This is a genomic window from Sinorhizobium sp. Y406 (assembly GCF_058732025.1).
In genome coordinates, this window is record NZ_CM178974.1 from 1 (window position 1) to 57107 (window position 57107).

53 protein-coding genes (1 of these 53 running past the window's edge) are annotated in these 57107 nt (G+C 62.7%); 35 read left to right on the forward strand and 18 right to left on the reverse strand.

All coding sequences use genetic code 11. The features are described 5' to 3' along the window. From dnaA to AC4P1R_RS00025, 5 genes are all read left to right on the forward strand, one after another. On the forward strand, positions 1–1443 hold the full coding sequence (gene dnaA, locus AC4P1R_RS00005) for a chromosomal replication initiator protein DnaA (protein ID WP_492177264.1): 1443 nt from the start codon (positions 1–3) through the stop codon (positions 1441–1443). A gap of 219 nt (positions 1444–1662) precedes the next feature. After that, positions 1663–2037, forward strand: coding sequence for a YciI family protein (locus AC4P1R_RS00010; protein WP_151610754.1), 375 nt, complete (start codon positions 1663–1665; stop codon positions 2035–2037). Continuing rightward, positions 2034–3296, forward strand: a complete 1263-nt coding sequence (locus AC4P1R_RS00015; RefSeq protein ID WP_492177265.1) for an RNA polymerase sigma factor — start codon at positions 2034–2036, stop codon at positions 3294–3296. The genes AC4P1R_RS00010 and AC4P1R_RS00015 overlap by 4 nt, the downstream gene beginning before the upstream one ends. 187 nt (positions 3297–3483) lie before the next feature. Then, entirely contained in the window at positions 3484–3966 is a 483-nt protein-coding gene (locus tag AC4P1R_RS00020) for an SRPBCC family protein (protein ID WP_492177266.1), read from the forward strand. Between the two features lie 44 nt (positions 3967–4010). Continuing rightward, entirely contained in the window at positions 4011–4874 is an 864-nt protein-coding gene (locus AC4P1R_RS00025; protein WP_492177267.1) for a nuclear transport factor 2 family protein, read from the forward strand. Between the two features lie 16 nt (positions 4875–4890). On the opposite strand, the gene hemW is transcribed toward AC4P1R_RS00025, so the two are convergent. From hemW to rph, 4 genes are all read right to left on the reverse strand, one after another. After that, entirely contained in the window at positions 4891–6072 is a 1182-nt protein-coding gene (gene hemW / locus AC4P1R_RS00030) for a radical SAM family heme chaperone HemW (RefSeq protein WP_492177761.1), read from the reverse strand. 11 nt (positions 6073–6083) lie between these two features. Next, on the reverse strand, positions 6084–6728 hold the full coding sequence (rdgB, locus tag AC4P1R_RS00035; RefSeq protein ID WP_492177268.1) for an RdgB/HAM1 family non-canonical purine NTP pyrophosphatase: 645 nt from the start codon (positions 6726–6728) through the stop codon (positions 6084–6086). Between the two features lie 20 nt (positions 6729–6748). Further along, positions 6749–7165, reverse strand: a complete 417-nt coding sequence (locus AC4P1R_RS00040; RefSeq protein WP_492177763.1) for a VOC family protein — start codon at positions 7163–7165, stop codon at positions 6749–6751. Between the two features lie 87 nt (positions 7166–7252). Next, positions 7253–7972 (reverse strand): ribonuclease PH, encoded by a 720-nt coding sequence (gene rph / locus AC4P1R_RS00045; protein WP_492177269.1) that lies wholly within the window; start codon positions 7970–7972, stop codon positions 7253–7255. Positions 7973–8126: 154 nt separating this feature from the next. Between rph and hrcA the strand changes: the two genes are divergently transcribed. Both hrcA and grpE read left to right on the forward strand, forming a co-directional pair. Then, positions 8127–9206: a heat-inducible transcriptional repressor HrcA gene (gene hrcA / locus AC4P1R_RS00050; protein WP_069459687.1), complete on the forward strand. Its 1080-nt coding sequence runs from the start codon at positions 8127–8129 to the stop codon at positions 9204–9206. A gap of 206 nt (positions 9207–9412) precedes the next feature. Continuing rightward, positions 9413–10030 carry a nucleotide exchange factor GrpE gene (grpE, locus tag AC4P1R_RS00055; protein WP_492177270.1) on the forward strand — a complete coding sequence of 206 codons (618 nt, stop codon included), beginning with the start codon at positions 9413–9415 and terminating at the stop codon, positions 10028–10030. A 164-nt stretch (positions 10031–10194) separates the two neighbouring features. Here grpE and ptsN read toward each other — a convergent pair whose 3' ends face one another. The 6 genes from ptsN to lptC all read right to left on the reverse strand — a co-directional run bounded on the left by ptsN (position 10195) and on the right by lptC (position 15447). Beyond that, a complete protein-coding gene (gene ptsN, locus AC4P1R_RS00060) occupies positions 10195–10659 on the reverse strand; it encodes a PTS IIA-like nitrogen regulatory protein PtsN (RefSeq protein WP_069459685.1) in 465 nt (154 codons plus the stop codon). 171 nt (positions 10660–10830) lie between these two features. After that, the gene (hpf, locus tag AC4P1R_RS00065) at positions 10831–11397 is read right to left on the reverse strand and encodes a ribosome hibernation-promoting factor, HPF/YfiA family (RefSeq protein WP_069459684.1); all 567 of its coding nucleotides are present in this window, start codon (positions 11395–11397) and stop codon (positions 10831–10833) included. Positions 11398–11666: 269 nt separating this feature from the next. After that, on the reverse strand, positions 11667–13229 hold the full coding sequence (rpoN, locus tag AC4P1R_RS00070; RefSeq protein ID WP_492177271.1) for an RNA polymerase factor sigma-54: 1563 nt from the start codon (positions 13227–13229) through the stop codon (positions 11667–11669). Positions 13230–13371: 142 nt separating this feature from the next. Next, on the reverse strand, positions 13372–14184 hold the full coding sequence (gene lptB, locus AC4P1R_RS00075) for an LPS export ABC transporter ATP-binding protein (RefSeq protein ID WP_069459682.1): 813 nt from the start codon (positions 14182–14184) through the stop codon (positions 13372–13374). A gap of 13 nt (positions 14185–14197) precedes the next feature. Further along, on the reverse strand, positions 14198–14761 hold the full coding sequence (locus AC4P1R_RS00080; protein ID WP_069459681.1) for an LptA/OstA family protein: 564 nt from the start codon (positions 14759–14761) through the stop codon (positions 14198–14200). Between the two features lie 17 nt (positions 14762–14778). After that, positions 14779–15447, reverse strand: coding sequence for an LPS export ABC transporter periplasmic protein LptC (gene lptC, locus AC4P1R_RS00085; protein ID WP_069460010.1), 669 nt, complete (start codon positions 15445–15447; stop codon positions 14779–14781). A 258-nt stretch (positions 15448–15705) separates the two neighbouring features. On the opposite strand from lptC, the gene sppA reads away from it, so the two are divergent. The 3 genes from sppA (at position 15706) to AC4P1R_RS00100 (ending at position 17633) form a co-directional block, all read left to right on the forward strand. Further along, positions 15706–16665, forward strand: a complete 960-nt coding sequence (sppA, locus tag AC4P1R_RS00090) for a signal peptide peptidase SppA (protein WP_492177272.1) — start codon at positions 15706–15708, stop codon at positions 16663–16665. A gap of 116 nt (positions 16666–16781) precedes the next feature. Continuing rightward, entirely contained in the window at positions 16782–17084 is a 303-nt protein-coding gene (locus AC4P1R_RS00095; RefSeq protein WP_069459679.1) for an integration host factor subunit beta, read from the forward strand. Between the two features lie 207 nt (positions 17085–17291). Further along, positions 17292–17633 carry a LapA family protein gene (locus tag AC4P1R_RS00100; protein ID WP_069459678.1) on the forward strand — a complete coding sequence of 114 codons (342 nt, stop codon included), beginning with the start codon at positions 17292–17294 and terminating at the stop codon, positions 17631–17633. A 46-nt stretch (positions 17634–17679) separates the two neighbouring features. On the opposite strand, the gene AC4P1R_RS00105 is transcribed toward AC4P1R_RS00100, so the two are convergent. After that, complete coding sequence (locus tag AC4P1R_RS00105) at positions 17680–18138, reverse strand: SRPBCC family protein (RefSeq protein ID WP_069460009.1); 459 nt, start codon at positions 18136–18138, stop codon at positions 17680–17682. Positions 18139–18338: 200 nt separating this feature from the next. On the opposite strand from AC4P1R_RS00105, the gene AC4P1R_RS00110 reads away from it, so the two are divergent. The 5 genes from AC4P1R_RS00110 to olsB all read left to right on the forward strand — a co-directional run bounded on the left by AC4P1R_RS00110 (position 18339) and on the right by olsB (position 24214). Then, on the forward strand, positions 18339–19481 hold the full coding sequence (locus AC4P1R_RS00110) for an RsmD family RNA methyltransferase (protein WP_069460008.1): 1143 nt from the start codon (positions 18339–18341) through the stop codon (positions 19479–19481). Then, positions 19478–20338, forward strand: coding sequence for a TrmH family RNA methyltransferase (locus tag AC4P1R_RS00115; protein ID WP_069459677.1), 861 nt, complete (start codon positions 19478–19480; stop codon positions 20336–20338). Before AC4P1R_RS00110 ends, AC4P1R_RS00115 begins: the two co-directional genes overlap by 4 nt. Continuing rightward, positions 20335–20835: a signal peptidase II gene (gene lspA, locus AC4P1R_RS00120; protein WP_069459676.1), complete on the forward strand. Its 501-nt coding sequence runs from the start codon at positions 20335–20337 to the stop codon at positions 20833–20835. The genes AC4P1R_RS00115 and lspA overlap by 4 nt, the downstream gene beginning before the upstream one ends. A 47-nt stretch (positions 20836–20882) precedes the next feature. After that, positions 20883–23045, forward strand: a complete 2163-nt coding sequence (locus tag AC4P1R_RS00125) for a hybrid sensor histidine kinase/response regulator (RefSeq protein ID WP_492177274.1) — start codon at positions 20883–20885, stop codon at positions 23043–23045. Between the two features lie 287 nt (positions 23046–23332). After that, on the forward strand, positions 23333–24214 hold the full coding sequence (olsB, locus tag AC4P1R_RS00130; RefSeq protein ID WP_069459674.1) for a l-ornithine N(alpha)-acyltransferase: 882 nt from the start codon (positions 23333–23335) through the stop codon (positions 24212–24214). A gap of 439 nt (positions 24215–24653) precedes the next feature. Here the strand turns inward: olsB and AC4P1R_RS00135 are convergent, their stop codons facing one another. After that, positions 24654–26939, reverse strand: coding sequence for an NADP-dependent malic enzyme (locus AC4P1R_RS00135; protein ID WP_069459673.1), 2286 nt, complete (start codon positions 26937–26939; stop codon positions 24654–24656). A gap of 102 nt (positions 26940–27041) precedes the next feature. Between AC4P1R_RS00135 and mutS the strand changes: the two genes are divergently transcribed. The 14 genes from mutS to AC4P1R_RS00205 all read left to right on the forward strand — a co-directional run bounded on the left by mutS (position 27042) and on the right by AC4P1R_RS00205 (position 44060). After that, positions 27042–29786: a DNA mismatch repair protein MutS gene (gene mutS, locus AC4P1R_RS00140; RefSeq protein WP_069459672.1), complete on the forward strand. Its 2745-nt coding sequence runs from the start codon at positions 27042–27044 to the stop codon at positions 29784–29786. A 132-nt stretch (positions 29787–29918) separates the two neighbouring features. After that, entirely contained in the window at positions 29919–32768 is a 2850-nt protein-coding gene (locus tag AC4P1R_RS00145; protein WP_069459671.1) for a [protein-PII] uridylyltransferase, read from the forward strand. Continuing rightward, the gene (gene murJ, locus AC4P1R_RS00150; RefSeq protein WP_069459670.1) at positions 32765–34369 is read left to right on the forward strand and encodes a murein biosynthesis integral membrane protein MurJ; all 1605 of its coding nucleotides are present in this window, start codon (positions 32765–32767) and stop codon (positions 34367–34369) included. The genes AC4P1R_RS00145 and murJ overlap by 4 nt, the downstream gene beginning before the upstream one ends. Next, positions 34369–34761 carry a VOC family protein gene (locus AC4P1R_RS00155; RefSeq protein ID WP_069459669.1) on the forward strand — a complete coding sequence of 131 codons (393 nt, stop codon included), beginning with the start codon at positions 34369–34371 and terminating at the stop codon, positions 34759–34761. Before murJ ends, AC4P1R_RS00155 begins: the two co-directional genes overlap by 1 nt. A gap of 73 nt (positions 34762–34834) precedes the next feature. Beyond that, on the forward strand, positions 34835–35899 hold the full coding sequence (trpS, locus tag AC4P1R_RS00160; protein ID WP_069459668.1) for a tryptophan--tRNA ligase: 1065 nt from the start codon (positions 34835–34837) through the stop codon (positions 35897–35899). Positions 35900–35951: 52 nt separating this feature from the next. Continuing rightward, positions 35952–36443, forward strand: coding sequence for a universal stress protein (locus AC4P1R_RS00165; protein WP_069459667.1), 492 nt, complete (start codon positions 35952–35954; stop codon positions 36441–36443). A 107-nt stretch (positions 36444–36550) separates the two neighbouring features. Next, on the forward strand, positions 36551–37117 hold the full coding sequence (locus AC4P1R_RS00170) for a NifU family protein (protein WP_069459666.1): 567 nt from the start codon (positions 36551–36553) through the stop codon (positions 37115–37117). A gap of 207 nt (positions 37118–37324) precedes the next feature. Next, positions 37325–38005: a tRNA (adenosine(37)-N6)-threonylcarbamoyltransferase complex dimerization subunit type 1 TsaB gene (tsaB, locus tag AC4P1R_RS00175; protein WP_069459665.1), complete on the forward strand. Its 681-nt coding sequence runs from the start codon at positions 37325–37327 to the stop codon at positions 38003–38005. 80 nt (positions 38006–38085) lie between these two features. Then, positions 38086–38583 carry a GNAT family N-acetyltransferase gene (locus tag AC4P1R_RS00180; protein ID WP_069459664.1) on the forward strand — a complete coding sequence of 166 codons (498 nt, stop codon included), beginning with the start codon at positions 38086–38088 and terminating at the stop codon, positions 38581–38583. A 107-nt stretch (positions 38584–38690) separates the two neighbouring features. Then, entirely contained in the window at positions 38691–39506 is an 816-nt protein-coding gene (gene olsA / locus AC4P1R_RS00185; RefSeq protein ID WP_069459663.1) for a lyso-ornithine lipid O-acyltransferase, read from the forward strand. Positions 39507–39792: 286 nt separating this feature from the next. Beyond that, positions 39793–41193, forward strand: coding sequence for a tRNA (N6-isopentenyl adenosine(37)-C2)-methylthiotransferase MiaB (gene miaB / locus AC4P1R_RS00190; RefSeq protein WP_069459662.1), 1401 nt, complete (start codon positions 39793–39795; stop codon positions 41191–41193). 117 nt (positions 41194–41310) lie between these two features. After that, positions 41311–42366 (forward strand): PhoH family protein, encoded by a 1056-nt coding sequence (locus tag AC4P1R_RS00195; protein WP_069459661.1) that lies wholly within the window; start codon positions 41311–41313, stop codon positions 42364–42366. 15 nt (positions 42367–42381) lie between these two features. Further along, the gene (gene ybeY / locus AC4P1R_RS00200) at positions 42382–42888 is read left to right on the forward strand and encodes an rRNA maturation RNase YbeY (RefSeq protein ID WP_069459660.1); all 507 of its coding nucleotides are present in this window, start codon (positions 42382–42384) and stop codon (positions 42886–42888) included. An 11-nt stretch (positions 42889–42899) separates the two neighbouring features. Next, positions 42900–44060 (forward strand): hemolysin family protein, encoded by a 1161-nt coding sequence (locus AC4P1R_RS00205; protein ID WP_069459659.1) that lies wholly within the window; start codon positions 42900–42902, stop codon positions 44058–44060. Between the two features lie 19 nt (positions 44061–44079). Here the strand turns inward: AC4P1R_RS00205 and AC4P1R_RS00210 are convergent, their stop codons facing one another. Beyond that, positions 44080–44658, reverse strand: a complete 579-nt coding sequence (locus AC4P1R_RS00210; protein WP_069459658.1) for a LabA-like NYN domain-containing protein — start codon at positions 44656–44658, stop codon at positions 44080–44082. 415 nt (positions 44659–45073) lie between these two features. Here AC4P1R_RS00210 and lnt point away from each other — a divergent pair, with 415 nt between their 5' ends. The 4 genes from lnt (at position 45074) to trmB (ending at position 49640) form a co-directional block, all read left to right on the forward strand. Continuing rightward, positions 45074–46669 carry an apolipoprotein N-acyltransferase gene (lnt, locus tag AC4P1R_RS00215; RefSeq protein WP_069459657.1) on the forward strand — a complete coding sequence of 532 codons (1596 nt, stop codon included), beginning with the start codon at positions 45074–45076 and terminating at the stop codon, positions 46667–46669. Positions 46670–46816: 147 nt separating this feature from the next. Further along, positions 46817–47236 (forward strand): helix-turn-helix domain-containing protein, encoded by a 420-nt coding sequence (locus AC4P1R_RS00220; RefSeq protein WP_069459656.1) that lies wholly within the window; start codon positions 46817–46819, stop codon positions 47234–47236. A 203-nt stretch (positions 47237–47439) separates the two neighbouring features. Continuing rightward, positions 47440–48708, forward strand: coding sequence for a methionine adenosyltransferase (gene metK, locus AC4P1R_RS00225; RefSeq protein WP_069459655.1), 1269 nt, complete (start codon positions 47440–47442; stop codon positions 48706–48708). Positions 48709–48941: 233 nt separating this feature from the next. After that, on the forward strand, positions 48942–49640 hold the full coding sequence (gene trmB / locus AC4P1R_RS00230) for a tRNA (guanosine(46)-N7)-methyltransferase TrmB (RefSeq protein WP_069459654.1): 699 nt from the start codon (positions 48942–48944) through the stop codon (positions 49638–49640). 149 nt (positions 49641–49789) lie between these two features. Here the strand turns inward: trmB and AC4P1R_RS00235 are convergent, their stop codons facing one another. Further along, positions 49790–50047 (reverse strand): BQ00720 family protein, encoded by a 258-nt coding sequence (locus AC4P1R_RS00235; RefSeq protein WP_069459653.1) that lies wholly within the window; start codon positions 50045–50047, stop codon positions 49790–49792. 46 nt (positions 50048–50093) lie between these two features. Continuing rightward, positions 50094–50525, reverse strand: a complete 432-nt coding sequence (locus AC4P1R_RS00240) for an Hsp20 family protein (RefSeq protein ID WP_069459652.1) — start codon at positions 50523–50525, stop codon at positions 50094–50096. Positions 50526–50736: 211 nt separating this feature from the next. Here AC4P1R_RS00240 and AC4P1R_RS00245 point away from each other — a divergent pair, with 211 nt between their 5' ends. Beyond that, the gene (locus tag AC4P1R_RS00245) at positions 50737–51681 is read left to right on the forward strand and encodes a nucleoside hydrolase (protein WP_069459651.1); all 945 of its coding nucleotides are present in this window, start codon (positions 50737–50739) and stop codon (positions 51679–51681) included. Between the two features lie 73 nt (positions 51682–51754). Here AC4P1R_RS00245 and AC4P1R_RS00250 read toward each other — a convergent pair whose 3' ends face one another. The 3 genes from AC4P1R_RS00250 to AC4P1R_RS00260 all read right to left on the reverse strand — a co-directional run bounded on the left by AC4P1R_RS00250 (position 51755) and on the right by AC4P1R_RS00260 (position 56568). Beyond that, positions 51755–54139: a methyl-accepting chemotaxis protein gene (locus AC4P1R_RS00250; protein WP_069459650.1), complete on the reverse strand. Its 2385-nt coding sequence runs from the start codon at positions 54137–54139 to the stop codon at positions 51755–51757. A gap of 273 nt (positions 54140–54412) precedes the next feature. Then, positions 54413–55312 carry a ribokinase gene (locus AC4P1R_RS00255; protein WP_069459649.1) on the reverse strand — a complete coding sequence of 300 codons (900 nt, stop codon included), beginning with the start codon at positions 55310–55312 and terminating at the stop codon, positions 54413–54415. A gap of 50 nt (positions 55313–55362) precedes the next feature. Beyond that, complete coding sequence (locus tag AC4P1R_RS00260) at positions 55363–56568, reverse strand: DNA recombination protein RmuC (RefSeq protein ID WP_069459648.1); 1206 nt, start codon at positions 56566–56568, stop codon at positions 55363–55365. 150 nt (positions 56569–56718) lie between these two features. Here AC4P1R_RS00260 and def point away from each other — a divergent pair, with 150 nt between their 5' ends. Continuing rightward, positions 56719–57107, forward strand: the 5' portion of a protein-coding gene (def, locus tag AC4P1R_RS00265; RefSeq protein WP_069459647.1) for a peptide deformylase. The gene runs 136 nt beyond the window's last position; the window shows 389 of its 525 coding nt (coding positions 1–389); its start codon is at positions 56719–56721; the stop codon falls past the right edge of the window.

Below are 57107 nucleotides of genomic sequence, written 5' to 3' on the forward strand. Positions count from 1 at the left end.
ATGCGGCATGACGCACTTTTCGAGCGGGTAAGTGCGCGTCTGAAAGCTCAGGTTGGTCCGGATGTCTTCGCCAGTTGGTTTGGGCGTCTCAAGCTTCATTCCGTGTCGAAAAGCGTCGTGCGCCTGTCGGTGCCGACGACGTTCCTCAAATCCTGGATCAACAACCGCTATCTGGATCTCATCACCGGTCTGTTCCAGCAGGAAGACGGCGAGATCCTGAAGGTGGAGATTCTGGTCCGCACGGCAACGCGCAGCCAGCGTCCGGCCGCTCATGAAGAGACGGCGCCCGCCGTGGCCGAGCCGGCACCGGCGCCGGTCCGGCGCTCCACCTCGCCGCAGCCGGTCGCAATCGCTGCCGCCGCGGCGGTCGCTGCCGCGCCGAAGGCGGTCCAGGCGCCGCTTTTCGGCTCGCCCCTCGACCAGCGCTACAGTTTCGACAGTTTCGTGGAGGGTGCGTCCAACCGCGTCGCCCTTGCCGCCGCCCGCACGATCGCGGAAGCGGGCGCCGGCGCCGTCCGTTTCAACCCGCTCTTCATCCATTCGAGCGTCGGTCTAGGCAAGACGCATCTTCTCCAGGCGATCGCGCTTGCGGCCCTGCAGAGCGCGCGCGCGCCGCGCGTTGTCTATCTCACGGCAGAATATTTCATGTGGCGTTTCGCCACAGCCATCCGCGACAACGACGCCCTTTCCTTGAAGGAATCGCTGCGCAACATCGATCTCCTGATCATCGACGATATGCAGTTCCTGCAGGGCAAGTCGATCCAGCACGAATTTTGTCATCTCCTGAACATGCTGCTCGACTCGGCAAAGCAGGTGGTCGTCGCGGCCGACCGGGCGCCTTGGGAGCTGGAATCGCTCGACAGCCGCGTTCGCTCGCGACTGCAAGGTGGTGTGGCGATCGAAATGGAAGGGCCGGATTACGAGATGCGGCTGGAGATGCTGAAGCTTCGTCTCGAGGCGGCGCGGCAGGACGATGCCTCGCTGCAGATTCCCCAGGACATCCTGTGCCACGTCGCGCGCAACATCACCGCCAGCGGCCGCGAGCTCGAGGGCGCCTTCAATCAGCTGCTTTTCCGCCGCTCCTTCGAACCGCAGCTCTCGATCGAGCGCGTTGACGAACTGCTCGGCCACCTGGTCAATGCTGGCGAACCGCGCCGCGTCCGAATCGAGGACATACAGCGTGTCGTCGCCAAGCACTACAACGTCTCACGCCAGGAACTGGTGTCGAACCGTCGCACCCGCGTGATCGTCAAGCCGCGTCAGATCGCCATGTACCTGTCGAAGACGCTGACGCCGCGTTCCTTCCCGGAGATAGGCCGTCGCTTCGGTGGCCGCGACCACACCACCGTGCTGCATGCCGTGCGCAAGATCGAAGAGATGATTGCCGGCGACACGAAGCTCGGCCACGAAATCGAACTCTTGAAGCGGCTGATCAACGAGTGAAGCCGATGCAAGTGAGCGCCCGGCGCGTGCATAAGTAAGCCGAACTTTATAGCGGCCCGGTTTTCCAGCCGGGCCTGTTTTTTTGGGGGGGCCTGCCTGGGGTGAGGGCCTACTCGCCCCAAGCAACTTCGCCCGGAGAGCGTTCCAACCATTTTTTTCGCCGCGCTTGTCGGCTATCACTGGCTCCATTCGTCTTCAGACCAGAGCGGAGAATTCTCGATGCTTTATGCGGTGCTTTGCTACAACGATGAAAGTGTCACCAGTGCCTGGAGCAAGGAGGAGGATGACAGGGTCATGCGTGACCTGACCGCCGTCCAGAGCAAATATGTCGAGACCGGCAAGCTTGGGCCGGTTGCGCGGCTGCTGCCGACGACGGCCGCGACGACCTTGCGCCACGCAACGGGCGAAACGATCGTCATTGACGGCCCCTTTGCCGAAACGAAGGAGCAACTGCTCGGCTTCTATCTGATCGATTGCGAGTCGCTCGACGAGGCCCTCGCCTTTGCCCGTGACTTGAGTACCGCCAATCCGAGCGCCGGTTCCTATGAAATCCGCCCCCTCGCCCTCTATGAACCCGGCGGGCTTCCCTCATGACGGGCACGGCCTGGATCGACCTCGCCCTCACTTCCTTGCGCCCGCAGGCGATGGGAGCGCTGCTGCGCTATTTCCGCAATCTCGACCTTGCGGAGGAGGCGTTCCAGGAAGCATGCATCCGGGCCCTGAAGACCTGGCCAACGAACGGTCCGCCGCGTGACCCGGCGGCCTGGCTGATCTTCGTCGGCCGCAACAGCGGCATCGATAAGGTTCGGCGCCAGGCGCGCGAGGCGCCGCTGCCGCCGGAAGAGCAGCTGTCCGATCTCGGCGATCGGGAAGAGGAGCTTGCCGACCGTCTCGACGGATCGCACTACCGCGACGACATCCTGCGGCTGCTCTTCGTCTGCAGCAATCCAGTGCTGCCGGCGACCCAGCAGATCGCGCTTGCGCTACGCATCGTTTCCGGCCTTTCCGTCAAACAGATCGCCCGCGCCTTTCTCGTCAGCGAGGCGGCGATGGAGCAGCGCATCACCCGCGCCAAGGGGCGTGTCGCTGCCGCGGGCATTCCCTTCGAAACGCCGGATGCCGCCGACCGCGCCGAGCGGCTCGCGACCGTGGCGACTATGATCTATCTCGTCTTCAACGAGGGCTATTCGGCGATGAACGGCCCGGACGGCGTTTCCGCCGATCTCTGCGACGAGGCGATTCGGTTGTCGCGGTTGCTGCTTCGCCTGTTTCCCGCCGAGCCGGAGATCATGGGACTGACGGCGCTGCTTCTTCTTCAGCATTCGCGCGCCCGCGCCCGCTTCGATGCCGATGGCTCCATCGTCCTACTGGAGGACCAGGACCGCCGGCTCTGGAACAGGCGGATGATCGCGGAAGCCCTGGCGATGATCGACAAGGCGATGCGCCACCGCCGCCCCGGTGCTTACCAGATCCAGGCGGCGATCGCTGCCCTTCATGCCCGCGCGGAGCGGCCTGAACTGACCGATTGGGAGGAGATCGATCTGCTCTACCAGGCGCTCGAACGGTTGCAGCCCTCGCCGGTCATCACGCTCAACCGCGCGGTCGCCGTGTCGAAACGCGAGGGTGCCGAGGCGGCACTTGCGATGGTCGAGCCGCTGGCTGAGAGCCTTTCCGGCTACTTCTATTTTCATGGCCTGCATGGTGCGTTGCTCAACCAACTGGGGCGAGCCCGCGAGGCCCGCATCGCCTTCGACCGCGCAATCGCGCTTGCCACCAATGCCGCCGAGGCCGCCTATATCCGCAAGCAGCTCGACCATTTGGCGGACGAAGCGGGCCACTGCATATCTTCTTAAATCGACCTCGGTTCAAGGGAGACATGCAACAATTCAAAGTGCTGCGGCCACGTTTGTGCGTCTGACGAGATGCGCGGTGCTGTAAACGGCTCTTGCCGAAGTGAAAAAACGACAAAACATACGCAGCCCTGTCGGGAGCCGTCGCCTCCATTCGTCCTTGGATCGAAACCAACCCGGAGGATACGAAATGACTGCAGCAACCGACAGGAAACCCACCGACGAACGCGAACTGGTGCTGGTTCGGCAGATCGATGCGCCGCGCGAGAAGGTCTATCGCGCCTTCACCGACGCCGATCTCCTGAAGCAATGGTTCGCGCCGCTGCCGTGGACAATCACGGAAGCGGAACTCGATGTCAGGCCTGGCGGTACCAATCGTTTTATCATGCGCTCTCCGGAGGGTGATCTCTATCCCAATCAGGGCGTCTATCTGGAGGTCGAGCCCAACGAGAAGCTCGTCATCACCGATGCCTATACCGAGGCCTGGAAGCCCTCGGAGAAGCCCTTTATGACGGCGATCCTCACCTTCGAGGAGGAGGGTGGCAAGACCCGCTACACGGCGCGAGCCCGCCACTGGAGCACGGCGGACAAGAAGGCGCACGAAAAGATGGGCTTTCATGAGGGCTGGGGGCAATGCGCCGATCAGCTCGCTGCGCTCGTTGCCACACTTTGATGTCGCTTGCGTGGCCGCATTTCACGTTGACGAGGAGATGAACCATGTCCGAGATCGAAAGCAGAACCGCCGCCGCAGAAATTCGCGCGGTGATCGAGGATTGGGCGGAGGCCATTCGCCGGAAGGATGGCGGCCGCCTCCTCGCGCATGGCGCGGAGGATTGTCTCATCTATTCACTGGCGCCGCCGCTCAAGGCGCCGGAAGCGGATACCGAGGGGCTTGAGCGGTGGTTTTCGACCTGGGAGGGCCCGCTCGGCTATCGGATTCAGGATCTCGACATTGCCGCGAACGGCGACGTCGCTTTTGCGACGGCGCTAGCGCATCTTTCCGGCGAGAAGCTGGACGGCGAGAAGGCATCTTTCTGGTACCGCCTGACACTCGGTCTGAGGCGCGTGGCCGAAGGGTGGAAGATTGCACACCAGCACGAGTCCGTGCCCTTCTACATGGACGGAAGTCTGAAGGCGGCGGTCGATCTCGACCCCGACTCCTCGGTCGACTGGAACGCGCCGTCACGCCCGCCGATGGCCGGTGTCATCGCCTATCTGAGTGTTCAGGACGCCAATGCCAGCGCCGAATTCTACGGCCGCGCCTTCGGCGCCAGGGAACAACACCGCAAATATGCCGAGGACGGCAAGCGGCTCATCCATTGTCATCTGACGATCAATGGCGGCGCGCTGATGATCAATGATCCCTTCCCGGAATTCGGTCATCCCTGGAAGCCGCCGGAAGGTTTCGTGCTCCATCTCGTCGTCGACGACGCGGATTTCTGGTGGCAACGTGCGGTTGCGGCCGGCGCGGAAGTGACGATGCCGCTGGAGGTCGCCTTCTGGGGCGACTATTACGGCCAGCTTCGCGATCCATTCGGCGTCATGTGGGCGATCGTGGCGCCGATGAAGAAGGGTGATTGAGCGGGCCCGCCGACCGTCAGCAGGCGAGGTCGGCCACCACCGCGTCGAGGATCAGCATGCCGGCGGGCGTGCAGCGCAGACGCGAATTGCCGAGCCGCTCGAGGAATCCGTGCTCTATCAGGAACTGCTCGCGATCTGGATCCGGATCGCGACCGGAAAGCATCTGCCAACGGGCAAGGTCGACGCCTTCCCGAAGTCTCAGCCCCATCAGCAGGAGCTCGTCGGCCTGCGCTTCGAGGTCGAGCAGTTCCCGTTCGGCAATGCCGTCGCCGCGCTCCTCGACCAGACGGAGCCATTCCTCCGGGTTCCGCTCCGTTGCCGTCGCCACCTTGGCGGCACCGATGGTGAGCCGCCCATGGGCCCCCGGGCCGATTCCCGCATAGTCGCCGTAGCGCCAATAGGTGAGGTTATGGCGACTTTCGGCGCCCGGCCGCGCGTGGTTGGAGACCTCGTAGGCCGGCATGCCGATCGCCGCCGTGATCTCCTGCGTCGCCTCGTAAAGCACGGCCGAATGCTCGCCGTCCGGGACGATCAGCTTGCCCGCCTTGTGCAGCCCGAAGAAGGGTGTGCCCTCCTCTATGGTGAGCTGGTAGAGCGAAAGGTGATCGACGGCGTAGGAGACGGCCTCCTTCAGTTCGCGCTCCCAGTCCTCGACCGTCTGGTTCGGTCGTGCATAGATCAGGTCGAAGGACATGCGCGGGAAAATCTCGCGCGCGAGCCTTACCGCCTTCAGCGCATCCTCGACATTGTGCAGCCGGCCGAGGAATTTCAGGTCGCGGTCGTTCAATGCCTGGACGCCGAGCGAGACGCGATTGACGCCGGCCGCCCGGTAGCCGTGGAACCGGGTCGCCTCGACGCTCGAGGGATTGGCTTCCATGGTGATCTCGATGCCGTCCGGCACGTGCCAGTTGCGGGCGATGCCGTCGAGGATCGCCTCTACCGTTCCTGGCTCCATCAATGATGGCGTGCCGCCGCCCATGAAGATGCTGGTCACGGTCTGGGGCCCGGAAATCGCGCGAATAGCCGCCATCTCCTCGAGGAAGGCGGCGACGAAACGCTGCTGATCCACCGGCTGGTGGCGAACATGGCTGTTGAAGTCGCAATAGGGGCATTTGGCCGCGCAGAACGGCCAGTGCACATAGACGCCGAATCCCGGGTCCATGCCATCACCGATCGCCGAAAGCGGAGCCGCTTGCATCATATTCCGTCTCAGGCGCCGAGGCAGGTCTCGGCAAATAGCTTGAAGGCGCGGGCGCGGTGCGACAAAGCCTCGGCGTCGCCCGGCCTCCAGCCGTGCTTCTCTTTCGCGCTCATTTCACCGAATGTGGTGTCGAAGCCCTTCGGCTGGAAGACCGGATCATAGCCGAAGCCGCTCGTCCCGCGCGGCGGCCAAACGACACGGCCCTCCACCTCGCCGCGGAAGAGCTCGACATGCCCGTCCGGCCAGGCAAGGCAGAGCACTGACACGAAACGAGCGGTGCGGCTTTCGGCCGCTGTCGCACCTTTTTCTCGAAGTGCCTTCTCGACCTTTTCCATCGCCATTGCAAAGTCGCGGCTGCCGTCTTCGCGTTCGGCCCAATTGGCGGTGTAGACCCCGGGCGCGCCGCCAAGGGCGTCGATGGCGAGGCCGGAATCGTCCGACAGCGCCGGCAGGCCCGCGGCCTTCGCCGAGGCGACGGCCTTGATCATTGCATTTTCCTCGAACGTCGTTCCGGTTTCCTGGGGCTCGACGAAATTGAGCTCGGCTGCCGATTTCGCCTCGAAGCCGAGAGGACCGATCAAATCGCGGATTTCGCGGATCTTGCCGGCATTGTGGCTCGCGACCACAATCGTCTTGTCAAGCAGTTTGCGCATCCTGATCACTTCCGTTCGGGTCAATTCTTGGCCCAGAGGCCCGGTTCCGCGCATTCGAGGCTATTGCCGGCCGGATCGCGGAAATAAAACGACCGGGCGCCATTAGGCCAACGGATATCCGCTTCGATTTCGATACCCGCCGCCTTGAGCGTCGCCTTCCAGGCGTCGAGCGCTTGCGGCGCCACACGGAAGCACATGTGGCCGTTGCCCTTCGCGCCATGCGGCGGCACCGGAAGCGCATCATTAGTAGGGGGCTTCACGGTCTCCGCCGGGTTGAAGATCAAGAGCACGCCCTCGCCGCAGCGGAAGAAGACATGCCGATTGCCGACACGGGTGATGCGCTCAAGGCCGAGGATCCTCCCGTAGAAGGCCTCGGCGCTGTCGAGATCGTCCGCATAGAGTGCGGTTTCGAGAATGCCTTCGAGCGCCGGAGCCAATGCCACGCCTCCTCTTCAATGCACGGCTGCAATTCAACGCAGCGACCTTCGCGCGCCTGAAAAGGCGCGCGAAGCCGCAGGTGATCCTCAGCCGGCTATCGCCTCCTTCTGCAGCCCTACAAGCTCGGCAATGCCGTCTTTTGCAAGCCGCATCAGCGTTGCGAATTCCTCCTCGCTGAAGGGCTTGCCCTCTGCCGTTCCCTGGATTTCGACCAGGCCGCCGGCGCCTGTCATCACGAAATTGGCATCGGTTTCGGCAGCCGAGTCCTCGATGTAATCGAGATCGATGACCGGCTGGTTGGCGAAGATGCCGCAGGAGATGGCGGCGACATGATCCTTTAGAACCTTCTCCAGCTTGATCATGTTGCGTCCTTCCATCCACTTCAGGCAGTCGTGCAGCGCGATCCAGGCGCCGGTGATCGAAGCTGTCCGGGTGCCGCCATCCGCCTGGATCACGTCGCAATCGATCGAAATCTGGCGCTCACCGAGGGCCGGCAGGTCGACCACCGCGCGAAGCGACCGGCCGATCAGGCGCTGAATCTCCTGCGTGCGACCGCTCTGCCTGCCTGTCGCCGCTTCGCGCCTCATCCGCTCGCCGGTCGCCCGCGGCAGCATGCCGTATTCCGCGGTGATCCAGCCCTTGCCGCCATTGCGCAGCCAGGCGGGAACCTTTTCTTCAAGGCTTGCCGTGCACAGGACATGCGTGTCGCCGAAGCGCACGAGGCATGAGCCCTCCGCGTGCTTGGAGAAATTGCGTTCGAAGGAAACCTTGCGCATTTGGTCGGTTCGTCTGCCGGATGGCCGCATATTCTGCTCCTGTTCTACCTTGCTCAGCCTTCTAGATCATGGCGCGGCCAAAGGGAACCGGTTGATACCGGGGAGGGGAGGCGATTTTTCCCTTTTGCCTTCGGATCGGCGGATCACTATATTCGCGAGGAAACCAATGACTGCACGGAGTGACATGGTAGCGCGCAACCCTCCAAAAAAGGGGATCGCATCGGCGCTGGACGAGCGCTCCGGCGAGATTTTCCGGCGAATCGTAGAGACCTATCTCGAAAGCGGCGAACCGCTCGGTTCACGCAATCTGTCGCGGCTCTTGCCGATGTCGCTCTCGCCCGCTTCCGTGCGCAATGTCATGAGCGATCTCGAGCACCTCGGGCTTATCTATTCGCCTCATGTCAGCGCCGGACGGCTGCCGACTCAGACGGGCTTACGCTTCTTCGTCGACGCATTCATGCAGGTCGGCAGGCTTTCCCCCGAAGACCGCGCCTCGATCGAGCGGCAGGTGCGACCGGGCGACCGCGATCAGCCGGTGGAGAGCCTGCTTACGGAAGCAAGCCAGATGCTCTCCGGCATGTCCCGCGGCGCCGGCCTCGTGATCACGACCAAGAGCGATCCGGTGCTGAAGCACGTCGAATTCATTCGCCTGGCGCCGACAAAAGCGCTCGCCGTCCTCGTCGGCGAGCACGACCAGGTGGAAAACCGGATCATCGAGCTGCCGGCGGGGATCACGAGCGCGCAACTCACCGAAGCCGCGAATTTCGTCAACGCCCATCTCGCCGGCCAGACCATACCCGAGTTGCGTTCGCAGCTGGAAAAGGTCAAGGAGACGGTGCGCGGCGAACTCAATGCACTGTCGCAGGATCTGGTCGAGCGCGGGCTGGCGATCTGGTCGGGCAGCGAAGGCGATGGCAAGCCGGCGCGCCTCATCGTGCGCGGGCGTGCCAATCTGCTCGAGGGCGTGGAGGGCGGCGAAGACATCGACCGGCTGCGCATGCTGTTCGACGACCTCGAAAAGAAGGACAGCCTGATCGAACTGCTCGATCTCGCGGAAAGCGGCCCGGGCGTGCGTATCTTCATTGGCTCGGAGAACAAGCTGTTCTCGCTATCCGGATCGTCGCTGATCGTTGCGCCCTATCGCGACGGAGACGACCGCATCGTCGGCGCAGTCGGCGTAATCGGGCCGACCAGGCTCAATTATTCGCGCATCGTCCCCATGGTGGATTATACCGCGCAACTGATGTCGCGGCTGTCTCGCTGAACCTGTGCGTTGGTCGATCGGCCGATTGGACCCTTGATTTTTCGGGCTCAAACCTCGATATCGGCTTCGAACCCACTGCATCATTCTTAAACGGGATTCTTGATTTGAGCACAAATCATGCAGCGTTTCAGAACGTTCAAGCAGAGCGACTTCCGCTGGTTTGATGATGCCGAAGAGATGACAAGAGAAGAAATTCGGAGAACGTCATGACCGACGACACGAACAAGAACGGATCTGGGGCCGCGGCGCCGGAGGAAAACGTGAAGGCCGCTGAGCCGGAAGCGACGGAAACGCCGGAAGCTGCGGCCGCGCCAGATCCGCTGGAGCTCGCCAAGGCGGAGAATGCAGAGCTTCGTGACAAGTATCTTCGCCTGGCCGCCGAGATGGACAATCTGCGCAGGCGAACCGAGCGTGACGTCAGGGATGCCAAGTCCTATTCCGTCGCGGGCTTCGCGCGCGACATGCTGGCCGTGTCCGACAATCTTCGCCGCGCCCTCGACGCCATTCCAGCGGAAGCAAGGGAATCGGCGGATGCGGGTCTCGCCGCGCTGATCGAGGGCGTCGAGATGACCGAGCGCTCCATGCTGGCCGCGCTTGAGCGCCATGGCGTGAAGAAGCTCGACCCCACAGGGCAGAAATTCGATCCGAATTTCCACCAGGCGATGTTCGAGGTTCCCAACGTCGAGGTTCCAAACAACACCGTCGTTCAGGTCGTCCAGGCGGGCTACACGATCGGTGAACGCGTGCTGCGTCCCGCAATGGTCGGGGTCGCCAAGGGTGGTCCGAAAGTGGCCTCGAGCGAAAACGAGACGCCGGCAGCCTAGCGCATCGGCCCGAAAATCGTACCCGATTTTTGGAGATTCAAAGAGTTAAAGCGAGCTTTGCGCGTCTGAAAAGACGCGCAAAGCCGTAGCGGCGTCAACTCAGCTGCGGATTGCTGTGTCGGCGGAAGCGTTTCGGTCGCGCTCCAGGCTTCGTTCAGCCGGCCTCAGGCGGCGTGCGAGGTCGTATCCTCGTTGAGAAGCGTGTAGATGGCGCTCGCGGAATCGCTCGCCCGCAGCCGCGTGACCATGTCATGGTCGCGCAGTACGCGCGCAATACGCGACAGCGCTTTCAGGTGGTCGGCGCCGGCACCCTCGGGCGCGAGCAACAGGAATACGAGGTCGACCGGCTGGTCGTCGAGTGCCTCGAAATCGACCGGCGTTTCGAGCCGGGCGAAAATGCCAACAAGCGAGGATAGTTCGGCAAGCTTTCCATGCGGAATGGCGATGCCGTTGCCCACGCCCGTTGAGCCGAGCCGCTCCCGCTGAAGGATTACATCGAAGATTTCCCGCTCGGGAAGACCGGTGAGTTTGGATGCTCTGGCCGCCAATTCCTGGAGGACTTGCTTTTTCGAGTTGGCCCTCATGGCCGGGATGATCGCATTTTGATGCAGCAAGCCTGCCAATGCCATTCTTCTGTCCTCGTTCGCCGGTTAGAGCCTGGCAACTTCATCACAAATATGCCGCAATGGCTCTAACCATCTTTGTTCCGGCGGGGGCCATTCACAGAAAAGTAACCCTTTTCCACCACACCGTCGGCGCGTGCGGCGGGAAGACCGGTTCGCCCGGTCCTTCCGCTCTGCTCATGCCTTGATATTGGCGGCGTCGATCCAGCCAATATTTCCATCGTTCCGTCGATAGACGATATTCAACTCTTCCTTGCCGGGGCTGCGGAACATCAACACCGGTTCATCCGTCATATCGAGTGCCATCACGGCATTGGCGACAGTCATCGTTCTCAGCTGCTTGGTGCTTTCGGCAACGATCGTCGGCGCATAGTCCTCGGGAACTTCCTCGTCTTCATAGGGCACCGAGTCCATCACCCGATAGGCGACCTCCGCCTGGCCGTTGCCGTTGTGGTGATCCTTGAGCTTGCGCTTGTAGCGTCGAAGCCGTTTTTCGATGCGCTCCGAAGCTACATCGAAAGCCGCCTGTGGCTCGTTCGCCTGGCCGTTCGCCTGCAATATCACGCCTGTATCGAGATGAAGCTTGCAGTCGGCGCTGAAGCGCGACCCGGATTTTTCCACAGTGACCTGGCTCGAATATCCTCCGTCGAAATATTTGCTGACGGCCTGGCGTATCTGCTCGCCGATACGCGAGCGAAACGAATCGCCGATTTCCATATGTTTACCGGACACACGCACACTCATGGAGTTTCCTCTCTCGTTCGTGACTTGCGCATCCAGTCTATTCCAAGCGCCGTCGTCATCCAAGCATTTCAGCAAACATGCCGACCTCCCGGAGTCCAGTCGATGTTCTCCGGAAATTGCGGCGGCCTCATATCCGCTGCGCCGCAGGGAGTCAATCGCGGGCCGCGAGATTAAACGATGACGGTGCGCTGGCGGTTCCACGTCCCGGTTGCAAATGATCAGCCATTTTTTGTACGATCCGGCGCCAAATGGGAAGTTGATGCGCCCGGTCAGAGACCGGCGGCTTTGGCAAGCGCACGTTTCTCGCGCCGCCTCTGCACCGAGGAGGGGATATTCATCGCCTCGCGATACTTGGCGACCGTCCGGCGGGCGATGTCGACGCCGGCCCCTTTGAGCATATCGACGATATCGTCGTCCGAAAGCACGGTGTGGGCGCTTTCCTCATTGATCATCGTGCGGATGCGATGGCGAACCGACTCCGCCGAGTGGGCATCGCCATTCTCCGCCGAACCGATGGAGACGGTGAAGAAATATTTGAATTCGAACAGGCCGCGCGGGGTCAGCATGTATTTGTTCGATGTGACGCGGCTCACCGTCGATTCATGCATCTTGATCGCGTCGGCAACGATCCTGAGGTTCAGCGGCCGCAGGTGATCGACGCCGTGCAGCAGAAAAGCGTCCTGCTGGCGGACGATTTCGCTCGCCACCTTCACGATCGTTCGGGCTCGCTGGTCGAGGCTGCGCGTCAGCCAATTGGCGTTCTGCAGGCATTCGCTGAGAAAGGCCTGTTCAGCGCTGTTTTTCACGCTCCCGCGTGAGATCTCGGCAAAGTAGTCGTGATTGACGAGAACGCGCGGCAATGCGTCGGGATTGAGTTCGACCAGCCACCCGTCGGTGGAGGTGCGCACGACGACATCGGGGATGATCGCTTCGGTGATGCTGGTCTCAAAGCTCGTGCCCGGCTTCGGGTCGAGCTTGCGGATTTCGCCGAGCATGTCGATGAGGTCCTCCTCATCGACTCCGCAGATCTTCTTGAGACTTGCGAAATCGCGGCGCGCCAGAAGTTCGAGATTGGCGAGCAGCGCTTCCATGGCCGGATCGAGGCGGTTGCGTGCTCGCAATTGAATGGCGAGGCATTCGCTGAGCGAACGCGCGAAGACGCCGGGCGGGTCCAGCCGCTGTAGCGCGAGAAGCACGCGTGTCGCGTCCTGTGTCGTCGCGCCGAGCGCCGCCGCCGCCTCTGCCAGGTCGCCATGCAGATAACCCGCTGCGTCGAGCTGGTCGATGAGGTACTGGGCGATCAAGCGGTCGCCGGGCGCGCTCAGCGCAAAAGGGAGCTGTTCGAGGAGGGTTTCCCGCAAGGTCGCTCGGACGGCGACGAAATCGTCGAGATCGTATCCTTCGCCGTTGTCGCCGTCGCCCGCCCCCGGCATCGATTTCCATTGGCCGAGCAGTTCCGGGGCATCGGCGCGCTGCGGCATCGTGTCGTCGGGAAAAACATTGGCGAAATCAGAGTCGAGCTCGGCGCTGAGCCTCTCGCCCGAGCGGGAGGTGGCGCTGTCGTAGAGGTCTGCCTGGTCCGTCGATTCTGCGGCACCGTCGGAGGTCTCGGCGGCAGGCGGGGCAGCCTCCTCGCTTCCTCCTCGGTCCTGGTCGGCGACCGCTTCCTCGCCGCCCTGCAATTCGAGCAGGGGGTTCTTCTCGATTTCCTGGGCGATGAACTGTGTCAGCTCGACATGCGTCATTTGAAGCAGTTGGATCGACTGCATCAATTGCGGCGTTATCACCAGCGACTGAGATTGCCGCAAATGTAGGCTGGCGGACAATGCCATGCTGACGCGCTTCTCCCGTCAAATGTCTGTGCCCATGTCTTCTTCGGACGGGCCATAATCGTTTGGCCCAAAACTTGCTTATTACTTGGATTTGGTCAAGCGCCGTGACTGCCAAGGACGGCTGAATCGTCGTCGGCGACGATCAGAGGCTGAAATTATCGCCGAGATACAGCCTGCGCACGTCCGGATTGGTGACGATATCGTTGGCGCGGCCATGCGTCAGCACCTCGCCTGCATGGATGATGTAGGCGCGGTCGATCAGTCCGAGCGTTTCCCGTACATTATGATCGGTGATGAGAACGCCGATACCGCGCGAGGTGAGATGGCGCACGAGGGCCTGAATGTCGGCGACCGAAATCGGATCGACGCCAGCGAAGGGCTCGTCAAGCAGCATGAAGGTCGGGTCCGTCGCAAGCGCACGGGCGATTTCCAGACGCCGCCTTTCGCCGCCCGAAAGTGCAATCGCCGGCGATTTGCGCAGATGCGTGATCGAAAATTCACCAAGTAGTTCGTCGAGCTTCTCCTCTCGGCGATCGACATTCTTGTCATGGACCTCGAGCACGGCGCGGATGTTCTCCTCGACCGTCAACCCGCGGAAGATCGAAGCCTCCTGCGGCAGATAGCCGACGCCAAGGCGCGCGCGGCGATACATCGGCATGCTGGTGACGTCGTTGCCGTTGATCTCGATCGAGCCTTCGTCGACGGGTACGAGCCCCGTGATCATGTAGAAGCAGGTGGTCTTGCCGGCGCCGTTCGGCCCGAGCAGGCCAACCGCCTCGCCGCGGCGCACGACGAGCGAAACGCCGTTGACGACGCGGCGCGACCGGTAGGTCTTCGTCAGGCCGCGAGCAATCAGCGTGCCCTCATAGCGCGCCTTGTCGACCGTGCGTGTAGCTGCGGTTGCCGCCGACGGCCTCTTTATCCGTTTGCGTTTGTGAAAAAAGGGGAACTGCACGAGCGGGTCTATGTCAATTCTGCTTGCGGGACTTTGGGTCGAGCTGGATCTGCACGCGGCCTCCGCAGGCTTCGAGCTGAGCTTCGCCCGTATCCATCTGCACGTTCAGCTGGCAGCCGACGAAGACGTTCTTGCCCTCGGAGAGCACCACCTTGTCGCCCTTGAGCACCAGTTTCTGCGTCGTCAGGTTGACGGAGCCGCTGTCGCCCGTCGCCTGTTGAGTGCCGGAGCTGAGGAATACGCGCTCGTTCACCTCGATCCGGTCTATATCGGCATTGCCGCTCGTGACCGTGGCGCCGCCTGCAGTCTTGTAGAAGACGGTCATGCTGCCGGCCTGCAGCGTCGTCGTGCCCTGAACGACCTTCACATTGCCGGTGAAGATTGCCTTGCTCTCCGGATCCTTGATCTCGAGCTTGTCGCTCTCGATCTGAATCGGCTGGTCATTGGACAGCTGCATGCCTTTCATGCGGCCGGACGTGGCCTGGGCGGCTGCCTGCGGGACGATCGCCAGGGCGCCGAAAACCACGGCCGCGAGACCGGCGGAAAGTTTGAAAAAAACGGTAGATCTCACCGACATGGGAGCGCCCAGTCCTATTATTTTGCGTTCTTACGGATGGCGCTGGGTTCGACGTTCACCCGTACCATGCCCTCGAATGTTACAATACGTCCCTTATCTGTCATTCTCAGCGTCTGCGCAATGATCGATCCGCCATTCATGCTGATCGCGATCGGTCGTTTCGTTTCCATTTCGCCGGCACTGATGTCCAGATAGGCCGACTGGAAATCGGCATTGACGCCATTATTCAGGGAAATGGTGAACGGGGCGTTCATGTCGAGCGTGTTCCCGCCCCGGTCGTATATGCCGCTTTTCGCGTCTACGGTCGCGATCAGCGTGTCGTTGACCGGCATGGCGGCGTGAATGTTCTGGAGCGTGATGAGATCCGGGTTCTCGATGTCCTGGAGCGCGCGCTCGGCCTTCATCGAATAGCTGATGCCCTGCTTGTTACGGCCGGAGATCGCCGGATTCTGCATGACGATCTTACCGTCCTCGATCGTGGCGGCATCGAGTTGCAGTTCCTCGGGCAGGAAAGCGCGCACGAACGAAACCGCTATGAAGATCAGGGCGATGGCGCTGGCGAGGAGCGGCAGGGCGACCTTCAGTCGCCGCACGCGCGCGGAGTGCCGCGCTGCCGATGCGTAGGCATCGCCGGTGGCTGCACCCGGATCTTCAAAGATTTCGGGAAATCGCGCTTCATTCAGCATGAAATGGCTCGTCGAACTCCGTTGGGTCTCGGCAGGGCCCAGCACCCGCATTTACATACAGTGGCGTAAATCACGGCGAATATGGTTCCTTTGTTGTCGTCCGGCAATGGAGCGACAAAAAATCGAAACGCCGCGCGGAGCGCCGGACGGGCTTGCAATTGCCGCCGACCCCAGGCCTATAGGCTCTCACGCTTCGCGCAGATAGCATGTTACTGAGGAAACTGACAGAAGGCTGTGCCAAGAAATCGGGAGATACCAATGGACGAACTCGCCATCGCCGATCGCCGCCGCCTGCGACGGAAGCTCAGCTTCTGGCGTTGGGCGGCCGCCGTCGTTCTTCTGTCCGCCGGCTTCGCGCTTTTCGCATTTTCCGGTCTGGGCGAGACGAGGGAGCGTGCCCGCGACCACGTGGCGCGCGTTACCATAACGGGCGTCATCCAGGACGATCGCGAGCTGGTCGAGCGCCTGGAGAGAATCGCCGACAGCGACTCCGCCAAGGCCCTGATCGTCACGATTTCATCGCCGGGCGGCACCACCTACGGAGGTGAAGTCATCTATCGGGCCATCCGCAAGGTCGCGGCCAAGAAGCCGGTGGTCTCCGATCTCAGAACGCTGGCCGCCTCCGCCGGTTACCTAATCGCGCTCGCCGGCGATCGCGTCGTCGCCGGCGAGACCTCGATCACCGGCTCGATCGGTGTGATCTTCCAATATCCGCAGATCAGGGAACTGATGGACAAGCTCGGCGTGTCTTTGGAGTCGATCAAGTCGCGTCCGCTCAAGGCCGAACCGTCCCCGTTCCATCCGCCGAGTGACGAGGCGAGAGCGATGATCCAGAGGATGATCAATGACAGCTACGACTGGTTCGTCGATCTGGTCGCCGAGCGGCGCAATCTGTCGCGACCGGAGGCGTTCGCGCTTGCGGATGGCCGCATATTCACGGGGCGCCAGGCGCTCGAGTACAAGCTTGTCGACGAGATCGGCGGGGATGACGAGATCAGGGCCTTCCTGGCCGAGCGCCAGGTGTCGACAGATCTGCCCGTCGTCGATTGGCGCGCGGCAAGCGGCACATTCTCGTTCGGACTCGCGGGATTCGCCTCCGATCTCCTCAAGATATTGGGATATGAGGCTTTTCCGGCGATGAACGGGTTCGAAAAGCTGGGCGGAGACAAGTTGTTTCTTGACGGTCTTCTTTCGGTTTGGCAGGTTGAAGGTCAATGAGGAAGGCGAAATTTGCTGGCGTGCGCGAGTGGGGCTGACGACATCCCGCAGGCCGCATCAGGCCTTCGAAACGGCAAGAACCGAACAGAACAAGCAAAAAGACGAAGGGGGCGACAGTGATCAAGTCAGAACTGGTGCAGATTGTGGCCGCGCGCAATCCGCATCTCTATCACCGCGACGTCGAAAACATCGTCAATGCGGTTCTCGATGAGATCACGGATGCACTTGCCGCCGGCAATCGTGTCGAGCTGCGCGGCTTCGGCGCCTTCTCCGTCAAGAACCGCCCGTCGCGTTCAGGCCGCAACCCGCGCACCGGCGATGCCGTCTTCGTCGAGGAAAAGTGGGTGCCCTTCTTCAAAACCGGCAAGGAGCTACGCGAGCGGCTCAACCCCGACATGAACGGCAAGGACGAGACTTGACGAGAGATCCTGCGCGTTGCAGTGCCGCGCGTCCTTTCAGTCGCGCAAGGGGCGCTGAAACTCTTTGAACCGGGCGCATCGGCCCGAGCATCGGATCCGATTTTCGGGCCGATGTGCCAGGCAGCGCTCAAGAAGCGACTGAGGCAAACTGCGTGCGGTGATCCGCCGGCACGCTCCATCCAATCGCAATCGAGTCGGAGCGGGTGAATGCTCAAGAAACTCATCAACATCATCGTCTTCGTGCCTTTGGCGGTCGTCCTCGTCGTCCTGAGCGTCGCCAACCGGCAGACGGTGACCTTGGCGCTCAATCCGTTCGAGCCGGCCGACAGCATGCTTTCCGTCTCGGCTCCCTTTTTCGTGTTCCTCTTTCTCGCCGCCATTGTCGGCCTGATCCTCGGTGCCGCCGTCACCTGGTTTGCCCAGGGAAAACACCGCCGTCGCGCACGCAACGAAGCCAATGAAGCCTTGAAGTGGCACAGAGAAGCCGAAAAGCAGCGCAGCGCGGCCGAAAGACTGGTGCAGCCGACGCTACCGACGCCGCAAAACTGAGCGGCGCCCGGTTGTAGCGTTTAGACGCCTGCATGGCTCTCGCGCGTCAGCCTGCCGCTTCGGTTGGACTGCTGACCGCAACATTGAAATTCGTGAAGAACTGCTGTGCGAGCTTCCTGGCTGTCGAATCGATTAGCCGTGATCCGAGTTGAGCGAGCTTGCCGCCGACTTCGGCCTTGACGTCATAACGCAGCACCGTCTCGTCGTTTTCCTCGTCAAGCGTGACATCGGCACCGCCCTTGGCAAAGCCGGCGATGCCGCCCTTGCCTTCGCCCGATATCGTACAGCCGGAGGGCGGACTCAAGTTGGAGAGCGTGACATGGCCGTTGAAAGTTGCCGAAACGGGGCCGATCTTCACTTTCACGACAGCGGCGAGTTCCGTCGGCGATTTCATTTCGAGCGACTGGCAGCCCGGAATGCAACGTTTCAGGATATCCGGGTCGTTCAAACCTTGCCATACGGCCTCGCGGCTGGCCGGAATGCGTTCCTCTCCTGTCATGTCCATGAGCATCGCCTCCCGTTTTGCCCGCGGGATCAAGGGGTGGCAAGCCGCCGACGCCGGTCCTTGTCCCGCTATCGCCTCATCTTCGCAATCGGAAACGGCTTTGCCAAGAGCATTCGCGATGCTATTGCACGCGACGAGCATGTCGCGCGCCCGATGAGCGGAGGCGCCGGATGGTATGATTGAAGGCCAAGGGTCAGCGCGTGAAGGAAAAGGATCGGAGATCAAAGAACGCTTCGGTCACCGCGGCAAAGGGCCGGGGGGCGGAGGCGCGTGGCGGTCGCCACGAACTGCGACATCCGCCCCCGAGGAATGCCGGTCCGAAGGGCAATGCGGCTGGGCCGCCAGCCGCAAAGCCTGTGTCGGAAAGGACAGGGCGGCCGGCGGCGCAGGGGGCGGCGCCGACCCGTCCGGTCGAGCTGAGACACGGCGACAAGCCGGTCGAAACGGTGCCGTTAATCCTGGAGACAGCGGCGACGGCCGGCTATCACCTGATCGACAGCGGCGACGGGGAAAAGCTCGAGCAGTACGGCCCCTATCGTATCGTGCGGCCCGAGGCTCAAGCGCTGTGGCCGAAGTCGGTACCGGCGGTCGTCTGGGACGAGGCGGATGCCATCTTCACCGGCGACACGGACGAGGACGGCATCGGCCGCTGGCGCTTCCCCGGCGAGGTGCTCGGGGAAACCTGGCCGATGCAGCTTCTCGACACGGATTTCCTCGGCCGTTTTACCTCGTTCCGGCATGTCGGCGTCTTTCCGGAGCAGCTTGCACATTGGTCCTGGATGCGAAACCAGGTGGCCTCGGCCGGCCGACCGCTGAAGGTCCTCAACCTATTCGGCTATACGGGTGTCGCCTCGCTCATCGCCGCCAGGGCGGGCGCGGAGGTCACCCATGTCGATGCCTCCAAGAAGGCGATCGGCTGGGCGCGTGAGAACCAGGCGGTGGGGCGGGCCGAAAGGCTGCCGATCCGCTGGATCTGCGACGATGCGATGAAGTTCATCCAGCGCGAGGAACGCCGCGGCATCCGCTACGACATCATCCTCACCGACCCGCCGAAGTTCGGCCGCGGCCCGCATGGCGAGGTCTGGCATCTCTTCGACCACCTGCCGGCCATGCTGGATACTTGCCGGGAGATACTCTCCGACGAGGCGCGCGGCCTGGTGTTGACGGCCTATTCGATCCGGGCAAGCTTCTATTCGATCCATGAGTTGATGCGCGAGACGATGCGCGGGCGCGGCGGCCGGGTGGAGTCGGGCGAGCTCATCATCCGCGAAGGCGGCCTTGATGGCGCGAGCCCCGGCAGGGCGCTCTCCACGTCGCTTTTCAGCCGCTGGGTACCGAAATGAACAAAGAGAGAAACGATCACAGCGCGCCGCGCGTCGGCCAGGTGAAGGAGGTCACCAGCCTCGTCAACCCGGTCATCAAGGATATCCGGGCGCTTTCGCAGAAGAAGCATCGCGACGAGACGCATGCCTTCATGGCGGAAGGGCTGAAGCTAGTGATCGATGCGCTCGATCTCGGCTGGAAGATCAGGACGCTCGTCTATGCCAAGGCGGCAAAGGGCAAGCCGCAGGTCGAGCAGGTTGCGGCCAGGACCATAGCAAAGGGCGGACTTGTTCTCGAAGTGAGCGAGAAGGTGATTTCGACTGTCACCCGGCGCGACAATCCGCAGATGGTGGTCGGCATCTTCGAGCAGCGCTACCGTGCGCTGAAGGACATCCAACCGCAGGAAGGCGAGACCTATGTGGCGCTCGACCGCGTGCGCGATCCGGGCAATCTAGGCACGATCGTCCGCACCGCGGATGCCGCCGGCGCCTCCGGCGTTATATTGGTGGGCGAGACCACCGATCCGTTTTCGCTCGAAACCGTGCGTGCGACGATGGGTTCGATTTTCGCCATGCCGATCGCGCGAGCAAGCGCCGAGGATTTCGTCAAGTGGCAGAAGTCGGCGGATGTTCGGGTCGTGGCGACGCATCTCGCAGGCTCGGTCGATTACCGCACGATAGATTATCGGTCGAAGCCAGTCGTCCTGCTGATGGGCAACGAGCAGGCCGGCCTGCCGGTGGAGCTTGCGCGCCAGGCCACCGCACTCGCCCGGATTCCGCAGGCGGGGCGCGCGGATTCGCTCAATCTCGCCATTGCCACCGGCATCATGCTGTTCGAGGCGCGCCGGCACCTCCTATCATTGGACGGACCCCAATGAGCGGACACCGGACCCTTTTTTCCCGGCCCATGCCGATCGCGCTCTTTGTCGTCATCGCCATTGCCGCAGACCAACTGCTCAAATATCTGGTCGAAGCCTTCCTGCCCTTTCAGCAGGCGGTGCCGGTAATGCCGATGCTCGCGCTCTACCGCACCTACAACTACGGTGTCGCCTTCTCGATGCTTTCCGGCATGGAGGGTTGGTTCATCGTCGGCATGCGCCTGGTCGTCGTCGCCTTCGTTCTGTGGCTTTGGCGTCGGACGCCGAAGGATCGCTTCTTCGCCCATCTTGGCTATGCGATGATCATCGCAGGCGCGCTCGGTAACCTGGTGGACAGGCTGCTGTTCGGCTATGTCATCGACTATATCCTGTTTCATACGGACAACTGGTCTTTCGCGGTCTTCAACCTCGCGGACAGCTTGATCACCATCGGTGCCGGAGCGATCGTTCTCGATGAGCTGCTGCAGACGAAATGGGGCCGCTCGCTAAAACTTTAGCGATACGTTGAAGCCATTCGGAAGGCTTGCCATGCCAGGTTGAAAGCATGAACAAGCCTTCACGACTCGGACAGCGGATGAGGATCACGGCCGCCCACGACGGCGCGCCGTCCGCCACCCGCATTCTTTGCGCCTGTGCGGGTGTTTTGGCCGCACTTGTCGTCCTCACGATCGGTCTCAGCGCAAATCTTCATTTCTTGCCGGCGATCGTCGCCATTGGCGGCTTGTCGGGGGCTTTCCTCATGCTTTCCGGTGAAGGCGAGCCTGGATGGCAAATGCTGCCAGGGAGACAGAGAGGCGTGCCGGAAACTTCGACCATCCATGACGCGCTCGGAGATATTGCTATCGTGCGCGACATGGATGGCCGGATCGTGCAGTCGAATGGCGTTTTTCACCAGGTGCTGGGGCGGGTCAATGTGATGGGCCTGACCTGCGCTTCCCTTGGCCTGAGCTTCGAGCCGAAGCCGGATCCCGATCATTTCCTCGTACGCGTCGCAACGGCGGGGGGAGAACGTCTTTTCGATTGGCACGACGTGATCGTGCGCGAGCCGGGTCGGGGGAGGCTGGTGCGCCACAGCATCGGCCGCGACGTCACCGAGGAAGCGAGGGCGGCGCGCGAGCGGGAGGCGGCGCGCCACCGCGCCGAGGAGGCGAGCCAGGCGAAGTCGCGGCTGCTTGCCACCGTGACGCACGAGATTCGCACTCCGCTGTCCGGAATTCTCGGCATGAGCCACCTGCTCGGACAGACGGAACTTTCTGCGGAGCAAAGGAACTACCTTGCCGACATGCAGCAGTCCGGGCACGCGCTGGTGCAACTGGTCGAAGACCTGATTGACTTCTCCTCGCTTTCCGCCGGGCGGTTCCAGTTGCACCCATCCCGTCAGGATCTGCGGCTAGTGGTCGAAAACGTCGTGGAAATGCTCTCCCACCGGGCGCATGAAAAGGGCATCGAGATTGGCGCGACCATTGCGGCGGATGTGCCCACCTCGATGATCTTCGACGCGGCGCGGCTGCGGCAGGTGCTGTTCAACGTCGTCGGAAATGCCGTGAAATTCACGGAAACCGGCGGCGTTCTCGTCTCGGTTGCCAGGATCGAGGGCGCGCTGCGAATCCGGATTGACGATAGCGGGCCGGGTATGTCGGAGGTCGAGGTTGCCCGCGTTTTCGAGGAATTCGAGCAGGCCGGCGACGACGCCCAGCGCGCGAAGGGAACCGGTCTCGGCTTGGCGATCTCGCGTCGGATCATGGAAGCCTTCAGGGGCAGCTTGACGGCATCGAGCGTCGCCGGAAAGGGAAGCCGATTCGAGATATGCTTTGCGATGGAAGGTGCCGAGCCATCTTTGCCGAGCCGGAACGGAGTGCTCGCCGGCGCGCATGTTCTCGTCATGGCTCCGGAGGGCCCGGCCTCGGCCGCGCTTGCCGCGACCATCGAAACGCTCGGCGGCTCCTGTCATCGGGCTCCGACGCTCGATGCGGCCCGAAGCCTTGTCAAGGATGTGCTGCAGGATCGCCTGCGCTTGACCGACATCATCGTCGACCACCGACGGGCGGATGACTTCCAGCAACTGCTTTTGCTTCACCCGGCGCTGGATCGCCTTGGGCTGCGGAGGACCTACCTCATCAATCCGGAAGAGCGCAGCAGTCATCCGGTGCATCGCCTGGGCGGCTACGCGGCGTGGCTGATTCGTCCTTTGCGCGAAAAATCACTGGTCGAGGTGCTGCTCGGCCGCCTGAAGGGAATTGAGAGCCGGGACGCGATCGCCGACAACAGACCTGTGCTCCGCGACGCACCCGCAACGGCCGGGGCTGGCAAAGCTGTCCATCGCGTCGTTCTGGCCGAGGACGATCCGGTCAATGCATTGATGCTACGGACGATGCTCGAGCGCAATGGGCATGCCGTACAGCACGTGGCGGACTTTTCCGCGCTTGAAACCCTTCTGCACGAGCCCGGCGCCAATGGGCCAGCGATAGTCGTCACGGATCTCAACATGCCGGGCGGCGACCTTCCCGCCATGCTGAGACGGCTGCGCCGAGAAGGTGCCTCCCACGATCGGCGTCGGCTCCCCGTCCTGGTGCTGACGTCCGACGGCCGCAGCGATCTTCACCAGAGCCTCACCATCGCCGGTGCCGACGCGGTGCTGACTAAGCCCGCCGAACCGGCGCAGCTCCTTGCCGAAGTCGCGCGCCTCATCGAAACGGGCAAGGCCTGATCCAACCTACGCGGATATTGACCGATTGCGTGGGACCGGCCGCGGATGTCCAAAAAATGTCTCAAGAAAAGAGCTGAGCGGATGAAGCCTTGGCTTGCCAACGCAAGTCTGCTTGGGGCTTGCCCGCTGGTCTGCTGCCTGTATCTTACGATTTAAGATGCATGCTGCGGCAAAAGTGCTACAGCGGACTTTGCGCTTCTATTGGATGCGCGACGCGCAGTGTCACTATCTTGTTGCACAAACGTGTTCTAAGCCCGGCAGAAACTGACGATTCGGGATGACACGAAATGGCGCTCGAGCTTTTGGAATCGACAAGCGTGGTAGATACGTCGCAGGCTTGCCCCCGCAAGACGATTGCCGTTCCGGCAACGGCCGTCCTCGGCCGCATTGCCAATCTCGAGACGCGACTTGCTCGCTCCGCCTCCGAGATCGACGCCGCGCAGGCGGTCCGTTACAGGGTCTTCGTCGAGGAGATGAGAGCGCAGGTCGCACCGGAAGCCGAAATGCGCAAGCGCGATGTGGATAGCTGGGATTCGATCTGCGATCATCTCCTCGTGCTCGACACCGCCATCGAAGGCGATCCGGAGGAACAGATCGTCGGCACCTATCGCCTGCTCCGCCAGGACGTGGCCGAGCGCGCCGGCGGTTTTTATTCCGCTTCGGAGTTCGCGATCGACAAGCTGCTCGCGCGCCACCCTGACAAGCGCTTCATGGAGCTCGGACGTTCTTGCGTCCTGCCGGAATATCGGACCAAGCGTACGGTCGAACTGCTTTGGCAGGGCAATTGGGCCTATGCGCTCAGGCATGGCGTCGATGCGATGTTCGGCTGTGGCTCCTTTCCGGGCGTGATTCCCGAGGAGCACGCGCTCGCTCTTTCCTTCCTGCACCACAATGTTCTCGCCCGAGACGATTGGGCCGTCGCTGCGCGGCCGGAGCTCCACCGCACGATGGACCTGATGCCGTCCGAGGCGATCAATCCGAAGAAGGCGCTGGCGGCCCTGCCGCCGCTCATCAAGGGCTATATGCGTCTCGGCGCCATGGTCGGTGACGGTGCAGTGGTCGATCACGCCTTTCGCACGACGGATGTACTGATCGTCCTGCCGATCAGCAATATTTCCGGCCGGTATCTCAATTATTATGGCGCCGACGCGGGACGCTTTGCCTCCTGACGTATTTTCTCCAGATACGTGTTCGGCTCCGGCCAGATGGCGAGAGTGAGATCAGCAAATCACAGCCGCGTGGAACCTGGGTCCATTCCCGGGTGGGGCTTTGCTTCGAATCTGAATTGGTATTAACCACTTGTTAAGTATGTGTTTGACTTTCAACGTCGAACGGGGAAGTGTATCTCCGTGGTTGGGCCGAATTTCATAAAGCGAAAGTGTAAAAACAGAAAGGGAAAATCGTAGACTCGACTCGAGGGGGTCGATGTCGCGACGAATTCCCTCTCATTTTTCATGACCTAAGGAAGCGGACCGCCCACGATATATTGAGCCCACTTCCGTTCGGGCGGAGGTGGGCTCCTATTTTGTCTGGGTAAGCTGTGCCGTTACTGAACAGTTAGGGCGCGGCTTGGCGCCGGCGGCGGTTATCGTCCCGAAACGGTCCAGTTCAAGTGCCGGCATTGTAGGCAGCGATGGCCGCCATATTGACGACGTCCGAATCCTTTGCCGACATCGACACGATCTGCACGGACTTGTCGAGGCCGACAAGCAACGGACCGATCACGGTCGAGCCGCCGAGTTCCTGCAGCATCTTGGTCGAGATGGAGGCCGAGTGGAAGGCGGGCATCACCAGTACATTGGCGGTGCCGGAGAGGCGGCAGAACGGGTATTGCTCCATCACCCGGCCGTTGAGTGCGACGTCGGCCGCCATCTCGCCGTCATATTCGAAATCGACGCGGCGCCTGTCGAGTATCTTCACGGCCTCGCGCACCCGCTCGGAGCGTTCGCCGGAGGGGTGGCCAAAGGTCGAATAGGCGAGCATGGCAACGCGGGGCATATAGCCCAGCCGCTTGGCAAGCCCCGCGGCCTCCTCGGCGATGTCCGCCAGTTCCTCGGCCGTGGGCATGTCGTGCACCGCGGTATCGGCAACGAGCACGGTGCGACCGCGGCAGAGCGCGATCGATACGCCGATCACCCGATGGCCGGGCTTGGCGTCGATGCAGCGGCGCACGTCTTCGAGCGCCGTCGAATAGTTGCGCGTCAAGCCGGTGACCATGCCGTCCGCATCGCCGAGCGCCACCATCGAGGCGGCGAAATGGTTGCGGTCGTTGTTGATCAGCCGCTGCACGTCACGGAAGAGATAGCCCTTGCGCTGGAGTCGCGAATAAAGGAAGTCCGTATAGGCGCCGACACGTTTCGACAGGCGCGCATTGACGATCTGAATGCCGGGCCGGTCGAGGTCGATGCCCTCCCGTTCGGCAGTTTCGCGCATCTGCTCTTCGCGCCCGAGCAGGATCGCGGTGCCCAGTTGCTGGTTGGCATAGGCGATAGCCGAGCGCATCATCTGCACCTCCTCGCCCTCGGCGAAGACAATGCGCTTCGGCTGGCGGCGGACACGCTCGTAAATGCGCTGCAGGGTCGAGGCGATCGGATCGCGGCGGGCGGATAGCTGCTGTCCATAGGCGTCCATATCCGCGATCGGCTTGCGGGCCACGCCCGATTCCATGGCAGCCTTGGCGACCGCCATCGGGATGGCAGAGATGAGACGCGGATCGAAGGGGACCGGAATAATGTATTGCGGTCCGAAGCGCGGCCGGTTGCCCTGGTATGCCGCCGCCACGTCGTCCGGCACGTCCTCCTTGGCAAGGCGCGCCAGCGCTTCCGCCGCGGCGATCTTCATCGCATCGTTGATCGTCGAGGCGCGCACGTCCAGCGCTCCCCGGAAGATATAGGGAAAGCCGAGAACATTGTTGACCTGGTTGGGATAATCCGAGCGGCCGGTCGCGACGATGGCGTCGTCACGAATCTGGGCAACTTCTTCCGGAGAGATTTCCGGATCCGGGTTGGCCATCGCGAAGATGATCGGCTTATTCGCCATCGACCGCACCATGTCCGGTGAAAGTGCGCCCTTTGCCGAAAGGCCGAAGAACACGTCGGCCCCCTTGACCGCCTCGGCCAGCGTCCGTGCATCGGTCTCCACCGCATGCGCCGATTTCCACTGGTTCATGCCGTCGGTCCGGCCTTTGTAGATCGCGCCCTTGGTGTCGCAGAGAATGATGTTGTTCGGGGCAAAACCCATTGCCTTGATGAGCTCGACGCAGGCGATTGCCGCGGCACCCGCCCCGTTGCAGACGAGCTTCGTCGACTTGAAGTCGCGACCCGTCAGTGTCAGCGCATTAATGAGGCCGGCGGCGGCGATGATCGCAGTGCCGTGCTGGTCGTCGTGGAACACCGGGATGTCCATGACTTCGCGAAGCCGCTGCTCGATGATAAAGCAGTCCGGCGCCTTGATGTCTTCGAGATTGATGCCGCCGAAGGAAGGGCCAAGGAAGCGCACGCAGTTGACGAATTCATCGACATTTTCCGTATCGACCTCAAGATCGATCGAATCGACGTCCGCGAAGCGCTTGAAGAGGACGGATTTGCCTTCCATGACCGGTTTGGAGGCGAGCGCGCCGAGATTGCCGAGGCCGAGGATTGCCGTGCCGTTCGAAATCACCGCAACCATGTTGCCGCGCGCGGTGTAGTCGTAAGCCGTCTGCGGGTCATCGGCGATCGCCTTCACCGGCACGGCGACGCCGGGCGAGTAGGCGAGCGACAGGTCGCGTTGGGTCGCCATCGGCTTCGTCGGTGAAATCTCCAGCTTTCCGGGGCGTCCCTGTGAGTGGAAGTCGAGCGCTTCCTGGGCGGTTACGCTCGTCATCGCGCGATCGGACTTGTCGGTAGCCGGCATGTTTCCTCAACCTCCTGTGGGCGACCCTACTGGTCAGCCTCTTTGCTATTGTCGTCTATAAAACCTTGCGGATAGTGTGCCATCTCTTTTTTTGGAACAACTATGAATTTGCTGACCGATTCATCGAGCCAAACGGGTGAGATATTCTCAGTGTCCGATCTGGCGAGCGAGGAGAGCCGCTCCGCAGCCACGCCGATGATGGAGCAGTACATCGCGATCAAGGCGAACAATCCCGATTCGCTCCTGTTCTATCGCATGGGTGATTTCTACGAGCTGTTCTTCCAGGACGCGGTCGAGGCTGCGCGCGCGCTCGGCATCACCCTCACCAGGCGCGGCCAACACATGGGCCAGGAAATCCCCATGTGCGGCGTGCCGGTGCACGCCGCCGACGACTACCTGCAGAAACTGATTGCGCACGGCTACCGCGTCGCCGTCTGCGAGCAGGTGGAGGATCCGGCGGAAGCGAAGAAGCGGGGCGGCAAGTCGGTCGTGCGCCGGGACGTGGTGCGCCTGGTGACGCCGGGAACGATCACCGAGGAAAAGCTCCTTTCGCCGTCGGAAACGAATTACCTGATGGCGTTGGCCCGCATCAGAAGCGGCTCGGAGCCGGCCTATGCGCTGGCCTGGATCGACATTTCGACCGGCATCTTCCGCCTTGCCGAGACGATGGAGAGCCGTCTGCTCGCCGACATATTGCGCATCGAGCCACGCGAACTGATCCTGCCCGACACCGTCTTCCACGATCCGGAACTGCGTGCAGTTTTCGACGTGCTCGGCCGTGTCGCCGTGCCTCAGCCGGCCGTGCTCTTCGACAGCGCCACGGCGGAAGGCCGCATTGCCCGCTACTACGGCGTCAAGACCCTCGACGGGTTCGGAAGCTTCTCCCGGGCCGAACTTGCGGCGGCCTCGGCGGCCATTTCCTATGTCGAGAAAACGCAGCTCGCCGAGCGTCCGGCGCTCGGTATTCCCGAGCGGGAAAGTGTCGCTTCGACCCTGTTCATAGATCCCGCCACGCGCGCCAATCTCGAACTGGTGAAGACGCTTTCCGGTGGCCGCGAAGGAAGCCTTCTGCGAGCGCTGGACCGGACCGTAACCAGCGGCGGCGCCCGGCTGCTCGCCGAGCGGCTTATGTCGCCCCTGACCGATCCCGACCGGATCAATCAACGGCTGGATTCAATCGAGATCCTCGCCGATCAGCCAGGCTTCGCCATAGAGGTCCGCGAGGCCCTGCGGCGAGCCCCCGACATGCCGCGCGCCCTGTCGCGGCTCGCCCTCGGTCGCGGCGGTCCGCGCGATCTCGGTGCCATCCAGGCGGGCTTGCGGGCCGCGGCGGCCCTGTCCGCGCTGCTTGCCCGCGCCGAGCTTTCGGCCGAGCTCGACGAGGCGCGAGAGGCGATCGCCGCCCTGCCAGTGGAGTTGCTCGCCCGTCTCGACTCGGCGCTCGCCGAGGAACTGCCGCTCCTGAAGCGCGACGGCGGGTTCCTGCGCGAAGGTGCGAACGCCGAACTCGACGAGATGCGGGCGCTGCGCGACCAGTCGCGCCGCGTCATTGCCGGTCTGCAGCTCAAGTATTGCGAGGAGACAGGCGTCAGGTCGCTGAAGATCAAGCACAACAACGTGCTCGGCTACTTCATCGAGGTGACCGCCGGCAATGCCGGGTCGATGACCGACACGGATGCCGGACGGGCCCGCTTCATCCATCGCCAGACCATGGCGAACGCCATGCGCTTTACCACCACCGAGCTCGCCGACCTCGAAACCAAGATCGCCAACGCCGCCGACCGGGCGCTGGCGATCGAACTCGAAGCCTTTGAGGCGATGACGCGTGAGGTGGTGGCCCATGCCGAGGCGCTCAAGGCGGCGGCGCTGGCGCTGGCGGCGATCGACGTGTCTGCCGCTCTCGCCGTGCTCGCAGAGGAGCAGAACTATGTCCGCCCGATCGTCGACCGGTCGCGGATGTTCGCCATCGACGGCGGACGTCATCCGGTCGTCGAGCAGGCGCTGCGGCGCCAGGTGGCAAGCCCCTTTGTCGCCAATGGCTGCGACCTGTCGCCGCCGGATGCCCAAGAGGCAGGTGCGATCTGGCTGCTCACCGGCCCGAACATGGGCGGCAAATCGACTTTCCTGCGCCAGAACGCACTCATCGCCATCATGGCGCAGATGGGCTCCTTCGTGCCGGCGGTCGCCGCGCATATCGGCGTCGTCGACCGGCTCTTCTCTCGCGTCGGCGCCTCCGACGACCTCGCCCGCGGTCGCTCGACCTTCATGGTCGAGATGGTCGAGACGGCAGCGATCCTCAACCAGGCGACCGATCGCTCGCTGGTGATCCTGGATGAGATCGGCCGCGGCACGGCGACCTTCGATGGCCTGTCGATCGCCTGGGCGGCGGTCGAGCATTTGCACGAGGTCAATCGCTGTCGTGGCCTTTTTGCCACCCATTTCCATGAGTTGACGGTGCTCTCCGAAAAGCTCGGCCGCCTGTCCAATGCGACGATGCGGGTCAAGGAGTGGGACGGCGACGTCATCTTCCTGCATGAAGTCGGGCCCGGCGCCGCCGACCGGTCCTACGGCATCCAGGTGGCCCGTCTTGCCGGCCTGCCGGCATCTGTCGTCGCGCGGGCGCGCGACGTGCTCGCCAAGCTCGAGGACGCGGATCGCAAGAACCCGGCAAGCCAGCTGATCGACGACCTGCCGCTCTTCCAGGTCGCGGTGCGACGGGAGGAGGCCAAGGCGGCCGGGCCATCCGAAGTCGAGGACTCCTTGCGCTCTCTCAATCCGGACGACATGACTCCACGGGAGGCACTTGAGGCGCTGTATGCGCTAAAAAAAGAACTCGCCAGCCGTTGAGCCGGGGTTGCCGGTCCGGGATGTTTTTCCTGTCCATCGACCGGCAAAAAGGCTATACAGCGCCGCGCGTCTTGTCAGACGCGACATTGAGCGACCACATATTCAGTCGGACAGGACGCCTCTCGGCACTTCATGGCCAGCCAAGAAACTTCTTTTCCCGAGATCCTCGACGTAGCGGCGCTTCGGGCGAAGTGCAATTTCATCGCATCGGCCCATGCCGAGCAACGCCAGCCAATGCGCCAGGCCCTGCTTGCGGTCTTGAGGCAGGCCAATGTCGAAGGGCGCGCCAAGGCGCGCGAAATGCTTGCCGCCGATGGCGCCGGAATCCGATGCGCCGAGCGTATCTCCTGGCTGCAGGACCAACTGATAACTGTCCTGCACGATTTCGCGCTTAACGAGGTGTTCGACGCCGCCGAGGCCCCGGATGCTGCGCGCATCGCCGTCGCTGCGGTCGGCGGCTACGGGCGCGGGACGCTGGCGCCGGGATCCGACATCGACCTGCTCTTCCTTCTGCCAGCCAAGAAGGCCGTTTGGGCGGAGCCGGCGATCGAGTTCATTCTCTACGTGCTCTGGGATCTCGGTTTCAAAGTCGGCCATGCGACCCGCACGATCGAGGAATGCATCCGGCTATCGCGGGCCGACATGACGATCCGTACGGCGATTCTCGAAAGCCGCTATATTTGCGGCTCGGAAGCACTGGCAAGCGAGCTCGAGGCACGCTTCGATCACGAGATCGTCCGCAATACCGGCCCCGAATTCATCGCCGCAAAACTCGCCGAACGCGACGAGCGCCATCGCAAGGCGGGCGACACCCGTTACCTCGTCGAGCCGAATGTCAAGGAAGGCAAGGGTGGCTTGCGCGACCTGCACACACTGTTCTGGATCGCCAAGTATTTCTATCGGGTCAAGGATCCTGCCGATCTCGTCAAGCTCGGGGTTCTCTCCAAACAGGAATACAAGCTGTTCCAGAAGTCGGAGGATTTCCTCTGGGCGGTGCGGTGCCACATGCATTTCCTCACCGGAAAGGCGGAGGAGCGGCTGTCCTTCGACATCCAGCGCGAGATCGCCGAGGCGCTCGGCTATCACGACCATCCCGGCCTGACCGCGGTCGAGCGCTTCATGAAGCATTACTTCCTCGTCGCCAAGGACGTTGGCGATCTCACCCGCATCTTCTGTGCGGCACTCGAAGACCAGCAGGCGAAGGACGCGCCGGGAATTTCCGGAGTCATCAGCCGTTTCAAAAACCGCATTCGCAAGATCGCCGGCACGCTCGACTTCGTCGATGACGGTGGGCGCATCGCGCTTGCGAGCCCCGACGTCTTCAAGCGGGACCCCGTCAACCTCCTGCGGCTGTTCCACATCGCCGACATCAACGGGCTGGAGTTCCATCCCAATGCCCTCAAGCAGGTCACGCGCTCGCTGAGCCTTGTCACGCCGCAATTGCGCGACAACGAGGAGGCGAACCGTCTGTTCCTGTCGATTCTGACGTCGCGGCGCAATCCGGAACTGATCCTGAGGCGCATGAACGAGGCGGGCGTGCTCGGCCGCTTTATCCCCGATTTCGGGAAGATCGTCTCGATGATGCAGTTCAACATGTATCATCACTACACCGTGGACGAGCATCTGTTGCGCTCGGTCGATATCCTTTCGCGCATAGAGCGCGGCCTGGAAGAGCAGGGGCACCCGCTGTCGGCCTCGCTGATGCCGGGTGTGGAGGACCGCGAGGCGCTCTACGTCGCGGTGCTGCTGCACGACATTGCCAAGGGCCGCCCGGAGGATCATTCGACCGCCGGCGCGAAGGTGGCGCGCAAGCTCTGCCCGCGGCTCGGGCTTTCGCCGAAACAGACGGAGACCGTGGTCTGGCTGGTCGAGGAGCATCTGACCATGTCGATGGTGGCGCAGACCCGTGACTTGAACGACCGCAAGACCATCGTCGATTTCGCTGACCGGGTGCAGTCGCTCGATCGGCTGCGAATGCTCTTGATCATGACGGTCTGCGATATCCGCGCCGTCGGGCCGGGCGTGTGGAACGGCTGGAAGGGCCAGTTGCTGCGCACCCTCTACTATGAAACCGAACTCCTGCTTTCGGGCGGCTTCTCGGAACTGTCGCGCAAGGAACGCGCCAAGCACGCCGCCCACCAGCTGTCCGAAGCGCTCGAGGACTGGCCGCGCAAGGAGCGGGACGCCTATGTCCGGCTGCACTATCAGCCCTACCTCCTCACCGTCGATATCGCCGATCAGGTCCGGCATGCCGAGTTCATCCGGCAGGCGGACCGTGCCGGCAAAACGCTGGCGACGATGGTCCGCACCCACCAGTTCCACGCCATAACCGAGATCACGGTGCTCTCGCCGGACCATCCGCGCCTGCTCACTGTTATCGCGGGGGCCTGTGCCGCCGCCGGCGCCAACATTGTCGACGCGCAGATCTTCACGACGTCGGACGGCCGGGCACTGGACACTATTCTCGTCAATCGCGAGTTCCGGGTGGACGAGGACGAGACTCGCCGTGCTGCAAGCATCGGCAAACTGATCGAGGATGTGCTCGCGGGCCGCAAGCGCCTGCCGGAGGTCATAGCCAGCCGCGCCCGGACGAAGAAGCGCAACAAAGCCTTCACGGTTACGCCGGAGGTGACGATCAGCAACGCGCTGTCGAACAAGTTCACCGTCATCGAGGTCGAAGGCCTCGACCGGCCAGGCCTCTTGTCGGAAGTCACGGCCGTGCTATCCGACCTCTCCCTCGACATCGCCTCCGCCCACATCACCACCTTCGGCGAGAAGGTAATCGACACTTTCTACGTAACCGACCTGGTCGGTCACAAAATCACCAGCGAGAGCCGGCAGATCAATATCGCCGCCCGCTTAAAGGCCGTGCTGGCGGGCGAGGTGGATGAGGCACGCGCGCAGATGCCTTCCGGCATCATCGCGCCGGCCCCGGTTCCACGCGCATCGCATGAACCCAAATCGACAAAAGCCGAAACATGAGTCTGGTCAAGAAGTTCGCAACTGTTGGCGGCGCAACGCTCGGTAGCCGCGTCTTCGGCTTCGTTCGCGAGACCTTCATGGCGGCGGCGTTGGGCACCGGCCCGGTCGCCGACGCTTTTAATACCGCCTTCCGGCTGCCGAACACGTTTCGCCGGCTTTTTGCCGAGGGAGCCTTCAATTCGGCCTTTGTGCCACTCTTTGCCAGGGAAATCGAGGCCCGCGGCATGGATGGCGCCCGGCGCTTCGCCGAAGAAGTCTTCGGCGTGCTGTTCACTGTGCTTCTGCTTCTGACGATCGCCATGGAACTGGCGATGCCCTTCATTGTGCGGGAACTGATCGCGCCGGGCTTCGCCGATGATGCGGCGAAATTCGCAAGCACCGTCACCTTTGCGACCATCATGTTCCCGTATCTCGCCTGCATGTCGCTCGGCGCGATGATGGCGGGCATGCTCAATTCGCTGCATCGCTATTTCGCCGCCGCGATTGCACCGGTGTTCCTGAACTTCATTCTGATCGGCGTCCTCGCCTTTGCCTGGTACAGCGGCCATGACGCCATCGCCGTCGGCTACGGTCTTTCCTGGGGCGTGTTGGCGGCGGGTTTGGTTCAACTCGCTATCGTCTGGGTCGCCGTGCGGAATGCCGGGATGCGCATCGGTTTGCGGCGCCCACGGCTGACGGCCAACGTCAAACGGCTGCTGGTGCTGGCGCTGCCGGCGGCGATCACCGGCGGCATCACCCAGATAAACCTCTTGATCAACACCAATATTGCCTCGGGAAAGGCGGGTGCCGTGTCGTCGCTCGTCTATGCCGACCGCATCTACCAGTTGCCGCTTGGCGTCGTCGGCATCGCCGTCGCGACCGTGCTTCTGCCGGAGCTTGCGCGTGCGCTGCGCGCCGGCAACCTGAACGAAGCGGCCAATCTGCAGAACCGCTCCGTCGAGTTCACCCTGTTCCTGACATTGCCGGCGGCCGCCGCGCTGCTCGTCATGTCGGAGCCGATCGTCCGGTTGCTGTTCGAGCGTGGCAAGTTCTCGCCGGAATCGACCGTCGTCGTCGGACATATCCTGGCGATCTACGGCCTCGGCCTGCCGGCTTTCGTGCTGATCAAGGCCTTCATTCCCGGTTTTTTCGCGCGAGAGGATACGCGTACGCCGATGATATTCGCCGCCATATCGGTGGCAGTGAACGTGTCTCTGGCCTTGACGCTCTTTCCGTCGCTCGGAGCAGGCGGCATTGCGATTGCCGAGATCGTCGCCGGCTGGGCGAACGCGCTTCTGCTCTTTGCGACGCTCCTGTGGCGCGGACATTGGGGGCGCGACATTCCGCTGCTGACCCGCGTTCCGCGCCTTGTGATCGCCGCAGCGATCATGGCGGCCGCGCTCCACTACGCCGTTCAGTGGTTGGCCTTCCCGCTTTCTTCGGCCGCGCCGCTCGCAGTCCGCGCCGCGACGGTTTGCGCCCTGGTGGCAGTCGCGATGCTGATCTATTTCGCCGCCGCCTTCGGTCTCGGGGGGGCCAGCCTGGCGATGATCGGCCGCAGTCTGAAGCGCAAGGCGGCACCGGCGGCTGCTTCGACAGCAGGTGAAGGGACGGACGAGTGATGAGGCAGACCATTGCCCGTGTCGCCATTCTCGTTCCTGATTATGACGTGGCCATCGCGTTCTATTGCGGCCGGCTCGGCTTCGATCTGATCAAGGATAGCGATCTCGGTGGCGGCAAGCGCTGGGTGCTGGTGCGGCCGAGGGGCGCGAGCGAAACCGCGCTGCTCATCGCCAGGGCCGAGGGCGATCGGCAGACCGCGGCGATCGGCAATCAGACCGGCGGCCGCGTCGGCTTCTTCCTCTTCACCGACGACTTTGCCCGCGAGCATGCGGCAATGCTTGCCGCCGGCGTCGAATTTCTGGAGACGCCGCGCCATGAGGCCTATGGGACTGTCGCCGTGTTCACCGATCCCTTCGGCAATCGTTGGGACCTTCTGCAACCCGCCTCTTGATTGCAGTTGGTCCGCCGTGCATAAGCGCGGCGGTATCAATTGGTGGGCCCTCCACAAGCCCGATGAGGACGACATGAACGAATTCAAGCCGCTCGTATTTTCCGGGGTGCAGCCGACCGGAAATCTGCATCTCGGCAACTATCTGGGCGCGATCCGGAAGTTCGTCGCGCTGCAGGAGAGCCACGATTGCATCTATTGCGTCGTCGATCTCCATTCGATCACTGCGCAGCTTGTCCATGAGGACCTGCCCGGTCAGATCCGCTCGATCGCCGCAGCCTTTATCGCTTCCGGCATCGATCCCGAGAAGCACATCGTCTTCAACCAGTCGGCCGTGCCGCAGCATGCGGAGCTTGCCTGGATCTTCAACTGCGTCGCCCGCATCGGCTGGATGAGCCGGATGACCCAGTTCAAGGACAAGGCCGGCAAGGACCGCGAAAACGCTTCGCTCGGCCTGCTCGCCTATCCGAGCCTGATGGCGGCCGACATCCTCGTCTATCGGGCGACCCATGTTCCCGTCGGCGACGACCAGAAGCAGCACCTGGAACTGACCCGCGATATCGCCCAGAAGTTCAACATCGACTTCATGGATCACATCCGCCGCGGCGGGTATGGCGTCGACATCGTCGTCGGCGAGGAGCCGATTCACGCCTATTTCCCGCCGGTCGAGCCCTTGATCGGCGGCCCGGCGCCGCGCGTCATGTCGCTGCGCGACGGCACCAAGAAAATGTCGAAGTCCGACCCGTCGGATCTGTCGCGTATCAACTTGATGGACGACCCGGAGACCATCGCCAAGAAGATCCGCAAGGCGAAGACCGACCCGGACGCGCTGCCGAGCGAATCGGAGGGGTTGAAGGACCGTCCGGAGGCTGAAAATCTCGTCGGCATTTATGCGGCACTCTCCGACAAGTCGAAAGAAGCGGTTCTTGCCGAGTTCGCCGGACAGCAATTCTCGGTCTTCAAGCCGGCGCTGGTCGATCTCGCCGTCAGCGTCCTCGCGCCGATCAGCGGCGAAATGCGCCGCCTGCTGGACGACACGACGCATATCGACGCAATTTTGCGCAAGGGCGGCGAGCGGGCGCGGGCGCGGGCGGAAAAGACGATGCGGGAAGTTCGCGAGATCATCGGCTTTTTGCAGTAGCCGGCAAAAATGAGACCTTGCGGGCGGCGTGCTGCGATGTAATGTTCGCCGCATGGTTTCGACCCGACTCTCAAGACAGGAAGGTCATCGCCGCAAGTTCATGGCGGTGATCGACGACACGCCCGAATGCAGCCGTGCCGTGCATTACGCCGGCATGCGCGCGAAGAACTCCAATGGCGGTCTCGTGCTGCTCTACGTCATCGCCGATGGCGACTTCCAGCAATGGCTTGGCGTGGAGGAGATCATGCGGGCGGAGGCGCGCGAGGAGGCCGAGGCGACGCTTGCAAAGGTCGCCCAGACCGTGCGGGAAACGATCGGCATCGAGCCGGAGATCGTCATCCGCGAGGGTATTGCCACCGATGAGATCCATGCGCTCATCGAAGAGGATCGCGATATTGCGATCCTCGTGCTGGCAGCCGGCTCGGCCAAGGAGGGCCCTGGGCCGCTGGTGTCGTCCATTGCCGGGAAGGCGGCCGCCTTCCCGATTCCGGTGACGGTCATTCCCGATCTTCTGACCGATGAGGAAATCGACGCGCTGAGCTGACGGATTTGCGGTCGAAGGCGCTTGCGGCGCTGTGCCGGAGCTCCTATATTTTTGAATAATTCTAAAGAGCCGGTCGAGAACCGCTCGCGGCCGCGATGGAGATAGAAATGTTCATTCAAACGGAAGCCACGCCGAATCCGGCCACTTTCAAATTCCTGCCGGGCAAGGTCGTGATGGAGAGCGGTACGGCAGAATTCCGCAGCGAGGAGGATGCGCGCGCCGCATCGCCGCTTGCGGCACGGCTTTTCTCCATTCCCGGCGTGACCGGCGTCTATTTTGGTTATGACTTCATCACGGTCAGCAAGGAGGGGCAGGAGTGGCAGCACCTGAAGCCCGCGATCCTGGGCTCGATCATGGAGCATTTCATGTCCGGGCAGCCGGTCATGTCCGGCGCGGGTCGCGCCGAAGAGACCGACGAGGAAGGCGAGTTCTACGACAAGAGTGACGAGGCGATCGTCGCCACGATTAAGGAACTGCTCGAGACGCGCGTGCGCCCGGCTGTCGCCCAGGATGGCGGTGACATCACCTTCCGCGGCTTCAAGGACGGCACGGTGTTCCTCAACATGAAGGGGGCCTGCTCCGGATGCCCGTCGTCGACTGCGACGCTCCGCCATGGCGTGCAGAACCTGCTGCGCCATTTCGTGCCGGAGGTCGAGTCGGTCGAAGCCGTCTGAGCTCGGACGGACCGTGTTGGATTGAGTGGTCCCGCTGACGGGCCGCTCTCCCTCCAGACATCGATCGCGGCGAGCCGGCTTTCGGTCTCATGCGATCTCGGGATTACCCCACCGGCCAGGCTCGCTGCATCACAGTCGAGTGACCGGAGAGGGGAGAGGGGCGCCGTTGCGCGGCCGCGCAAGGCTCGGGAGGTTGTGTCGGCTAACATGCTTGTTCTTGCCATTGATACGTCCGGTTCCGGCTGTGCGACCGCCGTTTACGACGGCGCCGCCGGGGTGATTCTGGCGCGCGCGCAAGAGGATATCGGGCGCGGACATGCGGAGCGCCTGATGGCTTTCGTCGACGAGGCGCTCAGCGCCGCGGCCCGACGGCTCGAGGATATCGACCGGATCGCGGTGACCGTCGGTCCCGGCTCCTTCACTGGGATCCGCGTTGGCGTTGCGGCGGCAAGGGGACTGGCACTTGCACTTGGCAAGCCGGCTGTCGGCGTCACCACGCTCCATGCCGTCGCCGAGAGCGCCCGAAAGACTGAGCCTGGCCGGCCGGCGCTTGCCGTGATCGACGCCAAGCGCGACGAGGTCTATGTCCAGTTCTTCGACGCGCTTGGTCAGCCGGAGACGGCGCCAGAAGTCCTGCCGGTTGACCTGGCGCGCGAGCGGTTCTCCGGCTTTGACGGCCTCGTCTGCGGTTCCGCAGCGCATCTCGTCGCCGCTTCCGAAATGGCAGGTGAGGCGAGCCGTAAGACGGACATGATCGACATCGCCGTGGTCGCCCGGTTGGGTGCTGCGGCCGATCCAGCTTCGGCCAAGCCGAAGCCGCTTTATCTGCGCGGCCCGGACGCGAAGCCTCAAGCGGGTTTTGCGGTGACGCGGGCCGTTGCGGGATAGACCCAATGTTGATGTGACGAATTCGGTGCGTCGACGACGACGTACCGCGCCGTGCAACCGGATGCGCAGAATCGACGACGATGAGTTTCACCGACTATTTCACCCGCCGCGCCGAGTTCGATATTTTCCCGCTGGAGGAGGCTGATCTTGAGGCCGCGGCGACGCTTCATCGTCACCGTTTTGCCGCGCCCTGGAGCGACGGCGAAATTCACGCGCTTCTCACGCAGGATACGGTCTTCGGTTTTGCCGCACGCCAGACCAGCGGTGGCTTCCGCGCTTCCTTCGGCGGCTTCGTTCTGTCGCGTGCTGCCGCCGGCGAGGCGGAAATCCTGACGATCGGCGTCGACCCGCGCTTTGCCCGCTCCGGCCTCGGCTGGCGCCTGATGCAGGCCGTGACGCGCGAGGCGCTCGTCAAGGGAGCCGAGGCGCTCTTCCTCGAAGTCGACGAAACCAACGAGGCTGCGATCGGGCTCTATCGCAAGCTCGGTTTCTCGAAAGTCGGCGAGCGCCGGGCCTATTACCAGGGGCCCGCCGGCGCGCGCACCGCCGCGCTTGTCATGCGGCTCGATCTTCGCTAGTTCCCTGCGACGGCGATCCCCCAGCCCACATCCGTAGATCGGATGCGGGTGGAGGGAGATTTCGTAAGAGGCCGCGATGCCGCGGCCGGCGATCGGAAAGTTTGCGGATGGTCAACTGGATACGGGTCGCGTTCTACGGCCTCCTGCTCCTCGTCGTCTCCTTCCTTCTGATACCGGTCCAGTTGATCTGCCTCCGGTACGACCTGATGCCGCGCCGCTACCTGCCGCGGGTCTGGCATCGCATCGCCTGCGACCTGCTCGGTCTTCGCGTGCGGGTGCACGGGACCCTGGAGCGTCGCCGTCCCTTGCTTCTCAGTTCCAATCATGTCTCCTGGAAGGACGTCCTCGTTCTTTCGTCCATCGCCGACGTCGTCTTCGTCGCCAAATCCGAGGTCAAGGATTGGCCCGTCTTTGGCCATCTTGCCCGCCTGCAGGCTTCCGTCTTCATCGAGCGCGAGCAGAAACGTTCGGCCGGTCAGCAGGCAAATGAGATCGGCCGCCGGCTTGCCGATGGCGAAGTGGTGGTGCTGTTTCCCGAAGGCACGACATCGGACGGCAATCGCCTGCTCGAGATCAAATCATCCCTGTTCGGCGCCGCGGCCACGGCCGTGCCGCAGTCTCCGACCGGTGTGGTCCATGTCCAGCCGGTGGCGATTTCCTATACGGGCATTCACGGCATGCCGATGGGACGCTACCACCGGCCGATCGCAGCGTGGCCGGGCGATATCGGGCTGATCCCGCATCTCCTCGGCGTCCTTCGGGAAGGGGCGATCGATGTCGAAGTCGATTTCGGCGAGGCGGTGGACTACGACCGTCGGTCCAACCGCAAGGAGGTGAGCCGCCTGGTCGAACGGCGGATCCGCCGCATGTTGTCGGACCGGTTGAGGGGACGATCGGCAAGCGGCGCCCAGGACGCGGCCTAGAGCGCCGCGCGTCTTATTAGACCCGCAAAGGTCACTGTAGCACTTTGAAATGCTGCATGTCTTTGTCCTTTAATCGAGGTCGATTAAAGGAGACATGCAGTAGCGCATCGCTCGGAAAGCTCAGTACTCAGTTCGAAGCGTTGCAGCGACCTGTTCGCGTCTGAAGGGTTGCGCGGGGCTGCAAGCGCCCTTGCGGGCGAACGCCGGACCCTGGCAGGTCCGGCCGAGCCACGGTGGCGGCCGAAAATGCTTCAATTTTGGGCCGCTTTGAACTAAAGAACCGCGCATGAGCCAGGAAACCGCCCTTCTGCCGACAGCGCCCGTTGCCGGCGACGACCACGCCCCGGTACGCAAGGTCTTTGTCAAGACCTATGGCTGCCAAATGAACGTCTACGATTCCGACCGCATGTCGGATGCGCTCTTGCGTGACGGCTATGTCGCGACCGACGCGGTGGAAGAGGCAGATTTCGTCCTGCTCAATACCTGCCATATTCGCGAGAAGGCCGCCGAAAAGGTCTATTCCGAATTGGGGCGCCTGCGCGAACTGAAGAAGGCGCGGGCGAGCGAAGGCCGCGAGATGGTGATCGGCGTTGCCGGCTGCGTCGCACAGGCCGAAGGCGACGAAATCCTTCGCCGCGCGCCGGCGGTCGATCTCATCATCGGTCCGCAGACCTATCATCGCCTGCCCGAGGCGCTGAAGCGGGCGCGCAACGGCGAACGCGTCGTCGAGACGGACTACGCCGTCGAGGACAAGTTCGAGCATCTGCCGCAGCCCGACAAGGCAAGGACCCGCGCCCGCGGCGTCACCGCCTTCCTGACCGTGCAGGAGGGCTGCGACAAGTTCTGCACCTTCTGCGTGGTGCCCTATACCCGCGGCTCCGAAGTGTCGCGGCCGGTGGCGCAGATCGTTGCCGAAGCGGAAAGGCTGGTGGAGGGCGGCGTTCGCGAGATCACCCTGCTCGGTCAGAACGTCAATGCCTGGCACGGAACGGGCCCGGACGGTCGCGACTGGGGGCTTGGCGATCTTCTGAAGCGCCTTGGCGCAATCGAGGCGCTCGCGCGCCTGCGCTATACCACGAGCCACCCGCGCGACATGGACGACAGCCTGATCGAGGCACATCGTTCCATGGCGAAGCTGATGCCCTACCTGCACCTGCCGGTTCAGTCGGGGTCCGATCGCGTCCTGAAAGCCATGAATCGGCGCCATACGGCTGCCGAATATCTCGCCCTTGTCGAGCGCATCCGGGCCGCGCAACCGGACCTAGCGCTTTCCGGCGATTTCATCGTCGGCTTCCCGGGCGAGACGGACAAGGACTTCGAGGACACGATGGGCCTCGTCGAGGCGGTCGGTTATGCACAGGCTTTCTCGTTCAAATATTCGAGCCGCCCGGGCACGCCGGGCGCAGAACTCGAGGAACAGGTTCCCGAGCACGTGAAGGCCAAGCGCTTGGAAAGATTGCAGACTTTGCTTACACGGCAGCAGCGCGACTTCGCCGCGGCCTGCGTCGGACGGGAAATCGATCTGCTTCTGGAAAAGCCGGGCCGCATGGCCGGCCAGCTTGTCGGTCGCTCGCCCTGGCTGCAGCCCGTGAATGTTGATGCAAAGCGATCGCAAATCGGTGACATTATCAAGGTACGAATCACCAAGGCCGGCTCCAACAGCCTGTTTGCCGAGATGATCGAATAGCGCCGTGACCGGCAATGGAGTTCAACGGGAGCTTTTGCGCCGGTAAAGTGTTACAAGAGTCTGCGCGCTGCCGTCCACGCGTGGCGCCGCGGATCAAGAGCGAGGAGCCCGAACCGCTTGAACGGACACGAGATGATTTCATCCTCATCGCGCCAATCGAAGACATCCGCGACAGACGCCAATCACTTCGTGCTTACGTTCGAGAACAATCGGTTCGCCAGTGAACTCTTTGGCCAATTCGACCAGAACCTGAAATTGCTCGAGGAGCGCCTGCGCATCCATGCGAGGCCCCGCGGCAATTCCGTTGCCATCTCCGGTGATGTGGTGGCGACGAATCAGGCGCGGCGCGCGCTCGATTACCTCTACGGGCGACTGCAAAGCGGCGCCGCCATCGAGACCTCCGACGTCGAGGGCGCGATTCGCATGGCGGTTGCGGCGGATGACCAACTGCAATTGCCGACGATGGAGCGCAAGGCCAAGCTGACCATGGCGCAGATTTCGACGCGCAAGAAGACGATCGCCGCCCGTACCCCGATGCAGGATGCCTATATCCGTGCCATGGACCGCTCCGAGCTCGTCTTCGGCGTCGGCCCCGCCGGCACCGGCAAGACCTATCTTGCCGTCGCACATGCGGCCCAGCTTCTGGAACGCGGCGCGGTCGATCGCATTATCCTGTCGCGGCCGGCGGTCGAGGCGGGCGAGCGGCTGGGCTTCCTGCCCGGCGACATGAAGGAGAAGGTCGATCCCTATCTGAGGCCGCTCTACGATGCCCTTTACGACATGATGCCAGGCGACAAGGTAGAGCGGGCGATATCGGCGGGCGTCATCGAGATAGCGCCGCTCGCCTTCATGCGTGGACGCACCCTCGCGAATGCCGCCGTAATCCTTGACGAGGCACAGAATACGACCTCGATGCAGATGAAAATGTTCCTGACCCGTCTTGGCGAAAACGGCCGGATGATCGTGACCGGCGACCCGAGCCAGGTCGACCTTCCGCGCGGCGTGAAATCCGGTCTCGTCGAGGCGCTGCAGATCCTGAAGGGTGTCGAAGGCGTTTCGGTCATCCGCTTCAAGGATGCGGACGTCGTGCGCCACGAGCTGGTGGCGCGCATCGTCAGGGCCTATGAAAGCCACACGGCCGTCCACGATGAGAGCGAGCAGAGCGATCGCTGACGATTGCGGGCGACCATGACGGCCTTGGATATTCAGATCAGCGTCGAAGGGGGAGACTGGGCGTCGGAGAGCGACCTGCAGTCGTTTTCGGCAGGCGTTCTCGCGACGGCAGCGGATTTTCTGGCAACTGAAGAGGGGCAGCCATTCCCCGCCGAAGCGCCGGAACTGTCACTGGTCTTTACCGATGATGCGTCGATCCGGGCGATCAATGCGGAATGGCGCAATCAGGACAAGCCGACCAATGTCTTGTCCTTTCCGGCATTTGCAGTCACTCCGGGCCAGATGCCGGGGCCGATGCTCGGCGACATCGTCATCGCCCATGAGACGTTGAAGCGTGAAGCGGCCGAATTGGGAAAGCCATTCGAGGAGCATTTGACCCATCTACTCGTCCATGGATTCCTGCATCTTTTCGGGTATGATCACATCGAAGACGGCGAAGCAGAAAAAATGGAGGGCCTGGAGACTCGCATTTTGGCGCGTCTTGGCCTATCTGACCCTTACGGGGACCTCTCCCCGCATTGACAGTTGGAACGATGAACGAGTTCAAGACACAGCCGGTCACGGTTGCGAATGAGGAGGCGGAAGCCTCCGGCGAGCCCGAGGCGGGCAGTAGTAGCTCCGCCTCCAGATCAGAGGGCAGCAGATCCACAACATCCTTCTGGAGCCGAGCTGCACGCCTGCTGCGCGGAGCAAATACGTCGAGCCTGCGAGAGGACCTCGCGGATGCGTTGATGTTCGATGCCGCCAGCAACACCGTGTTTTCGCCCGAGGAGCGGGCGATGCTCAACAACATCCTCCGCTTCCGCGAGGTGCGGGTCGAGGATGTCATGGTGCCACGCGCCGATATCGAGGCGGTGGACCAGGGCATCACCATTGGCGAACTCATGGTCCTCTTCGAGGAATCCGGGCGCTCGCGCATGCCTGTCTACAGCGAAGGCCTCGATGATCCGCGCGGCATGGTCCATATCCGCGACCTTCTCGCCTATGTGACGAAGCAGGCCCGCAACCGTCGCCGCAACGGCAGGGCGCAGGCCACCACGGCCATTGAAAGGGGCGAAAAGGCGTCGCGTCAGCCAAGGTCCGGCTTCGACCTCGCGCGCGTCGATCTGAACAAAACGGTCGAAGAGGCGGGCATCATACGCCAACTCCTCTTCGTGCCGCCCTCGATGCTCGCCTCGGACCTGATGCAGCGCATGCAGGCCGCACGCATTCAGATGGCTCTCGTCATCGACGAATATGGCGGCACCGACGGTCTCGTCTCACTGGAAGACATCGTCGAAATGGTGGTCGGCGACATCGAGGACGAGCATGACGACGAGGAGGTGATGTTCGCCAGCACCTCGGAGGACGTCTTCGTGGCGGATGCTCGTGTCGAGCTCGAGGAGATCTCCCAGGCGATCGGACCGGATTTCGACGTGCGGGAGCAGATCGAGGATGTCGATACGCTTGGCGGCCTCGTCTTCGCCTCGCTTGGCCGGATTCCGGTTCGCGGCGAGGTGGTTCAAGCCATTCCAGGCTTCGAATTCCAGATTCTCGACGCGGATCCGCGCCGCGTGAAGCGCGTGCGCATCATGCGCAAGCGTCCGCCGGCCCGTCGGCGACTGCACAAGGCCGAGAAAGAGGGCGTGCCGGAGGCGTTCACGCCGATCGGCGGCGGTCAGGCCGACCTCCGGTCTCCGCCACCCGTCGAGTGATCGCTGAGGCCATTCCGCGTCAATGGTTGACGTCTGCGTTCTTCTGTTTGACCGGCTGAGGTAAATATTCCGGCGGATGCCGGTCTATCTCGCCGCGCAAGGTGATCAGGTCGATGAAATGGTCCGCCTGGCGACGCAGGTCGTCGGCAACCATGGGCGGCTGCGTCGCCATCGTCGAAACGACGGAGACCTTGCGTCCCTTGCGCTGCAGCGCCTCGACGAGCGTGGTAAGGTCGCCGTCGCCGGAGAAGATCACGATGTGGTCGGCGACCTGAGATTGCTCCATGGCGTCGATCGCGAGCTCGATGTCCATATTGCCCTTGATCTTGCGCCGACCCTGGGCATCGGTGAACTCCTTGGCCGGTTTGGTGACGACCGTATAGCCGTTATAGTCCAGCCAATCGATCAAGGGACGGATCGTGGAAAATTCGAGGTCATCGATCAGCGCAGTGTAGTAATAGGCGCGCAGCAGATAGGCGCGCTTCTGGAATGCGCTTAGTAATTTGCGGTAATCGATGTCGAAGCCCAGGCTCTTCGATGCTGCGTAAAGGTTGGCGCCATCGATGAAGAGTGCGATCTTTTCGCGGGAATCGAACATTGTGACTCCTTTGTCACTCAACATACCCAAATCCCGGCGCCCTAAACGGATCGCCATAGGCGGAGTCGAACGCCTACTGCATGTCCACTTTAATCGTCCTCGATTTAGGGACAAAGACATGCAGCAATATAAAGTCCTACAGCGACCTTTGCGCCTCTGATAAGACGCGCGGCGCTGTAGTGACGATATGGTACGCAAAAATGAGAAAACCGATAGCTGCGCCCTAGCATATTGGCAACTGTGGTTAACTCGCGTCAATTCTACCTCAACCCTCGCGCGAAGTCATCGACGCAATTGCTGCGTCCGACAGGAATGGCCGCCGCCGTGGCGGGACAAGCGACCGTTTTTTTGAAAAACTGCCGCCAATCGATTCGGTTCTTCCCGCGCGGCTTTCCGGCCGCCGATTGGAGTGTCAATGGAAAGACTGGCAGGTAAAATCATCCTCCTTTCCGGAGTTTCCCGAGCATTTGTCGGCTTTCTGGCCGGTCTTGTGGCAGTGTTCACCCAGGCGCCTTTCGGGATTTTTGCGGCCGCTTTCCTGTCCTTCCCAGTCCTGGTCTGGTTGATCGACGGCGTGGCCTCCGATCCGAACGAGGGCTTGGTCCGGCGCCTGCTGCCCGCCGCTTCGATTGGCTGGAGCTTCGGCTTCGGCTATTTTCTGGGTGGCTTGTGGTGGCTCGGCAACGCCCTTCTCGTGGAGGCGGATGTCTTTGCCTGGGCGCTGCCGCTGGCAGTCATCGGCCTCCCTGCTTTTCTCGCACTCTTCTATACCTTCGCCGTGCTCGTGGCGCGCTGTCTCTGGTCCGACGGTGTCGGCCGAATTGCCGCGCTTGCACTCGGCTTTGGCCTTGCCGAATGGGCGCGCAGTTTTCTCTTCACCGGATTTCCCTGGAATGCGATCGGCTATGCGGCGATGCCGATGCCGCTGATGATGCAGTCGGCAAGCGTCGTGAACCTGGCAACGATCAATATGCTCGCGGTCTTCGTGTTTGCAGCCCCAGCCCTGGTCGGCACGGGAAGGGGCGCGCGTATCGGACTTGCCGCCGCCATTGTACTCTTCGCCGCCCATATCGGCTTCGGCTACTATCGATTGACCCTGCCGCCGCCAGCGCCGAAGAGAGCTTCGCTGACGGTGCGGCTCGTTCAGCCGGTCATCGACCAGGCGAAGAAGCTCGACGATCGCCAGCGCGCCGCCATTTTCGCCGAGCATCTCGCGCTGACGGCCGCACCGGGCGAGGAAGGCGCCAAAAGGCCGGACATCGTCGTCTGGCCGGAAACATCGATCCCTTTCATCCTGACGGACAATCCCGATGCGTTGACGCGGATCGACGAGGTTCTCGATGATGGCCAGATCCTCATCACCGGCGCTGTTCGTGCCGAGGATGCGGGCGCCGGCCTGCCGCCGCGCTATTACAATTCGATCTATGTCATCGACGACCGCGGCCAGATCGTCGCGGCCGCCGATAAGGTCCATCTGGTACCCTTCGGCGAATATCTGCCGTTTGAGCAATTGTTCTCGTCCTGGGGCCTGAGCTCCGTCGCCGCCTCGATGCCGGGCGGCTTTTCGGCGGCGAGAACACGTCCGCTGCTGACGCTGCCGGGGGGCAAGACCATCTACCCGCTGATCTGCTATGAAGCGATCTTTCCCGACGAGATTGATGGTAGTGGCCGTTTGGCCGACGCGCTCCTGAACGTCACCAATGATGCCTGGTTCGGCGATACGCCCGGGCCCCGCCAGCACTTTCATCAGGCGCAACTGCGTGCCGTCGAAAGTGGGACGCCGATGATCCGCTCCGCCAATAGCGGTATATCAGCAGTGATTGATGCACGCGGCGTTTTAGTGGTAGGGTTGGGATACAATTACAAGGGAGTTATTGACGCCACCTTACCGGGAAAAATGCTCACGGCGACTGATACTACTACGCGTGACCGGATTCTCTGGGTTACGATAGGGATTCTCTTTTTGATTGCGATGATTTCACGCAGAAGTTTCAGCCTTCGGAAGAATTGACCAAAAACCCCTAAAATTGCATAGTGGTTCTTACCGTCAACCTCCACCTGCCGCTGTAGCCCCGCCTTCGCGGGAAGCGTGCTTCCGATGAGCGGCAAGCAATGAGAGGTTGTGGATCATTGAAACAGCGTGTTTAGGAACGCGAATATGGTCGAAAACAAGAAGAAGCCGAATCCGATCGACATTCATGTCGGCAGCCGGATTCGCCTTCGCCGGACGATGCTTGGCATGAGCCAGGAGAAGCTCGGCGAGAGTCTGGGGATCACCTTCCAGCAAATCCAGAAGTACGAAAAGGGCACGAACCGCGTCGGCGCCAGCCGCCTGCAGAATATTGCCACGATCCTCAATGTCCCGGTCTCGTTTTTCTTCGAGGACGCCCCGGGCGAGGGAACCGGCGTTCAGTCCGGAATGTCGGAGTCATCCAGCTCCAACTATGTGGTCGATTTCCTGTCGTCTTCCGAGGGTCTGCAGCTCAATCGCGCCTTCGTCAGGATTTCCGACCCGAAGGTTCGACGCAAGCTGGTGGATCTCGTGAAGGCGCTGGCCGCGGAGGCGGAGAGCGACTGAGAAAGCGCTCCACCAATCTGAAAAAGCGGCCTTGGGCCGCTTTTTTCGTGCCGGCCGGCGCCTTCGGTAGTCCATCCCAGGCGCGCAGCGGAGCGTTGATCAATGCTGATATAAAGATATATTTATGTCGTTGTTCGCTTGTTTTTTGGCGGCAAAACCACTAACAGTTCGGGACCGCTTCTTTCATTGAGGGGACTTCCCGCATGCGCGCAAACTACCTGTTCACGAGTGAATCCGTAGCCGAAGGTCATCCGGATAAAGTGTGTGACCGCATCTCCGACGAGATCGTCGATCTGGTCTACCGCGAAGCGGCGAAGTCCGGTGTCGATCCGTGGAGTGTGCGCATTGCCTGCGAGACGCTGGCGACGACCAACCGCGTCGTCATCGCCGGCGAGGTCCGCCTGCCGCCGAGCCTGCTGAAGAAGGACAAGAACGGCAACGAGGTGATCAACCCGTCGAAGTTCAAATCCGCCGCCCGCAAAGCCATTCGTGACATCGGCTATGAACAGGACGGCTTCCACTGGAAGACGGCGAAGATCGACGTGCTCCTGCACTTCCAGTCCGCGCATATCGCTCAGGGGGTCGACAGTGCCGCAGACAAGCAGGGCGAGGAGGGCGCCGGCGACCAGGGCATCATGTTCGGCTACGCCTGCCGTGAGACGGCAGAGCTCATGCCGGCTCCGATCTACTATTCGCATCGCATTCTGAACCTGCTCGCCGCTGCGCGCAAAAAGGGTGACGGCGAGGTTGCCAAGCTTGGTCCGGACGCCAAGAGCCAGGTGACCGTTCGTTACATCGACGGCAAGCCGGCCGAGGTCACCTCGATCGTGCTTTCGACGCAGCACCTCGACGAGAGCTGGGATTCGGCCAAGGTTCGCGCCGTCGTCGAGCCATACATCCGCGAAGCGCTCGCCGACTTGAAGATCGCCGCTGACTGCACCTGGTATATCAATCCGACCGGCAAGTTCGTCATCGGCGGTCCGGACGGCGATGCGGGCCTTACCGGTCGCAAGATCATCGTCGATACCTACGGCGGTGCCGCACCGCACGGTGGCGGCGCCTTCTCCGGCAAGGACACGACCAAGGTCGACCGCTCGGCCGCCTATGCCGCCCGCTATCTCGCCAAGAATGTGGTCGCGGCAGGCCTGTCCGACCGTTGCACGATTCAGCTTTCCTATGCGATCGGTGTCGCCCAGCCGCTGTCGATCTATGTCGACCTGCACGGCACGGGCAAGGTTTCCGAAGACCAGGTCGAAAGGGCTATCCGTAAGACCATGGACCTCTCGCCCACCGGCATTCGCCGTCATCTCGATCTCAATCGGCCGATTTATGCCAAGACGGCCGCCTATGGCCATTTCGGACGCAAGGCCGGCCGCGACGGCTCCTTCTCCTGGGAAAGGCTCGATCTTGTGAAGCCGCTCAAGGAAGCGATCGCATTCGACGCCACGGCGCTCAACGGCCGCGCCGCCTGACCTGCCGGCCTGACAGAGGTCGTCGCGCTCAAATCGAAGCGCCACGGATCGATTCTGATGCATGGTTCTGCTACTGCATGTCTCCTTTAATCGACCTCGATTAAAGGACAAAGACTTGCAGAAATTCAAAGTGCTATAGCGACCTTTGCGCGTCTAATAAGACGCGCGGCGCTGTAGATCGCGGCGGATGCTCGAAACGGGCATCCGCCCCGCCTGTTGAATGGAATGACGACATGACCGAACCGCGCCGCGCCAGAGCAACGGAGGCCTTCTACGGCCGTCGCAAGGGCAAGCCCTTGCGGGAACGCCAGGCCACGAATCTGGAAACCATTCTGCCGGTTCTGAAGCTCGATCTCGACCATCCGGCGCCTGCATCCCTCCCGGAGCTCTTCGCCGTCCCGGTCCAGCGGATCCGATTGGAGATCGGCTTCGGCGGCGGCGAGCACCTCCTGCATCGCGCGGCGGAGGATCCGCGCACGGGCTTCATCGGTGTGGAGCCCTTCGTCAATTCCATGGCCAAGCTGCTCGGCCAGATCGAAACGCGGGGGATCGGCAATATCCGGCTTTACGACGACGATGCGACCCAGGTGCTCGACTGGCTGCCCGCCGCCTCACTGGACCAGATCGATCTGCTCTATCCCGATCCCTGGCCGAAACGGAAGCACTGGAAGCGGCGGTTCGTCTCGAAGGCCAATCTCGATCGTTTCGCCCGCGTGCTCAAACCCGGCGGCTTCTTCTGCTTCGCCTCGGACATCGACAGCTACGTCAATTGGACCCTTATCCATTGCCGCGATCACGCTTCCTTCGAATGGACGGCGGAAAATGCGGCCGACTGGCTGTCACCGTTCGCGGGCTGGCCGACCACGCGCTACGAGGCCAAGGCCCGCCGGGAGGGGCGCAACTCCGCCTATCTGACCTTCCGGCGCACTTAGCGCATCTGCCGAAAATCGGAATCGAGGTCGATGCGGTAGCCCTTCCAGGGGGGAGAGCCGCGGCACGCCCCTTTTCCCCGTCTTCGCGCCCGCTGGGAGAAGGCTGCGGCAGCGGCAGCCGGGTGAGCGGGAAGAAAACTGTCCAGCAGTCAATGCAGCGTTACGGTGCGCAATTCGTCCTCGGCGGCCTTGAAGAAAGTGCTGGAGCGGTTGTCGGTCAACAGGATCGGCGTTCCGTCGGCTGCAAATAACGCCCAGAGATCGATGCCGGGGCCGATTTCGGGTGCTTCCGGAAAGCAGCGGGAGACCTCCTCCGAACGCATCTTGCGGATATAACCGACTTCGCCCGCGCCGAGATGCGCGAGGTCGTTCTTGGACAGCAATGTGTTGATGGTTTTCAGTCCCATGGTGGTGCTCCGTGGTCGCCGGCGCGGGAAATGCCCGCCGGTTATCCTATTCTGGGACCGAAATGTTAATTTTCTTTACCATTCTCAACGGCTCTGGCCGCACGAGATCGACCGAGAGGAGTCCGTTGCGCAATTCCGCGCCGAGCACCTGCATGCCGTCGGCAAGAACGAAGGTGCGCTGGAACTGGCGGGCCGCAATGCCGCGATGCAGATAATCGCGCTCGCCGGTTTCTATCTGGCGGCCGCGGATGACGAGCTGGTTTTCCTCCGTCGTCACATCCAGGTCGTCCTCGGAAAAGCCGGCAACGGCAAGGGTAATGCGCAAGCGCTCCGGCGCGCCGGCCGTGCCGTCGCCATGAATGCGCTCGATATTGTAGGGAGGGTAACCGTCATTCGCCTTGGCGATGCGCTCAAGGGTCTTTTCCATGCTGTCGAAGCCCACCAGGAGCGGGCTCGTAAACGGCGTAATCCTGCTCATTCTTCAAGTCCTTGCGAGATCAAGCGACCATCTTCCAGGACCTGCCAAGCAGCATCCCGCCAAGCAATATGGTGGCTGTGCGCAACGAGTGCAAGCGGCTTGCCTCTGGTGCGGGCGCAAATCATAGTCCACCGGGCGACGGCCTGAAGCCGCGCCGTGGTTATGTGTTGCGCGGCAAATCCGCAGATTCGAGATGGCAGGAGTAGGACAAGTGTCAAACGCGCGAAAGATCATCATCGACACGGATCCGGGGCAGGATGACGCGGCCGCGATCATGCTCGCCTTAGGCAGCCCGGAAGAAATCGACGTTCTCGGCATCACCACCGTCGCTGGCAATGTGCCGCTCACGCTGACGGCGCGCAATGCGCGGATCGTCTGCGAGCTCTGCGGCAGGACGGACGTGAAGATTTTCGCAGGCGCGGATAGGCCGGTGGCGCGCCCGCTCGTCACCGCCGAGCACGTCCATGGCAAGACCGGGCTCGACGGCCCCGAATTGAGCGAGCCGACAATGCCGCTTGAGGAGCAGCACGCCGTCGATTTCATTATCGCGACGCTCAGCGCCGAGGCGCCGGGCGCGGTGACGCTTTGCACGCTTGGTCCGCTCACCAATATCGCGCTCGCCCTCACCAAGGCCCCGGAGATTGCCCCGCGGGTACGGGAACTGGTGATGATGGGCGGCGGCTTTTTCGAAGGCGGCAATATCACGCCGGCGGCTGAGTTCAATGTCTTTGTCGATCCGGAGGCCGCCGAGATCGTCTTTAGCTCCGGCATTCCGATCGTGATGATGCCGCTCGACGTGACGCACCGTGTCCTCACACACAAGGCCCGAGTCGAGAAGATCCGCGCAATCGGCAGCCCGGCGGCGGTCGCGCTTGCGGAGATGCTCGAGTTCTTCGAGCGCTTCGACATCGAGAAGTACGGCACCGATGGTGGGCCGCTGCACGACCCGACGGTTATCGCCTATCTGTTGCGGCCCGAGCTCTTCACCGGTCGCGACTGCAATGTCGAGATCGAAACGACTTCGGCGCTGACAACCGGCATGACTGTCGTCGACTGGTGGCAGGTCACGGGCCGCGAGCACAATGCCATGGTCATGCGGCACATCGACGATGAGGGCTTCTTCGATCTGCTTACGGATCGCCTGGCGCGTATCTGAGCATGGCCGGATGATACCCCAGAATATGAAAACGGCGCCAATGGGGCGCCGTTTTCTGTGTCTCCTGCTCTGGTCAGAACTCTTCCCAGTTGTTCTCCGCCAGGGCGTTGGCGCCGATAGTCCGGGCCGGCATGTGCGGCCGCGGGGGGGAGTACCCAGTACCTTGCTGCGTGCGGCTCGCCGCTGCGGAATGCGGACGGGAAGCTGCGCCTTCGGCTGACCGCAACCGCGCGGCGGCACCACGCAGCCGCTCGGCGGCCGCCTGCGTCGTTTCCTCCTCCGCCAACCGGAAGCGGGAGACGAGAGCGCTGAGCGCCCGGGCCTCGTCGTTGAGCGCCACGCTGGCCGCCGTAGTCTCCTCGACCATGGCGGCGTTCTGCTGCGTCACCTGGTCCATCTGATTGACGGCCACGTTGATCTCCTTGAGCCCGACGGCCTGCTCGGAGGCGGAGCTCGAAATCTGGCGGATTAGCCCGTTGATCTCGACCACCTGCTCGGCGATCTTTTCGAGCGCGCCGCCCGCCTTGCCGACCAGATCGACGCCCTCGCGCACCTGGCCCGCCGATGTGTTGATCAGCGTCTTGATCTCCTTGGCGGCATTTGCAGAACGCTGGGCAAGCTCGCGGACTTCCTGCGCCACGACCGCAAAGCCCTTGCCCGCCTCCCCGGCGCGAGCGGCTTCGACGCCGGCATTGAGCGCCAGGAGATTGGTCTGGAAAGCAATCTCGTCGATGACGCCGATGATGCGGCTGACCTCGTGCGAGGATTGCTCGATGCCATGCATCGCAGCTATCGCCTTTTGCACGACTTCGCCCGACTGTTCGGCATCGCTGCTGGCGAGCTCGACCGATTTTGCCGCGACCTTCGCATTTTCGGCACTGGCATTGACCTGCGAGGTCAGCTCGTCGAGGGCGGCCGCGGTCTCTTCGAGACTTGCCGCCTGCTGCTCGGTCCGCTGCGAGAGATCGTTGGCGGCGCTCGAAATCTCGCCGGTGCCGCCGCCGATGTTGACGACGGACTGGTTGACTGTGCGGATCGTCTCTTCGAGGCTGTCCATCGCGGCGTTGAAATCGCGCTTGAGCTGCGCGTATTCCGCGGGGAATTCATCCGCGATCCGGAAGGTGAGGTCACCGGATGCGAGATGTGACAGGCCGTTGCCGAGGCGTGCGACGATGTCGCGCTGGAGCGCACTGGTTTCGGCTCTTTCGCTCTCGGAGCGGCTGCGCTCGCGCTCCGCCTGCTCGCGTTCGTGCCGCGCTTCGCCTTCCAGGCGTTTGGTGTCGGCAAGCTGGTGGCGGAAGCCTTCGAGCGCCTTGGCCACGGCGCCGGTTTCGTCGGTGCGGTCCTGGCCGGAGATCGGGTTTGCGTAATCGCCGTTGCCGAGCGTCTCCACGTCGCGCACGAGCCCGGAGAGCGGCTTTTGCACGAAACTGCGCACGGCAAGATAAAGACCCGTGAGCACGGCGAGGAGTACGACGAGACCGCCACCGATCATCATATAGGTCTGGTTGTTGACCGGGGCGTTGATGATGGTGCGAGGCACATCCACGAGCACGACCCAACTGGCGTTCACATTGGGCAGCTTGAAGGGATAGACGACGCGGTCGAAGGGTTCGTTTCCGTCATAGGTCAGGTTCTTGATCGTGCCGGAGGCGTTTGACGAGAGGGCATTCTTGACCACGTCCGCGCCTTCGCCCTCATATTCCTTCATGAGCAACTCGGGAATCGGCGCGGCGAGCCACTTTCCGCTCTGCGAAAGCAGGTATACGCGGCCGGACCCGAAAGGCTTGAGCTTGCCGAGCCGGTCGGCGAGAGAAGCGAGCGAGATGTCGACCCCCGAGACACCGATCATCCTGCCATCCGACATCACCGGGTAGGCGATCGACGTCATCGTCGTCGGTACGTCAGTGCCTTCGGCGAGGTAAGGTTGCGTGATCGCACCCTTGCCGCTCTTTGCGGCCAGCGCGTACCATTCGGCGGCATAGTCGGCGCCGAAAGTCGAAAATTGCGCTTGGCCGTCGCGGTTCTTCGACCAATAGGGCGTGAAGACGCCGTCGGCGTTGGCGCCGAGTTCCTCGTTGCTGGCCACTTCCCGCTGACGCCCGTCGAAGGCTTTGATCTCCTCGGCAAACCAGCTGCCGAAGGCGAATTCATGCTGGTCCAGGTTCGCCTTCAAAAGGTTGATGGCGCCCGCACGGTCGACGGACTTTCCCGCGTGGCCGCGCCCGAGCACGCCTGACATGGTCCGCGCCGCCGCGGCGAGTTCACCGACGCTGCCGGCAATGTCGGAAGCAATGGCGCGTGCTTCCGCCTGCGCCCCCTCAAAGACCAGCGTCTCGACGCGATCCTGGGTCTGGGAGATGAGAACGAAATTCGAGGCGAGCAGCACCAGGGCGATCGTGCCGCCCGTCACGGCAATCAGCTTGGTCGCCAGCGATTTGGCATGGAACTTGATCATTAAATCCTCACGCACTGAGAGTCCGCAGCTTGCAATGCGGCGCGACAGTCCGAACTGTAGGGTGAAACTCCGTCATGGAGCGCGTGATGCCGACCGGCATGAAGGAACCGGGTCTAAAATGGCCCGCTTCGTAATCTGGATAAGCGATCAAAGATTAAGATAGAGGCAACAAATCGGCCAATTCCTGGCCCTCCGGGGATATTCCAGGGTGCAGGCGTCGTTGCCGCGACAGAGCCTGTCCTGATTGCGAATGGCCGAATATCGGCGCTGTCGTCAGAGGCGGACGGCGACCTCGGAGGCGAACGGGATCGCCGGTTGTGCGCCCGGCTTCAGGCAGGCGAGCGACCCGGCGACGGCGGCGCGGCGAAGCGCTTCGGGGAAGAAGAGTCCCGAGTCCAGACTCGCGGCGAGATAGCCGCAGAAGGTGTCGCCGGCACCGACCGTGTCGACGGGCTCGATCGCCAGCCCCTTCGCGCGATGGACCTCGCCATCGTGGATCGCCACGGCGCCGTCGGCGCCCAGCGTAACGATTAGCGTCTGCCCGGTCTCCGCGTGGAGAGCCATCATCGCCGCTTCCCGTTCGGGGCCCGCGATGCCGACCCTGCCGGCGAGCAGTTCGAACTCGGTCTCGTTCGCGATGACGATGTCGGCCATGCGGCCAAGGCGGGCGGCGTCCGGCGTCAGCGGCGCGATGTTGATGACGGAGCGGATCCGGCGCCGCCGGGCTTCGGTCAGTGCCTTCTCCACGGAGGCTGCCGGTATTTCCAGCTGCAGCATCAGCGTGTCGCCGACTGACATCGACTCGACGGCGGCAACGGCATTGCTTGCGCTGACGGTCGCATTGGCACCGGCAACGACGACGATGACATTCTCTCCCTCACCGTCGACCATGATATGTGCGGTACCGGTCGGCTCCACGGCCGTCTTCACAAGGCTGAGATCGGCACCCGCCTCCCTGAGCAGTGCAAGCGCACCTTCGGCAAAGCCGTCCGAGCCGACCGCACCGGCGATGCGCACGGATGCGCCGGCGCGACGGGCGGCCAGCGCCTGGTTGGCGCCCTTGCCCCCGGCGGCGGTGGCAAAGCCCGTCCCGGCAACGGTCTCGCCGGGCTTCGGGAGGCGCGTGGTCGTGGCGATCAGGTCCATGTTGATGGACCCAAGGACAGTGATCATCTGGAACGTGCCCCATCGGTTGCTGATTTGCCGGACAGTGCCCGAGCGCGTCAGTCCTCGTCAACCACTCTGAGCTTCAATTGACCGATACGGCCCTCCATGGACCGTTCGCCCGAACCTTCTTCCTTGCTGCTGCGCGCGGGTGCGGGTGGCGTTTCCAGGTCCAGCGCCTCGATCTTCGCGCCACGGCGCGTCAGCTTGTCGGAGGAGATCAGGATCTCGTCGATATCTTTCTGCGTCAGGGCGAAGTGCCCCTGGAGCTTGCGCACGCGCTCGTCGAGGCGGGATAGATCCTCCATGAGGCGCACGACCTCGCCCTGTATTAGATGCGCCTGCTCGCGCATGCGCGCGTCCTTGAGGATCGCCTGGATGACCTGGATCGAAAGGAGCAGCAACGACGGCGAGACGATGACGACGCGCTGGCGATGGGCCTTCTGCACGACCGTCTCGAAATGCTCGTGGACCTCAGCGAAGATCGATTCGGATGGGACGAAGAGAAACGCGGTCTCCTGCGTTTCTCCGGAGAGCAGGTATTTGCCGGCGATATCGCGGATATGGACTTCCATGTCGCGGCGAAAGGCCTGCGCGGCCTGCTGGCGCCGCTCGGCACTCTCGGCATCGCGCATGGCGTTCCAGGCCTCCAGCGGGAATTTCGCATCGATCACGAGCGGCGGCTGATCGTTCGGCATGCGGATGACGCAATCAGGCCGTGCGCCGTTGGAGAGCGTCGCCTGGAAGATGTAAGCGCCGATCGGCAGCCCATCCGCGACGATCGCCTCCATGCGCGACTGGCCGAAGGCGCCGCGCGTCTGCTTGTTGGAAAGGATGCTCTGCAGCCCGGCCATGTCCTTGGCGAGCGCCTGGATGTTGTTCTGGGCGCTGTCGATGACGGCCAGCCGCTCCTGCAGCCGCCGAAGATTTTCGTGGGTTGCCTTGGTCTGCTCGCTGATCGAGGCACCGATCCGGTGCGTCATCCCGTCGATCCGCTGACTGAGCGATTGGTTGAGCTCAGCCTGTCGGGCGCCGAAGACGTCCGCCATCGCTGCGATCCGTCCCTGCATTTCGGTCTGTGCCGCAAGCAGCGACGCAATCTGCTCGGCGCGCTCGTCCGCGCGAAGCGCACGGGCACGGCCCGCGGCCATGATCGCCAGGAGTGCGATCAGCAGGGCGGCAGCGGTGACAAAATAGCCTGCCGTGATGGGCAGGGCGCCGAGTTGAAACAGCGGCTGGTCGAAGGAAAAGGCGACGGGCTCCATGGCCGCAGCCTAACAGATTCGTTTCCGATGGCCAGATCAAAACGAGAACAAAGAAAAGTCGCGCCTTGGCGGGAGCCGATCGGGTGGCCATCCGGACCGCAATCGGCAAATTCCTTGCGCCCGAGCGGAAAGATCGGTTATGGGAGCGGCATGACGATCAAGCCGCTTATCATCCTTCCCGATCCCATTCTGCGCCAGATGTCGGCGCCGGTGGAGACCATCGACGACGAGGTCCGCCGCCTTGCCGACGATATGCTCGAGACCATGTACGATGCTCCTGGCATCGGCCTTGCGGCCATCCAGATCGGCTTGCCGAGGCGCCTTTTGGTGCTGGATGTCACCAAGGAGGGCGAGGAGAGAAAGCCGCTCGTCTTCATCAATCCCAAGGTCGTCCGCTACTCCGAGGAGCGCTCGGTCTACGAGGAAGGCTGCCTGTCGATTCCGGACTATTACGCCGAAGTTGAGCGCCCGGCGGCGATCACCGTCGAATATCTCGACCGTGACGGCAAGCAGCAGAGCATCGAGGCCGACGGGCTGCT

Coding starts and splice junctions, on each gene's coding strand:
- AC4P1R_RS00220 (WP_069459656.1), top strand. CDS start 46,817: ATGGTCGAAAACAAGAAGAAGCCGAATCCGATCGACATTCATGTCGGC.
- metK (WP_069459655.1), top strand. CDS start 47,440: ATGCGCGCAAACTACCTGTTCACGAGTGAATCCGTAGCCGAAGGTCAT.
- AC4P1R_RS00255 (WP_069459649.1), bottom strand. CDS start 55,312: ATGATCACTGTCCTTGGGTCCATCAACATGGACCTGATCGCCACGACC.
- AC4P1R_RS00205 (WP_069459659.1), top strand. CDS start 42,900: ATGAACGAGTTCAAGACACAGCCGGTCACGGTTGCGAATGAGGAGGCG.
- AC4P1R_RS00260 (WP_069459648.1), bottom strand. CDS start 56,568: ATGGAGCCCGTCGCCTTTTCCTTCGACCAGCCGCTGTTTCAACTCGGC.
- trmB (WP_069459654.1), top strand. CDS start 48,942: ATGACCGAACCGCGCCGCGCCAGAGCAACGGAGGCCTTCTACGGCCGT.
- AC4P1R_RS00180 (WP_069459664.1), top strand. CDS start 38,086: ATGAGTTTCACCGACTATTTCACCCGCCGCGCCGAGTTCGATATTTTC.
- rph (WP_492177269.1), bottom strand. CDS start 7,972: ATGCGGCCATCCGGCAGACGAACCGACCAAATGCGCAAGGTTTCCTTC.
- lnt (WP_069459657.1), top strand. CDS start 45,074: ATGGAAAGACTGGCAGGTAAAATCATCCTCCTTTCCGGAGTTTCCCGA.
- AC4P1R_RS00135 (WP_069459673.1), bottom strand. CDS start 26,939: ATGCCGGCTACCGACAAGTCCGATCGCGCGATGACGAGCGTAACCGCC.
- lspA (WP_069459676.1), top strand. CDS start 20,335: ATGAGCGGACACCGGACCCTTTTTTCCCGGCCCATGCCGATCGCGCTC.
- AC4P1R_RS00025 (WP_492177267.1), top strand. CDS start 4,011: ATGTCCGAGATCGAAAGCAGAACCGCCGCCGCAGAAATTCGCGCGGTG.
- trpS (WP_069459668.1), top strand. CDS start 34,835: ATGAACGAATTCAAGCCGCTCGTATTTTCCGGGGTGCAGCCGACCGGA.
- AC4P1R_RS00250 (WP_069459650.1), bottom strand. CDS start 54,139: ATGATCAAGTTCCATGCCAAATCGCTGGCGACCAAGCTGATTGCCGTG.
- AC4P1R_RS00100 (WP_069459678.1), top strand. CDS start 17,292: ATGCTCAAGAAACTCATCAACATCATCGTCTTCGTGCCTTTGGCGGTC.
- tsaB (WP_069459665.1), top strand. CDS start 37,325: ATGCTTGTTCTTGCCATTGATACGTCCGGTTCCGGCTGTGCGACCGCC.
- lptC (WP_069460010.1), bottom strand. CDS start 15,447: ATGCTGAATGAAGCGCGATTTCCCGAAATCTTTGAAGATCCGGGTGCA.
- mutS (WP_069459672.1), top strand. CDS start 27,042: ATGAATTTGCTGACCGATTCATCGAGCCAAACGGGTGAGATATTCTCA.
- ybeY (WP_069459660.1), top strand. CDS start 42,382: ATGACGGCCTTGGATATTCAGATCAGCGTCGAAGGGGGAGACTGGGCG.
- hpf (WP_069459684.1), bottom strand. CDS start 11,397: ATGAGTGTGCGTGTGTCCGGTAAACATATGGAAATCGGCGATTCGTTT.
- AC4P1R_RS00155 (WP_069459669.1), top strand. CDS start 34,369: ATGAGGCAGACCATTGCCCGTGTCGCCATTCTCGTTCCTGATTATGAC.
- AC4P1R_RS00145 (WP_069459671.1), top strand. CDS start 29,919: ATGGCCAGCCAAGAAACTTCTTTTCCCGAGATCCTCGACGTAGCGGCG.
- grpE (WP_492177270.1), top strand. CDS start 9,413: ATGACCGACGACACGAACAAGAACGGATCTGGGGCCGCGGCGCCGGAG.
- olsA (WP_069459663.1), top strand. CDS start 38,691: ATGGTCAACTGGATACGGGTCGCGTTCTACGGCCTCCTGCTCCTCGTC.
- dnaA (WP_492177264.1), top strand. CDS start 1: ATGCGGCATGACGCACTTTTCGAGCGGGTAAGTGCGCGTCTGAAAGCT.
- AC4P1R_RS00105 (WP_069460009.1), bottom strand. CDS start 18,138: ATGGACATGACAGGAGAGGAACGCATTCCGGCCAGCCGCGAGGCCGTA.
- AC4P1R_RS00235 (WP_069459653.1), bottom strand. CDS start 50,047: ATGGGACTGAAAACCATCAACACATTGCTGTCCAAGAACGACCTCGCG.
- olsB (WP_069459674.1), top strand. CDS start 23,333: ATGGCGCTCGAGCTTTTGGAATCGACAAGCGTGGTAGATACGTCGCAG.
- rpoN (WP_492177271.1), bottom strand. CDS start 13,229: ATGGCATTGTCCGCCAGCCTACATTTGCGGCAATCTCAGTCGCTGGTG.
- sppA (WP_492177272.1), top strand. CDS start 15,706: ATGGACGAACTCGCCATCGCCGATCGCCGCCGCCTGCGACGGAAGCTC.
- AC4P1R_RS00115 (WP_069459677.1), top strand. CDS start 19,478: ATGAACAAAGAGAGAAACGATCACAGCGCGCCGCGCGTCGGCCAGGTG.
- AC4P1R_RS00240 (WP_069459652.1), bottom strand. CDS start 50,525: ATGAGCAGGATTACGCCGTTTACGAGCCCGCTCCTGGTGGGCTTCGAC.
- AC4P1R_RS00020 (WP_492177266.1), top strand. CDS start 3,484: ATGACTGCAGCAACCGACAGGAAACCCACCGACGAACGCGAACTGGTG.
- AC4P1R_RS00015 (WP_492177265.1), top strand. CDS start 2,034: ATGACGGGCACGGCCTGGATCGACCTCGCCCTCACTTCCTTGCGCCCG.
- rdgB (WP_492177268.1), bottom strand. CDS start 6,728: ATGCGCAAACTGCTTGACAAGACGATTGTGGTCGCGAGCCACAATGCC.
- ptsN (WP_069459685.1), bottom strand. CDS start 10,659: ATGGCATTGGCAGGCTTGCTGCATCAAAATGCGATCATCCCGGCCATG.
- AC4P1R_RS00125 (WP_492177274.1), top strand. CDS start 20,883: ATGAACAAGCCTTCACGACTCGGACAGCGGATGAGGATCACGGCCGCC.
- murJ (WP_069459670.1), top strand. CDS start 32,765: ATGAGTCTGGTCAAGAAGTTCGCAACTGTTGGCGGCGCAACGCTCGGT.
- AC4P1R_RS00080 (WP_069459681.1), bottom strand. CDS start 14,761: ATGTCGGTGAGATCTACCGTTTTTTTCAAACTTTCCGCCGGTCTCGCG.
- AC4P1R_RS00165 (WP_069459667.1), top strand. CDS start 35,952: ATGGTTTCGACCCGACTCTCAAGACAGGAAGGTCATCGCCGCAAGTTC.
- miaB (WP_069459662.1), top strand. CDS start 39,793: ATGAGCCAGGAAACCGCCCTTCTGCCGACAGCGCCCGTTGCCGGCGAC.
- hrcA (WP_069459687.1), top strand. CDS start 8,127: ATGGTAGCGCGCAACCCTCCAAAAAAGGGGATCGCATCGGCGCTGGAC.
- AC4P1R_RS00170 (WP_069459666.1), top strand. CDS start 36,551: ATGTTCATTCAAACGGAAGCCACGCCGAATCCGGCCACTTTCAAATTC.
- hemW (WP_492177761.1), bottom strand. CDS start 6,072: ATGCAAGCGGCTCCGCTTTCGGCGATCGGTGATGGCATGGACCCGGGA.
- AC4P1R_RS00210 (WP_069459658.1), bottom strand. CDS start 44,658: ATGTTCGATTCCCGCGAAAAGATCGCACTCTTCATCGATGGCGCCAAC.
- AC4P1R_RS00010 (WP_151610754.1), top strand. CDS start 1,663: ATGCTTTATGCGGTGCTTTGCTACAACGATGAAAGTGTCACCAGTGCC.